Genomic DNA, 57,671 nt, shown 5'->3' with positions numbered 1-57,671 from the left:
AGAGTTGGCAGCAAATTATCGATCGCCATGAGATACTTAGAACGAGTTTTGCTTTAGTTGAAGGGGCTTTAGTTCAGGTATCTATTCCTAAGCTAGAGGTGAGTATTGTTGTTGAAGATCATTCAAATTTAAGCGGATCTGAAATAGCCGATCTGATTGAGGAAAATATTGCCCAAGAATCTCGACGGTCTTTTGATTTAGCTCAAGCTCCATTATGCAATTTGAAATGGCTACGGTTTGGCGATACAGATGGCGCTTTGATTTTAGTGTATCATCATATTATTGGTGATGGTTTATCGATTAATTTATTAACTCAGGAACTGCTAACTTTATATGATGCCTCTTTGGAGAAACAGCCATCTCCTTTAGCCCAGTTGGAGATTCAATATGGAGATTATGCGGTTTGGCAGCGACAGTGGTTGCAGGGCGAGGTATTAGAAAAAGGACTCAATTATTGGCAACGGCAGCTAACTGGTGTTTCGACTTTATATCCAGTACCCGTTGATAATTTGCAGCTATCATCGGACTTTGAAAGTAACCATAAATCTTTTCAAATCCCTGCTAGTACCTGGTCTGCGGTTCAACAGTTAAGTAGTCAGTACAGTATTACTCCTGTAGTTGTCTTTTTGTCCGTCTTCTATGTCTTGATCGTTCAGTATTCTCTGAAGTCGGATATTGTTGTAGGTTTGCCGGTTTCAGGTAGAGTGCATCCCAAACTTCAATCCGCTATTGGTTTCTTTACTGATATTATTTTACTGCGGACTCAGGTGGATGAGCAGTTAGAATTTAAAGAATTACTCTCCAGAGTCAAAGAGGTTATGGTAGAAGCTTATGCGAATCAACATATTCCTCTGAATTATGTAGCAGAATTTCTTGAACACCACACTTATCAACACTATAAGAATTTATTCCAGCTTTTCTTTGACTATATTGATTTTGGGGAAAATGCTCAAAATTATTCTAATTTCCAAGCCACGAAAATCGAGGGTAAATTACCGACAGATATCGATTTATTTTTCACTTTGTTCAAAGTCGATCGAGAGATTAAAGGAGGATTAACTTACAATGCCAATTTGTTTGAAGAAGAGACGATTATAGGTCTAATAGATTCCTACTTGTTAATTCTCGAACAATGCCTTGAGACTCCAGAGAGGAAAGTCACTGAATTAGAACTCTCCCCAGAGCTAAAGGTGCATGTCCGAGAGCTACACAGTCAGTCAAGAAAACAAGCTCTGCTAGAAACTGCCTTAGAATCGATTCCTGAAGTTCAGGACTACGCGATTGTAACGAGGGATAATCAAGATGTGGCTTATGTAGTGGTTGCAGGTGATTTTTCTGTAGAGAAAATAGAGTCATTCCTTCAGTATCATTTGTCTGTTGAGTTGCTTCCTGCTGCTTATGTACCTATATCTACCTTGCCTCGGACAGAATTAGGAGAAGTGGATGAAGCGGTTTTAGCGGCAATAGAAGTTATTGATGCAGATTTGATTGCCCGTTGGGAAGAAAAACTGAGATCGCACCCAGAAATAGAAGAAGCGGCAGTAGTGGTTCAGTATCATCCAGCCCCAGTGATACCAGTTAGCAGGGAAAAGGTAGAGCCGGAAGAGGATTGGAGCGCAAAGAACCGACCCATTACAACCACAAAAAACCAAGCGTCAGCTTTATCACCCAGCTCTTCCCCTTGTCTGGTAGATGAAATTGCTGCATCAGTAGAGTTTGAAACCTGGACAGATTTACTACCGGGAACCGATCGCCCAGCAATTCTGGCTGTTGATGGCCGAAAACCCCTGACTCATGCAGCTCTCAAAGCATTTATCCAATCTCCACCAGATAACGCTAACCTCAGCCATTTGGGGATTAGTATTACTGATCGTGTCTGTGCGGCAATGCCCAACGGGCCAGAAGCGGCAGTAGCATTCTTGTCCCTGGCACAGCACTGTGTCTTTGCTCCCATCAGCCCATCTTTAACAGAAAAACAAGTTCTCTTTGAATTAGAAGACCTGAGTGCAGTGGCGCTGGTACTCCAAAGGAGTGAAGCCAACAACAGTAGTAATGCCAAGTTGAAAGCCTGTGCAGAAAGCTTAGGGGTGCGTGTTATTGAGCTAATCCCTGATGCTTCAGTCTGTGGTGTGTTTACTCTCTCAGAAGTGACGGCTAATCAAGAGGCAGGAGGCAAAAGGAAGAAGTTAGAGAACAAGGGTGAAAATAAACCCACTCGCGACCATGTGGCTTTGGTGTTGCATACGAGTGGTACAACTAGAAAACCGAAGACAGTCCCCTTAACTCATGGGAATTTAACCGCAGGTTCTCTGACGATCAGTCGGACGATCGCTCTAACCCCAGAAGATACTTGTATCAATATCATGCCCCTGTTCCATATTCACGGTTTGTCGGTGAATATTCTGGCCTCGTTGCTCGCTGGTGCAAGTGTCCTCTGCACTCCGGGATTATATGGGACAGAAAATGGGGTAGCTGATTTCTTTCGTTGGCTACAACCGGGTGCAGGAGGAAATCACCAGAATGTGACTTGGTACTCGGCTGTGCCCACCATGCACCAAGCTATTCTTGAATATGCAGAACAGGCGATCGCTGAAACTGGAACTCCCCCGAACCATTCCCTACGGTTGATCCGCAACTGTTCAGCCGCACTACTCCCTGCGATCGCAGAACGCATGGCGAAAGCATTTAACTGTGAAATCTTGCCGACTTACGCCATGACAGAATCCATGCCCATTTGTAGCCCCCAAATCGGGCAAGGGTTAGCCAAACACGGCTCTGTAGGGCCAGCAGCCGGCCCCCAACTGATTATTGGCCAGGTCAAGGAAAACGATGAAGGTAAACCCACCCTGAATGTACTGCCACCTTACTCTGAAGGGGAAGTAATGGTAAAAGGAGCCTGCGTGACCGCAGGTTACGAGTTGCGGGACTGGATGGATTACAATCCCAACGAAGAAGCTTTTATCGAGGGTTGGCTCAGGACTGGGGATAAGGGATATCTAGATGAAGACGGTTATGTGTATCTGGTAGGACGGTTCAAGGAAATTATCAATCGGGCCGGAGAGAAAATCAGCCCGATGCTGGTCGAAGATGTGTTGCAGCGACATCCAGGGGTAGGGCAAGTCGTTGTGTTTGCAGCTCCCCATGAAGTTCTGGGGGAAGTCGTAGGAGCAGCGATCGTACCCGTCCCTAACCAACCTCGACCCTCATTAGCCGCCCTGCGTCAGTTTGCCCTGAAGCAAAAAGAACTGGAACTTCAGTGGTTGCCAGAATGCTTAGTGTGGATGAGTGCGATTCCCAAAGGCATGACGGGTAAGCCAGCGCGAATTGGACTAGCCAAACGGTTAGGGTTGCCCGTTATGGCTGCTGATGCAACGACAGCGCCGAGGACTTTCGTAGCAACAGAGGGAGCCGATGGCAAGTTTAGCTTGGAAACCATCGATTATTCTCCAGCTCAGACTGAAAACGGCAAGGGGGTTTGTCAGAAGCTCTCAAAGTTAACCGCTTATTTTACCTCAAAAACCAAGAATTTTCCGATCGCTCAGTTGCAACAGTTAGAAGTGCGCGATCGCTTTGGGACTCCCAGCCAAATTTTACCGACTGCTTTCGTCCAGTTAGAAGCATTTCCGTTAACACCAGATGGCAAAATAGACCGTAAACGGCTGCGAGAACTAGAACACTCTCAGACAGAGCAACCCCCACGAGCAGCCAATGAAACTCAGCAAAAAATTGCCTCGATTTGGCAAGAGGTACTTCAGCTAGAAGAAGTCGGAATCACCGATAATTTCTTTGAATTGGGAGGCAAATCCATACTCCTCATCCAGGTCTACAGCAAACTGCGAGAAGTGTTTGCCGATCTCAATGTAAAAGTGGTTGACCTGCTGACCTATCCCACCATAGATTCATTAAGTCGATTTATTATCGGCGATCGCGAAGCTCAAGTCAGTCAAAAAAATCCAATCAAACCCTTCAATCAACATCAAGATAATCGGGATATTGCCATAATTGGTATGTCTGGACGCTTCCCAGGAGCTAAAAACCTAGAAGAATTTTGGGAAAACCTCAAAAATGGTGTAGAGTCTATCTCCTCATTATCCGATCAACAGTTAGTAAAATCTGGAGTCACGACTGAAGCGCTTAATGACCCCAATTATGTCAAAGTTAACGCTCGGATTTCGGACATTGATATGTTCGATGCTGACTTCTTTAACTACTCTCGACGAGAAGCAACAGAAATAGACCCACAACAAAGGCTTTTCTTAGAATCGGCTTGGGAAGCCATAGAAAATGGGGGTTATAATCCCAAGACTTATCAAGGTTCAATTGGAGTTTACGCCGGTGGTGGCATACCTAGCTACTTAATTTCTTACATGGGAGAGAAAGATCTAGTCGTCATCAATAAGCGCTCCCTAGAACAACTGTTTGGCAACGACAAAGATTACCTCGCCACCAGAGCCGCTTACAAATTGAATCTCACCGGCCCAGCAATCAATGTTCAAACCGCTTGCTCAACTTCATTAGTTGCCGTTCACTTGGCTTGCCAAAGTTTACTCAGTGGGGAATGTGATATGGCACTAGCTGGTGGTGTCTCCATTCAAGTCCCCCAAGAGGTAGGATACACCTACCAAGAAGGCATGATTTTCTCCCCAGATGGTCATTGCCGACCCTTTGATGCTAACGCTCAGGGGACAGTTTTTGGTAATGGTGTCGGCGTGGTTTTGCTCAAGCCCCTCCAGAATGCTATAGCCGACGGAGATTGTATTCAGGCAGTCATTAAGGGTTCTGCCATTAATAATGATGGCTCTTTCAAATTGGGCTACACTGCACCGAGTGTAGAAGGTCAAATCGGTGTTATTGCCAGAGCTTTGGCGATCGCTGGAGTTAATCCAGAGACTATTACCTACATAGAAGCTCATGGTACTGGCACAGAATTAGGCGACCCCATTGAAATTGAAGCATTAACCAAAACGTTTTCTGAGCATACCCAGAAAAAGCAATTTTGCGCTGTAGGTTCGGTTAAGAGCAATATAGGTCACTTAAATACAGCAGCAGGAGTCGTATCCCTCATCAAAACCGTATTAGCTCTCAAGCATGGGTTAATACCACCAAGTTTACATTTTGAGCAACCATCACCCCAGATTGATTTTGCCAATAGTCCATTTTACGTCAACACCAATCTGTCTGAATGGAGGAGTAATGGTACACCTCGCCGAGCCGGAGTAAGTTCTTTTGGTATTGGAGGAACCAATGCTCATCTAGTGCTAGAAGAAGCTCCCAGAAAAGACAACAGGCAACAAGCAACAGGCAATCTTCAAGATCGCTTAGAGCGTTCAGTTCATCTATTAACTCTCTCAGCCAAAACCCAAAAAGCTCTTGAAGAGTTAGTCAGTCATTATTGTGATTACTTAGAAACTCATCCAGAATCCGATCTTGCAGATATTTGTTACACTGCCAATACAGGAAGAGTTCACTTGAACCACAGACTAGCCGTTATAGCGAATAGCCAAGCTGAATTAGCCAAAAAACTTCATCAATTCCTAGGACAAGATGAAGGAACAGGCATCTTTTCCGGAGAATTATCTAAAGAAATTACAGCAACAAAAGTAGCTTTCCTATTCACAGGTCAAGGTTCCCAATACGTGAACATGGCAAGAAATCTATATGAAGAAGCCCCCGTATTCCGAACAGCCCTGGAGCAATGTAATCAAATTCTAGGTCGTTTAGAAACTTTTCAGGAAAAGTCATTACTAGAAATTCTCTATCCAGCAATTCAAGATCAGCCCAGTTCATCCATACTAGACCAAACCGCTTATACCCAACCTGCCCTATTTGCCATAGAATACTCCCTCTTCAAATTATGGGAATCTTGGGGGATCAAACCCGATGTAGTGATGGGTCACAGTGTAGGAGAATATGTAGCAGCAACCGTAGCAGGAGTATTTAGCCTCGAAGATGGTCTTAAACTCATAGCTATGCGGGGACACTTGATGCAACAGCTACCCTCCGGTGGTAAGATGGTATCGATAATGGCCTCAGAATCTCAGGTAACAGAAGCCATAAAAGAATATAGTTCCCAAGTCACCATAGCAGCAGTTAACGGGCCAGAAAGTATAGTGATTTCTGGTGAAAGTGCCGCCATAGACCGTATTTGTAGTGGTTTTGAATCAGAAGGAGTCACAACCAAACAACTACAAGTATCCCATGCCTTCCATTCCCCATTAATGGAACCAATGCTAACGGAATTTACAGCAGTAGCCCAAAAAATTACTTACAATAAACCGAACATACAACTCATATCAAACGTGACGGGAAAAGAAGCAGACGATAGTATTGCTTCAGCACAATATTGGGTAAATCATGTCCGTCAACCCGTAAAGTTTGTCCAAAGCATGGAAACTTTGCACAAACAAGGTGCTAAAATCTTCCTAGAAATAGGGCCAAAACCAGTCCTGTTAGGTATGGGTCGTCAGTGTCTTATGGGAGAGAAAAAACTATGGCTGCCCAGTTTACGTTCGGGAAAACCAGACTGGTTACAAATGCTCCAAAGTCTGGGAGAATTGTATGTACGGGCAATCAACATTGATTGGTTAGGATTCGATCGGGATTATTACCGTCATAAGGTAGAGTTACCAACATATCCTTGGCAGCGAAAAAGTTATTGGATAACAGATATTCGCCAACGGAAAGCTGAAGATAAAAAGATGGTAACATCGGCAGAAAAAGTAAAACTTGATGAACTCAATCTCCAGCTAAAGGACAAACCAATGAACGAAGAGACAATCTTGCACCCACCCAAACTGAGATTATCAGATCCAGAATCAGTATATCTAGAAAGCGCTGCGCCAACTCTAGAACCTCCAGCCAAAATTGAAGTTCCGCAGTTGGTGGTTCAAGCAAAATCTGCTGATAGGGAATCTGAAAATGTAACCCAATTGAATAGTCTTGATACCGATCTGACTCAAATCAAAGAAGCTCTCAAAGAAAGTCTGGCAGTAGCTTTGTATGCAGATATCGGTGAAATCGAAGAAGACCAAAAGTTTGTTGATTTAGGTTTAGACTCCATTGTGGGAGTCGAATGGATCGCTGACATTAATAAAACCTACAATTTAAATCTAAAGGCCACGAAACTATACGATTACCCCACCTTGTCAGATTTGGCACAATATATCGCGGGCAGCCTATCAACTCAGGATAGAAAGATTGATGTTGAGCGATCGCCATCTGCTCCAACTCGAACAGCGATCGTCAAGCCATCTCTACCATCAACTCCCTCCCAGAACAATTTCTCACAAGTCAAGGAACTTTTGAAACAACAGTTAGCGGAAGCTCTGTATGCGGATATCAGTGAAATTGAAGAAGACCAAAAGTTTGTCGATTTAGGTTTAGATTCTATTGTGGGAGTCGAATGGATAACTGAAATCAATAAAACCTACAATTTAAACATCAAGGCCACAAAACTATACGACTACCCTACCCTATTAGATTTCGCAAAATATATTGCCCAGGAACTTGGCGATACCCAAGGAAGCATTGTACCAAAAGAGGATAAAAAATCCATTCAAAAAGGCTCACCTAGAGATTCTCAAGAGGACGTGACACAAAAGTTACGCTCAATATTGAAGAAAGTGGCAAACAAAGAATTAACCGTCCAGGAAGGAAATCGAATGATTCAACAAATCAAAAACCAAGCAAAAATATAGTACGATCTTTCAGAAAGATTTGATGAATCTATAATAAATCAGGAGTAAAATCATGCCAAAAGTGGGAATTGAAGCCCTAAACGTATATGGAGGTTCAGCTAAAATCGATGTGCGAATGTTGGGGGAAGCACGTCAGTTAGACATGACTCGCTTCGATAATCTAATGATGAAAGAGAAGGCAGTTGCGATGCCTTTTGAAGACCCAGTTTCTTATGCGATTAATGCAGCCAAACCGATTATTGATAGCCTCAGCGATCTGGAAAAGCAACAAATCAAGATGGTGATCGCTTGTACTGAGTCTGGCATCGATTTTGGCAAATCTATCAGCACTTATGTTCAAGATTATTTGGGGCTAAGTCGTAACTGCCGAATGTTTGAGATTAAGCAAGCTTGCTACGCAGCTACAGCAGGTTTACAAATGGCATTCAATTTGGTTTTGTCCCAAACTTCTCCAGGGGCTAAAGCTTTGGTTATAGGGACTGATATATCCCGGTTTATTGTCACAGAGGGAGGAGAAGCTATTAACCAAGATTGGTACTTTGCCGAATCAAGTAGTGGTGCTGGAGCAGTCGCTATGTTAGTCAGTGAAGTTCCTAAAATTTTCCAAGCTGATGTAGGATGTAATGGTTACTATGGCTATGAAGTAATGGATACTTGTAGACCTAACCCAGACTCAGAAGCAGGAGATGCAGACTTATCCTTGCTATCCTACTTGGATTGTTGTGAAAAGGCTTATCAGGAGTATCAAGAACGAGTAGAAGGAGTAGATTACCAAAAAACTTTTGATTATTTGAACTTTCATACTCCCTTTGGAGGGATGGTAAAAGGCGCTCACAGAAGTATGATGCGTAAGTTGAAAAGAGCCAAACCTGTGGAAATTGAAGAAGACTTTCAGAAACGGGTAATGCCAGGATTAATCTATTGCCAACAAGTAGGGAATATAATGGGAGCAACGGTATTTTTGTCTTTAGCTAGTATGATAGACAATGCAGATTTTAGCAGACCTCGACGGATAGGCATATTCTCTTATGGTTCTGGTTGTTGTTCAGAATTTTATAGTGGAGTTGTTGCCCCACAAGCAAAGGAAATTCAAGCTCAACAAAACATTTCATCACAGTTAGCAACTCGCTATTCTTTAAGCATGGAAGAATATGAGCAGTTACTGAATTATAGTTCGACAGTGGCCTTTGGCACGAGAAATGTGACTTTAGATTACCAACTCTTTCCTGGTGTATGGAAACAAATTGCAGGCAAAGGTCGCTTAGTGCTGAAACAAATCAAAGACTTTCACCGAGAATATGAATGGGTATAGCTATGGATTATCAAACCCTAAAAATCAGCGATCAAGGCGTTGTACAAAGGATTCAACTATATCGACCTGAAGCTAACAATAGCATTAATAGTCAGTTAACGATAGAATTGTTGTCAGCTTTGCAAGCTGCTGAAGCCGAGGAAGTTGTCAAAGTCATCATACTGGAAGGACTCCCTGATGTTTTTTGTACAGGCATGGATTTTGGAGAAGTGGCAACAGCACAAGAACTTGATCCAAAAGGACGTTATAACGCTTACTACGATATTTTGAAACAAATGTCTCAAAGTAGCAAAGTAATTTTGTCAGTTGTGCGTGGTAAAGTCCAGGCAGGAGGGGTGGGTTTAGTCGCAGCAAGTGATTTAGTTATTGCTGATGAAACGGCAACTTTTGTTTTATCAGAATTATTGTTTGGGTTATTACCCGCTTGTGTATTGCCTTTTTTGATTCGTCGAGTGGGGTTTCAAAAAGCCTACCGTTTAGCACTAACAACCCAAACCATCTCAGCATCAGAAGCTGAAAAGTGGGGATTAATTGATGAATATGGCAGTAGTACGAATCAGTTAATTAGTAAATATATTCGACGTTTAAAGTATTTACCTTCATCAGGGGTGAAAGAGCTAAAAAACTATATTAGTCAGTTATGGATTGTTCAAGCAGAAACTCAAGATTTAGCTGTAAATGAGATTTTTAGACTAATAACAGAACCTACGGTTCAAGAAAAAATTAAACGTTTTCAACAAGAGGGATTATTTCCATGGCAAACCTAAATCTTAATTTGGACGTGGCAAAGGGCAACTCTGATGTAGTCCAACTAGTGGAGTTGGGTAATGGTGTTGTGCAAATTACGATGAGAGATGAAGAGAAATCCAATATCTTTTCTCTGGAAATAATCGAGGGATTATACAGATGTTTCGAGGCAGTTGCTGAAAACAAAAGTTACAAAGTCGTGATATTGACCGGTTCTGGAAATTATTTTAGTTCCGGAGGAACACAAGAAATACTAATTAGTATTAGCAAGGGAGAAATTAAATGTAGTGATGCCGATTTTTTTAGAATAGCGCTAGATTGTCCAATACCGGTAATTGCAGCAATGCAAGGTCATGCTATTGGTGGAGGTTTAGTTCTTGGATTGTATGCCGATTTGGTTGTACTCAGTCAAGAAAGTATTTACACCGCTAATTTCATGAAGTATGGTTTTACTCCTGGTATGGGATGTACCTTCATTGCTCCAGAGAAATTAGGTGCATTAGGGCTAGAAATGATGTACACTGCCCGAAATTATCGAGGAAAAGAGTTAGCAGAACGGGGGGTTTCTTTTCCAGTTGTTCCGCGAAAGGATGTGCTAAAAGTTGCTAAAGATTTAGCCTATGAACTGTCGGAGAAACCGAGACTATCTTTAATCACATTAAAGAAACACTTACAAGCAAGAATTAATAAAGAGCTGCCGGAATTCGTAGAGAAAGAGGTGGCGATGCATGACATAACTTTTGGTCAATCAGAGGTGGTCAGTAAAATCGATCAAAGTTTTGACGAGATGAAAGGGGTCAGCAGTAAACTTCAAAATTCAAGTCAAGAGCCTATAAGTAACCAAGAGAAAATATTACTTGAATTGCAATCGGGTCAACTTTCCTTGGAAGATGCGGAACAGCTATTGTTAGGAAATCAAGAAGAAGAAAGCACAGATAATCTACAAAGCGAGTCGATTAACCTAGATAGCTCAGAAGAAATTTTATCTTTAATGAGTTCAGGAGAAATCTCTTTAGAAACAGCAGAAAAGTTATTATTAGAAGCAGTAGAACCAGAAATACTGAACCCTGGTCAAGAGGGTGTCAGTGATATAGCAAGTACAGATATAGCAATCATTGGCATGTCATGTCGATATCCAGGAGCAAATAACTGGCAAGAATTTTGGGAAAATTTGAAGAATGGAGTGGACAGTGTAAGCGAACCTCCTCCTGGAAGATGGGAAGAAAAAAATTGGTATCACCCAGATCCAGAACATCCAGGTACGTCTTATTCAAAATGTGCCGGTTTTTTAGATGAAATTGATAAATTTGACCCTTTATTCTTTAAGATTTCTCCGGAAGAAGCCCGGTTTGTGGAGCCTCAACAAAGAATCTTTTTAGAAGAGGCTTACCACGCGATAGAGGATGCTGGATATGCGAGTGACTCTCTCAGAGGTAAACAGTGTGGAGTATTTGTGGGAGCCTCAACAGGCGATTATATTAATTTATTGTCAAATTCCGGACTAAATACTCATCGGTTTGTACTGACAGGAAACATCTTGTCTATTGTCCCGGCAAGAATTGCCTATTTCCTTGATTTGAAGGGGCCGGTAGCCGCTATTGATACGTCTTGCTCATCGTCGTTGGTGGCTGTTCATCAAGCGTGTGAAAGTATACAAAGAGGGGAGAGCGAAATAGCGATCGCTGGAGGCATTAACATTTTGTCAACAGCAGACTTACAAATAACGTCAAGTAAGTTTCAAATGATATCTCCTGAAGGACGCTGTAAAACTTTTGATGCTGAAGCATCGGGTATAACTTGGAGTGAAGGTTGCGGTGTTGTCTTATTAAAAAGGTATAGTCAAGCCATTCAAGACAAGGATCATATTTATGGAGTGATTAAGGGAACAGGAGTCAATTATGATGGTAATACTAACGGCATTAGTGCCCCTAGTAGTCAATCTCAAGCTAGTTTAGAAGAAGCAGTTTATAAGAAGTTTGGCATTAACCCAGAAACGATTAGTTATGTAGAAGCTCACGGTACAGCAACACCTCTGGGAGACCCCATAGAAGTAGAAGCTTTAACAGAATCGTTTTCTAAATGGACGAAGAAGAAACGGTTTTGTGCGATCGGCTCAGTAAAGACTAATATTGGTCATGGAGCAATGGCTGCTGGGGTTTCTGGTTTGATCAAGACAGCTTTGTGCCTCAAAAACCAAAAATTAGTTCCATCATTACATTTTAATCAACCCAACCCCCATATTGACTTTGAAAATAGCCCTTTTTATGTCAATACAGAATTCAAAGATTGGGAAGTATTAGCAGGTAAACCCAGGCGAGCTGCTGTTAGTTCTTTGGGTTTTAGTGGTACGAATGCTCATTTGGTTATAGAAGAAGCACCCTCTGAAGTTAAAAGTCAGAATGTTGTTGAACGTCCAATTCATCTATTCACTCTCTCAGCGAAAACAGAAAAGGCTTTAGAAGAGTTAGTCAGTCGTTATCAAAATTATTTAGAAACTCATCCTCACTTAGAATTGGCAGATATATGTTATACTGCTTCTACTGGCAGAACGCATTTTAATCACCGACTAGGGGCGATCGCATCCGATCCCAAAGAATTAAGTGAAAAACTGCTTGCCTGGAAAACTCAGGAACAACCAGTAGGAGTATTTTCAGGACAACAAAATAGGAAAAGTCCGAAGATAGCGTTCCTCTTCACAGGTCAAGGTTCCCAGTATGCGAATATGGGAAGGAAACTTTATGAACAAGCACCGGTTTTCCGTCAAACTTTAGAGAAATGTAACCAAATCCTAAAACCCTATTTGGATGTACCTCTATTAGAAATCATTGACCCATTAGATACACAAAAGTCAACTTCTGATGTATTAAACCAAACTGCTTATACCCAACCCGCCCTATTTGCCATAGAATACGCTCTCTTCAAATTATGGGAATCTTGGGGAATCAAACCCGATGTAGTGATGGGTCATAGTGTAGGTGAATATGTAGCGGCAACCGTAGCAGGAGTATTTAGCTTAGAAGATGGCCTCAAACTAATAGCTATGCGGGGAAAATTGATGCAAAAGCTACCCTCTGGCGGTAAGATGGTATCTATAATGGCATCAGAATCTCAGGTAACAGAAGCCATAAGAGAATATAGTTCCCAAGTCACCATAGCAGCAGTTAACGGGCCAGAAAGTATAGTAATTTCTGGTGAGAGTGGAGCCATAGCAAAGATTTGTAGTCACTTTGAATCAGAAGGAGTCAAGAGTAAACAACTAGAAGTATCCCATGCTTTCCATTCACAATTGATGGAACCCATGTTGGCAGGGTTTGAAGCTGTAGCCAATCAAATTACCTACCATCAACCCAGGATACCAATTATATCCAACCTTACAGGAACCAAGGCAGATAATAGCATAGCCACAGCAGAATATTGGGTGAGTCATGTGCGCCAACCCGTGAAGTTTGCTCAAAGCATGGAAACTTTGCATGAGCAAGGATATAAATTATTCCTAGAAATTGGGCCCAAACCAATTTTGTTGGGAATGGGAAGGCAATGTTTACCAGAAGAGGTAGGTGTGTGGTTGCCATCGTTGCGTCCAGGAGTAGAAGAATGGCAACAGATGCTTTCAAGTTTAGGACAGTTATATGTACAAGGAGTCAAAATAGATGGGTTGGGGTTTGACCAAAAATATTATCGTCAGAAGGTCGTATTGCCAACCTATCCATTCCAACGAGAAAGATATTGGGTAGAGAGCAACAAGAATTCCCTGAAAAAACAGTATTTGTCAACCAGCCCAAATATCCATCCCCTATTAGGTCAAAAACTCAATTGTGCGGGTAAGCAAGAAATTTTTGAATCATTACTAGGGGAAAACTCTCCAGCTTACCTTAATCACTACCGAGTCTTTGATCGAGCAATGTTGCCGACAACAGCTTACTTAGAAATGGCTCAAGCTGCTGGAAATTACAAATTGAAGACTCCTAATCTGGTGGTAGAAGACCTCATCATTCAGCAGGGATTAAGATTGCCAGTTGGGGAATTGATATCAGCCCAAACCATAATCGCTCCATCAGACAACCAAAGCTACCAATTCCAAATCTTTTCTCAACAGGAACAACAGCACCAAGAGGAACCCAAGTGGATACTCCATGCCATAGGAAAAATCCGAACTGCCCAAACCGATGCAACTCGAATCCAAGTAGACCTAGAAAAATATAAAGCAGAGTGTAGTCAACCCATAGAAGTCAAACAACATTATCAACAATATCGGCAATTAGGGCTTGATTATGGTAGCAGTTTCCAAGGAATCTATGAGTTATGGTCTGGTGAAAACCAAGCATTGGCTCAGATTAAGTTACCTGAAGAATTGATAGCACAAACAATCGATTATCAGTTCCATCCTGCATTATTAGATGCAGCCTTGCAGGTGATTTATCATGCACTGCCAGAAGTAGAGAGCGATCAAACTTATCTAACAGTAGGGGTAGAGCAGTTCAGAGTATATCGTAGTCCAGGGCTTTCCCTATGGGCCTACGCATCGGTGTCCAGGTCTGTGGAAAGTCAAAGAAGTTTAACGGCTCAAGTGAAGCTAGTGAGTCCAGAAGGAGAAATCATTGCCACAGTTGAAGGATTAGAAGTAGGGGTGAGACCGATTGACTGGTCAGCTTGGCAGGAAACAATCCAAACAACTTCTGAAACATCTAAGTCAGAATTTGTATTAAAGTTGAAGGCAGCAACACCTGATGAACGTCGCTTGTTGTTAGTCGCTCATGTCCGCCGTCACTTGGCTCTACTCTTAGGAATTAACGATCCCGAATCTATTTCGTTAGAGACCGGATTTTTTGACCTCGGTATGGATTCTTTGACTTCTGTTGAGTTGAGGAATAAGTTGCAGACGGATTTAGATTGTTTACTGCCCTCTTCTCTCGCTTTTGACTATCCTAATATTCAGTCTCTAACTGATTACTTAGAAGAAACAGTTCTTCTGTTATCTGATGATACAGAGTCGAACTCTGAAACACCAGAGGCAATATTAGAGAAAGATTCGTTGGAACTAGAGGTTTCAGAACGTCTATTTTCTGAAGTTCATCAGCTTTCTGAAGATGAAATAGATCTAGCAGTTGATGAAGCGATCGATGAACTCGATCGACTTCTACAGTGAGCTAGTAAATAATATAAAATCACTTACTTTGTAATCGACAGTATAGGAGAAATCAAGATGGAACGTGACTTATCCCAACAACTTTCAAATGAGCAACGTCTGCTACTAAAACTCAAACAAGCAACTGCCAAAATACAAAAACTTCAAGCAGCAGCTACAGAGCCAATAGCTATTATTGGTATGGGTTGTCGTTTCCCTGGTGGTGCATCTACGCCAGAAGCTTTCTGGGATATTTTACAAAATGGAGTAGATGCGATCGCGGAAGTACCCAAAGACCGATGGAATCTTGATGATTATTACGACCCAAATCCAGACACTCCTGGCAAAATGTACAGTCGCTATGGAGGGTTTATTGACCAAGTGCAGGAGTTTGATGCCAATTTTTTTGGTATTTCCCCTAAAGAAACTACCCATCTAGACCCTCAACATAGATTACTCTTAGAAGTCACTTGGGAAGCCCTAGAGCATTCAGGAAAGAATCCGCAACAACTTAAAGGGAGTCAAACTGGTGTATTTATTGGTATTTGTGCTAATGATTATACTTCCCGTATCTTCAGTCAAGGCCCAGAACACATTGATGCTTATATGAGTACAGGAAATGCCCACAGCACAGCATCTGGGCGAATTTCCTATATTCTGGGGCTAGTTGGGCCTAATTTAGTAGTAGACACAGCCTGCTCCTCTTCATTAGTAAGTATTCATTTAGCCTGTTCGAGTTTAAGGAATCAAGAGTGTAATCTAGCTCTAGCAGGAGGAGTGAATCTATTGCTATCTCCAGAGCTTACCATTGCCCTGTCTCAGGGTCGTATGTTATCGGAGGATGGTCGGTGCAAGACATTTGATGCTTCAGCCAATGGTTATGTGCGTGCAGACGGATGTGGGATCGTTGTATTGAAGCGCCTCAGTGATGCAGTTGCTAATCGGGATAATATTTTGGCAGTAATTCGTGGAACTGCTATTAATCAAGATGGGCCAAGTAGTGGCTTGACAGTACCTAATGGGCCCTCTCAAGTCGCTGTTATCCGTCGAGCTTTGGCCAATGGCGGAGTAGACCCAGCAGATGTTAGTTATATTGAAGCTCATGGTACAGGAACTTCCTTGGGAGACCCTCAAGAAGTCGAAGCCCTAGGAACAGTATTTGGCAAGAATCATTCTCAAGAGCAACCTTTAATCATGGGTTCAGCTAAGACGAATATTGGTCATACTGAAGGAGCAGCAGGAGTGGCAGGTTTGATGAAATTAGTCCTGCAACTGCAACATCAACAAATAGCACCATCACTGCATTTTAATGAGCCTAACCCTTATATTAATTGGTCTCAACACCCTCTACAAGTCTCAACTCAACTTACCCCTTGGCAAACCCATGGAAAAAGTCGCATTGCGGGAGTGAGTTCCTTTGGTTTTAGTGGAACTAATGCTCATGCAATCTTAGAAGAAGCACCAGTAAAAGTCGAAAGTCAAGATGTTCTAGAACGTTCAGTTCATCTATTCACTCTCTCAACTAAAACTGAAGCTGCTCTTGCTGAGTTAGTCAATAGTTATCAAAATTATCTAAAAACTCATCCCGAATTAGGGATAGCTGATATCTGCCATACAGTTAATACAGGACGCGCTCAGTTCCACTACAGACTAGCAGTTGTCACCTCCAATCAACAAGAATTAGTTGAAAAACTCCGAGAGTACCAAGAAGGAGAAGAAGTCCCCGGAATCTACTCAGGAGAACTGCTAAACAATACCACAGGACTTAAAATCGCTTTCCTCTTTACAGGACAAGGTTCACAGTATGTGAACATGGGAAGGCAGTTGTATGAACAATCACCCATTTTTCGTGAAGCGATTCACCAATGTGAAGAAATTCTGAGTAGTGTTGAAATTTTTCAGGAAACTTCATTACGAGACATTCTCTATCCATCAAACACAGATGAGTCCAATTCATCTCTGCTAGACCAAACCGCTTATACGCAACCGGTACTATTTGCTATAGAATATGCCTTATTTAAACTCTGGCAATCCTGGGGAATTAAACCCGATGTAGTCATGGGTCATAGTGTAGGTGAATATGTGGCAGCAACTGTAGCAGGAGTATTCAGTTTAGGAGATGGTTTGAAACTCATTGCCGCTAGGGGAAGGTTAATGCAGAAATTACCGGCTGGTGGTGGGATGGTTTCAGTGATGGCTTCAGAGTCGAAAGTCCTGGAGACATTGAAGGCGATGTCCCTGGGAGAAAAAGTGGCTATAGCAGCCATTAATGGCCCCCAAAGTATTGTAATTTCTGGTGAGTCAGAAGCATTGGGCGCGATCGCCACTAACCTCGAATCAGCCGGAATCAAAACCACACAACTCCAGGTATCCCATGCCTTCCATTCATCATTGATGGAACCCATGTTAGCAGAATTTGAAGCTGTGGCGAATCAAATTACCTACCATCAACCAAGGATACCCGTCATATCCAACCTCACAGGAACCAAAGCAGACAACAGCATAGCTACCGCACAATATTGGGTAAGTCATGTACGCCAACCGGTAAAATTTGCCCAAGGAATGAAGGCGTTAAACCAGCAAGGTTGTGAAACTTTCCTCGAAATTGGGCCCAAACCCATTTTGTTGGGAATGGGAAGGCAATGTTTACCAGCAGAGGTAGGTGTGTGGTTGCCATCGTTGCGTCCAGGAATGGATGAATGGCAACAAATGCTTTCAAGTTTAGGACAGTTATATATACAGGGAGCCAAAGTAGATTGGTTAGGATTTGATGAAAACTATAACCGAGGGAAAGTCGTATTGCCGACCTATCCATTCCAAAGACAAAAATATTGGATAGAAACTAGCAATGGCTACCAACAAAAACCGTATTTATCAACAACAAAATATTTGCATCCGTTACTAGGAGAAAAACTAGAACTCGCTAGTCTAGAGCATCAACATCATTTTCAATCGTACCTAAAAGCTCAATCTCCAGATTATCTGAAGCACCACCAAGTATTTGAGCAGGTGCTATTTCCAGCTACAGGCTACTTAGCAATGGCACTAGCAGTGGGACAAAATCTCTTTAGCTCCCAAGAGCAAGTAGTAGTGTCTGATGTGGTGATAGCGCAAGGGTTAATCCTACCAGAAACTGAAATCAAGAAAGTACAAACAGTAGTCAATGGCTTAGAAAATAATAGTTACAAGTTTGAAATCTTTAGCAAATCAGAAGCCGAAAGTCAACAGGCACTACCATGGAAATTGCACAGTGAAGGAAAAATCTATTCAGAGCCAATAGTCAAAAGCCCAGCCACAATCGACCTAGAACAATACAAAAAAGACTGTTCTCAAGCAATAGAAATCACACAGCATTATCAAAAGTATAAGTCAATTGGTATAGACTACGGAAGTAGTTTCCGAGGACTTAAACAGTTGTGGAAAGGTCAAGGCAAAGTCCTAGCGAAGGTAGCCTTACCGGAGGAATTAATAGAACAAGCAACAGACTATCAGATACATCCAGCTTTATTAGATGTAGCCCTACAAATCACAGGTCATGGCATGGGCGAAACAGACACAGCAGACATAACCTATCTCCCAGTAGGGATAGAGAAATTGAAACTGTATCGTCAGACAATCAGCCAGGTATGGATGATAGTAGAAGTACCGGAAAATAGCTTGATAGCAGACATTTTCCTGGTAGATAACGAGGGAACTATCGTCGGTGAGCTACAGGGATTAAGGGGAGTAGCCACAACAGCCGATGCCCTACTGAAAAGCCTGGAACCAGATATCAGTCATTGGTATTATCAAATCAACTGGCAAGCCCAAGATCTACCATCAACAAACCCATCAACAGCAAGCAGTAAATGGTTAGTCTTGGCAGAAGAAACTCAACTATTAGAAGCCTTACAGAACAAAGGTTACGAGTGCATTGGAGTATCACCAGGACAGAGCTATCAGCAACTCAGTCCACAACACTATCAAATCAATCCCACCAGCGAGGAACAATTGCAACAACTGCTAGAAGAAAATCCAGGGATTACAGGAGTTGTCCATTTGTGGGGAGTGCAAAAATCAGCAAACAAAGACAACTTAGAGTTAGAGAAAATTCAAGAAAATCTTTGTGGGACAGTGCTGCATTTGGTACACGCAATCCTCAACAGTAAACTTGACAAAATACCGCAGCTCTGGTTAGTAACTCAAGGAACTCAGAGCGTTAACAAAGACTCGGAAGTAATTAACCCTGAATATGGAAGCTTATGGGGACTGGGAGGAATAATTACCCTAGAACACCCAGAGTTAAGGTGTAAACGCTTTGACTTTGACCCAGAAACAACTATCTATCAAAACCTAGATTCCCTAGTCGCTGAACTCTTATCAGAAGATGCAGAAGACAAAATAGCAATACGTCAGGGAAATCGTTATGTTGCCAGACTGGTACAAAAACCACAGCAACCCTCAATGAGTTCAGCAGGGCAACCGGTGCAATTAAAACTGTCAGAATACGGAGTGATAGACAACCTCAGTTGGCAGCCAATGCAGCGCCGTCTTCCTGAAGCTAACGAAGTAGAAATTGAGGTAGCGGCAGTGGGGCTAAACTTCCGAGATGTACTCAATGCATTAGGATTACTCCAAGACTACTATGCTGAATATCTAGGCGTTACCAGTGCCAAACAACTCACCTTTGGGTTGGAATGTACGGGTACAATTTCTGCTGTTGGAGCAGAAGTCTCACGGTGGCAAGTAGGGGACGAAGTAATAGTAAATATGCTCCATGACGGCTTCAGCAGCTTCATCACTATCCCCGCTGAGGCTGAGTATCTCACCGCCAAGCCTAAACACATGAGTTTCAGCGAAGCAGCAACCCTACCTCTGACATTTTCGACGGCTTATTACGGGTTGCAGCAGTTGGCAAAAATTCAACCGGGAGAGAGAGTATTAATTCATGCCGCAGCAGGAGGAGTAGGGCAAGCCGCAGTACAAATAGCTCAACTGGCGGGAGCAGAAGTATTCGCTACTGCTAGTCCTTCTAAATGGGAATTCCTCAAGTCCCTGGGTATCAAACATATTATGAATTCCCGCACCCTAGATTTTGCTGACCAAATCATGGAGCTTACGGCAGGAGAGGGAGTAGATGTAGTCCTCAACAGCCTCAACGGAGAGTATATTCCCAAGAATTTGGAAATATTAGCCCCTCAAGGGAGATTTGTGGAAATTGGCAAAATTGGGATTTGGGAGCCACAGCAAGTCCAAGAAAAACGACCAGATGTCAGCTATTTCCCTTTTGATTTAGGAATAGTAACGCAACAAGAACCAGAGGCAATGGCTCAGGTGTCAGAGGGATTAGCCCACAGATGGAACCAAGGAGAACTGGTTGCCTTACCTCACAAAGTATTTCCGAGTACACAAATCACAGAAGCCTTCCGGTATATGCAGCAAGCTAAAAATATAGGCAAGGTAGTGATAGAAATGCCACGAGTTTCTCTTAATCCCAAGCCTATCCAACCAGAAGGAAGTTATCTGATCACAGGCGGATTAGGGGCATTAGGATTGGAAGTAGCCCAATGGATGGTACAACAAGGAGCCAAGCATCTAGCCTTGAGCGGGCGTAGCGCTCCTAGTGAAAACGCACAACAGGCGATCGGGAATTTAGAAAAAGCGGGAGCCTCTGTGAGTGTCTTATTAGGAGATATTTCCCGTCAAGAGGATGTCGCCAAAACTTTAGAGACAATCTCAACATCATTACCCCCACTTAAAGGAGTGATTCATGCAGCAGGGGTGTTAGATGACGGATTAGTTCAAAACCTGACTTGGCCTCGGTTTACTAAAGTGATGGCACCCAAGGTGCAAGGAACTTGGCATTTGCATCAACTCACCCAAGATTTGCCCTTGGATTTCTTTGTTTGTTTTTCCTCCATCGCTACTGTTTTGGGAGCGCCTGGTCAAGGAAATTATGCCGCAGCCAATGCTTTTATGGATGCACTAGTTCACTATCGTCGGGGGCTGGGATTACCAGGATTGAGTATCAACTGGGGAGGTTGGGCATCAGTAGGAATGACAGCCCGTTTAGATATTGCTAATCAAAAGCGGCTGGAGAGTAGTGGGGTGACTCTCATAGAAACAGAAAGGGGAATGCAGGCATTGGAGTCATGTTTATCAGACTCTCTCTCCCAAGTAGCAGTCTTGCCCATTAATTGGTCTAAATTTGTCAAAGAACTACCACGGGATCAAAAGACAACATTTATCGAGGATTTGATTTCCACTGAGACATCATTAAGCCAAAAGTCGGCATTTAGAGAGCAATTGGAAGCAGCACCGATTGCCGAACGTCAGGAGTTATTAACCAATCAGGTTCGTTCTTTAATCGCCAAAACATTAGGCTGGACAGATCCGCAACAAATAGGAATGCGCCAACCTTTTCTTGACTTAGGATTAGATTCTCTGATGACAGTGGAACTGAAAAACAAGTTGGAGTCCAGTTTAGAGGTAACTTTGAGTCCTACATTGTTATTTGACTATCCTACTCTTGAGGCGTTGGTCAATTATTTACCTGATGTAATTCCTCTGGAGTTTTCGATAACAGATGACTCGGATAAACAAAGCGATCGCTCGTCTGGAGAAGAAATTGATTTTCAAGCCGAAGCAATTTTAGACCCGACCATTGTTGTCAATACTACAGTTAAGCAGAATCTTGTTGAACCTCAGAATATTTTCTTAACAGGAGCAACAGGTTTTATTGGCACTTATTTGCTTGATGAGTTACTGGAACAAACCTCTGCCAATATATACTGCCTAATTCGTGCTGATAATCCTGATTTAGCTAAACAGAAACTAAAAAATAAACTGGAGTCTTATTGGCTTTGGGATGAAGAAAAGTTTGGCTCTAGAGTGATCCCGGTAGTAGGAGATTTATCTAGTAAATCTTTTGGACTATCAACAGAAGAGTTTGACTTCCTTGCCAGTCAGATTGATGTTATCTATCACAGTGGAGCTTGGACTAATCATTTTTACCCCTACACAGTACTCAAACCTACTAATGTTTTAGGAACTCAAGAAGTCTTAAGATTAGCTACTCAAACTCATCTGAAAGCTTTGCATTTTATGTCTACATATGTAACGTTGTTGTCATCAAGTAATAATGAAGGTAGGGCTATTCTTGAATCCGAACCATTAGGTGAAGAAGCTCATAACCTGACTAATGGTTACTTCCAAAGTAAATGGGTAGCGGAAAAGTTAGTGGCGGCAGGCAGGGATCGAGGAATTCCGACTTGCATATATCGTTTAGCAACGATAACAGCAGATTCTAATACTGGTGCTAGTAGGATTGATGATCGAATTTGTCGCTATGTTATGGGTTGTATTGAATTGGGCATGGTTCCAATTTCAGAAGGTGAATTAGAGAACTGGGTTCCTATCAATGAAACAATTCAAGCAATTGTCTACTTGTCTCAGCAAGAAACATCCTTGGAAAAAACCTTTAATTTAGTCAATCATAAATCCACATCTTGGAATCATGTATTTGATTTGATTTGCTCTTTAGTTCCTTCTGTGAAAAAAGTTTCACCACAGGATTGGCAGATAGCCTTATCGGAACATCCCGAAAATTCGCTCTATTCTTACGTTTTTGGAGTGCAGTCTGGAACAGAAAAAATGACAGAACAAGAGGCAGGCATATATTCTGGACTTACTATTGACGATCGCAATACTCAGAATGGGTTGCTCGGCAGTGACATTACCTTTAGCCCTATAGACAAAGCATACCTAGAAAAAATGATTTCATACTTGAACCAAAGTGGTTTTTTAAGCCTACCGTCTTAGATCTAACTCAGAAAACAAGCTATATTTCTCCGAAGTAGCTTGCTTTCTGATACAAGACGAGTTAGAATTTAATTAGATATCCAGAATAAATATATTCTCAAAAAACAACAATCAAGAAAAAAATGACACAAGAAACAAAAACAATCAATAGTATAATTACTCAAGAATCTCTTGTAGGGATATGGAAACTTATGGATATGAAAACTGTAGATGATGAACAAAATGTCATTTATTCCTACGGCAAAAATCCCCCCGGCTATCTTATTTATACGAAGGAAGGGTATGTGTCAGTGGCAATGATGAATAAGCATCGCTTGAATCTTGGATTAACTGTACAACATATCATGGATATGGGGTATGGTATAAAGCGCAAGATCAATATATTTAAGTATATCAAAGCACTTTTTCGATATATTCAGGCAGTGCAACAGTTTGTTTCTTATACAGGTCAATATAAAGTCAGAGATAATAAAGTTATTCACAATCTTGAGATTTGCTCAGTTCCAGATGTGATTGGTGTAGACTTTGAAAGAGCTATTGAGATTTCAGGAGATCAACTTTTCATGACTGTATTAGAGCCGGACTATACCGTTTACACGACTTGGCAGCGTGTTTCTGGAGTTTAGGGATTTCTCAATAGTTAAAGAGCAAAAAGAACACAAGGAACAGAAATGACAAATAGCATAATCACCAAAGAATCTCTTGTCGGAATGTGGAAACTTATCGAAATGAAAACGATAGATAAGGAACAAAACATTATTTATCCCTATGGGAAAGATGCCGTATCCTATATCACATATACGAAAGAGGGATATGTGTCACTCGGACTGATGGGTAAGAATCGCTTGCCTCTTGGATTACCTATAGAAAATATCTTGGATATGGGGTATGGTCTCAAACCAAAGGTAAATATATTGAAGTATATCAAAGCAATTTTTCGATATCTTCAGGCAGCGCAACAGTTTGTTTGTTATGTAGGGAAATATGAAGTTAAAGATAATCAAGTTTTTCACAATCTTGAAATTAGTGTAGTTCCAGATGTACTTGGTATGGACTTGCCAAGGACTGTTGAGATTTCAGGAGATCAACTTTCTCTGAATATATTCTATCAAAGGTATACCGTTTACTCTACTTGGAAACGCGTTTCCTAGGACTCACTGGGTGGCAAGCCAATTGAGTCTTTCTCACCAGAATTAAAGACAGCTTGAGTCAGCTGCTACCATCAACCAGACAGGACAGAACACTGTCTGCTAAAGTCTCCATCGTCTCCTGGCTGATTGCAGGCTCAGAAAAAGGGAAATTCAAAAACATTTTTCCCTCAAAAATTGTAACAGCAGCGCACAACACACCCCCAAATATGGCATTCGCTATAGTTCCACTAAATTCTAAGAGTTCAAATTGACCGAAAACCCTCGAAATATTTACTTGACCAGCATTGGAAATACTCACTGTACTAGGAGCCATATCTAGGCGACTGAGCGCCGAATCGAACCCCTGTTTCATCATCAATGCTTGAGAGAAAATATCGCCGCGTTTTATGCCAACTTTCAACTCTTGTCTCAACTCCCGTGCTAATTCCCAGAAGGAAGTATTTGGATCGAGAGTGTGAAATGACATTATGGCGCTAGCCACTTGGCCTAAGTTTTCATGGCCGATCGCTGGTTTTAAACGTCCGCGCAGATCAACAGCAGACCAACAGGACACAGACTTTTTCTGCCCTGCTTTGATTTTTCTTGCTGTGGCAAACATCAGTGCCACACATAAAGCACAATGTACTGTTGTCTTTTCTTGGCGACAACGTAGAATTAGCTGCTTAGTAACCTGGGCATCTAACTGCCGATAAACATTGCCAGTACGGCGTAAATCAAGAGGTACAGTCTTCTCAAAACTCAAGCCTTTTGGTCGGTGCAAAGTACTTTTGAAAATAAGTCCCAGCAGAAACAACAGATTATTGATATTACCCCTGAAGCCTTTTACTGATGGGGGTAATAACTCATCTATAGGGGGAAGCGGCGGTAAGCTGGGCATTGGCTCGACTGGTTCACCAGAGGCAATTTTTGAGCAGTAGGTCAAGATTTCTGAATATAACTGGATAGTCGATAGGGCATCACAAATGGCGTGGTTTATTGCGATCATCAGATGGCTAGTACTATTTTCACTTTGCTCCTGCCCTTGCACAAGTACAGCTCGCATCAGAACTTCACTACTCTCAATTTGGGTGTTTAGTTCTTCCCGAAGGGTTTCTTGCCATTGTTCAGGGTGCTGCCTCTCCACAACCCGCAAAGGAATCTTTTTAGCACCCGTTTCAAAACGGAGATTATTCACTTCACCAACGATCCGAGAATTCAGCCGAGAGTGACGAGTTTGGATAAGAGCAAGCGCCTGTTCAACAATTTTTTGATTTAGGGGACCCACAATTCGCCCGATCATCACTATATTGGATGAGCTAGCCAAGCGATTTGATATTTCCATTGCTTGTTCAGCTCCACAGAGTTTTCTGTTGTCAATCATGAATATCTCCTAGCAGAAAAGATCGGCTTAAGCATTAAATCATTGTGAATTATAAAGTTTACCTCTAGGAGATTATCATACCTTTGGTGGGGTTGCAATCTATTGATTAGAGTGCCAGATCTGATCAATATCTGTATTTTTTTATGCAAAAAGTGAGAAATGCTCAAAACTAAAGCCTGAGATCCCTAGACCAGCACGTAGCGCTAGAAATTCTTCCCGGATAATGATCGGAATTAATCTCAATGACGAGATCTGTTAATTGGGGATTTTCAGTCAGGGGAGTAATAAATAGTTCTGGATGTAAACTGCGCCAAAAGTAGTTAACAAATTCTTCAACTTCTGATTCATTCATGCCTGGTTTTCCAGTCGCTATCATTTCTTGTTCGGCTTGTAGTCGCCACTGTTGAGATAGGCGGTAATCTGTGGGATATAAAACGATTAATCGATCCAGACAATCCCAAAGCGGCAAGTATTCATGCAGACGTTGATTCATGTCTTGGGCAAATAATCGATCTTCCTCAGAATCAATCGGAGAAGGTGCAAAATTAAACTGAGCTGGATCGATCGGTTGCACCCCGACAAACCAACCTTCAAAGAAGATGATATCCGCATGGGTAATGATTTCTGGAGCTGTCCGATCGCCCTCTCCCCGATAAGCCGATTTGTCAAACCGAGGAAATTCTACCGGGTACTCGGAGTTACGACAACGCTCTAAAACATCAATTCCTAAGTTAATATCATGAGTCCCTGGAGGGCCTCGACGAATGAAACGGGGGTCTTGGGTTTTCAGAATTTGACGGTCTTCATAGGTTTTATATAAATCATCTAAAGATAAACTTGCCGATGTATAGCCCAGTTTTGCTAAGATCAGCTTTAACAGAGTAGTTAAAGTCGTCTTTCCAGTTCCCTGGCCCCCTAGAATCCCTTGAATCAGAGGTCGCCTGAGCTGTTTTTGAGATTCCCCTAACCACAGTGCTAAAGGTAACCAAAACTGCCATAAGGTTTGCGATAAATTTTCTGGGGGAGTATTAGGAAGCACCCGCCGAATCTCCGGGTTTAGCTCCGTGAATAACTCAACTTTTAGAGAGAGTTGGCCTTTTACTCCTTCTGGAGTATCATCAAAACCCAAGAGTTCATTCATATCCTCTTGCCCTAAATAAATTCTCAAAGAATAATTTTATCATAGACTGGTTGTTTTTACTCAAACAATAGTTTCAAATGCTATATTCATCCATGAAATCAAAGGCTTAATGTCAGTTTCTTTCTTGAAAAAAGTAGTAATAATTACAATTTTCTGATTTTCTCAAAACCCCTTGACTCCAGAGCGGCAATCGGCTATTCTCCAATGGGAATCCAATATTGAGGTAAAACCATGTCAGGTCAGTACAATTGGCAACAAAAAGTCCTTTCCCACATTTGGTTTACTTACTGCCTTGCTATTCCCAAAGCCCACTTTGGCCCTCAAGAATATCTACAGAAATTTGCGACCAAAGCCATAAAAACATATTGTGCTGATGCTCAGATCCGCAAGCTGATTGGTACTTGGGAGTTAACTTGGGGATGCGCTATTTATCAAAACAATACTAAAGTCTCGTCCTCTAATGTGAACGACCATACGATGTATGTCGCTAAGAACACAGACAATACAGAGATCGACCAATATGTGATTTCAATAGCAGGAACTAGCCCATTTTCTCTACAAAATATCTTATTGGAAAATGTTAATGTTGGAAAGGCTACACCCTGGAATGCGGGTCAACCTTGGAAGAGTGGAGAAACTATAAGTCAAGACAATGGTCAACCTGCTGTTTCTGCTGGTATGTGTAAAGCATTGAAAGACTTGACCACCCAGATGTGGGATGGAGACCTCTTACTACTTGATTGTCTTAAAGAAGTAACAACCAAAGCTTCTAAGCCTGTTGAAATCACAGTGGCTGGTCATAGTTTAGGAGGAGCCATGGCTCCCTCTCTGGCTTTACTATTAGTCGATCGTCAAGCAGAATGGGATGAGAAGAAAACAGCTACAGTAAAAGTGGTAGCTTTAGCTGGGTTTTCTCCAGGCAATGAAGCGTTTGCCAATTATTATGATGCGACTCTGGGGGATAAAACTGACCGCCTTTGGAACCAGAGTGACATAGTTCCCAATCTCTGGGAAATCGAGAGCATGAGGAAGATTCCAGCCATCTATGAACCTGAGTTACCCTCCAACATTGCTATCTCAGTATTATTGAACCGTCTAGAACAATTTAGCCAGGCTCAGAACTACACTCAGATCAAACATTCAGTACCGGGTTTTGCGAGTACCTTTAACCCTTCCTTTCAAATTCAAAACTTATTAAAGAATGTTGTCTTGGACAAGAATGTTGTCTTGGATATCTGTGCAGAGTTGGTGGCTTACCCTGTACTGCTTCAAATTCAAGCTATGCCATTTTTGAGTGATGATTTAGAGAGTAATCTCACCACACTGGCTAAAACATTTGCTAATGATATTAAAGAAGTTCTTGCTGATTTGATCGAGAATGACACAGATACCGAAGATGCATTAAAAGAACGATTAAGTGAATCAATCACTGAATTTACTGGCATAGAGGTTAACCTGTTTTTTATGCCAGTTTCAGATCAATTGGAGCAGCTATTCTCCCGCGAGGAAATGTTTAACCTGGTCAATTATGTCTTACAATTATTATATCATCATACCGTGCGCTACAGTGAATACTATGGTTATACTGAAGTAGACCGTAGGAGAGAAGAACTTACGGCTCAAGTTGCTGCTCAACTTGAAGAAGAAGAGACTAAAATTCAAACTGAAAACACCGTAATCGTCAACTATGGTAGTGCAAAGAAAGACGATGTTGATGATCTATTGCGTGGAGAAGGAAAACTTCTGAAAGGAATGTCAGGCATTATGGAACGCCTCAAACAATCAGGACATGTTAGTAAGAATGCCCAACCTGTTATCTTCCTGGTTCAGAAGAAGAAAGATTAATCAATGTAGATATTATCCAGTGGAGAAAGGTTTTCACAAGACAAGTCCTTGATGACTTTGATGAGGTAATGATCGCCTCAATAACTGGATAGGACTACTGGGTTGATGCCTTATTTTGTGCAACTTCATAGAGAAATGGTATCACAAGATGTTCAAATTTCAAAAAATGTGTTATAATCGCTGTGTGACAGCAGGTTTTACAAACCTTAAAAACTCTATTGTATTGACAGGAGTCAAAAATCATGGCTAGTGAACCCAAAAAAGTAGTTGTCCTTCAAAGTGATGAAGACTTTGGTGGCGTTCCTGAAACCCTAGTAGGGAAGGAAAAGAAGAAAATGAAAAAGCAACAGGCAGCTTTGAAACCTGTGGAAAAAGTGGCTTTCAAAGCAGCAAAGCGGTTGGATGAAGCTTCAAAAATATACAGAGATGCCCATGAGAAATCCAACAGCAAGAAAAAGGATGGTTGGCTTATGGATTTACCCAAAAATTACAGCAAGGCGATGTCTAAGCTGATGAAGTTTTAGAGTTTTTTGGCACTGTGTCATTATGATTTCATAAAAGTATCTAGTGATACCAGTTTTCTGCCAAAAATAGCTTGAGTCATGAGCCTAATCTCGGTTAGGCAGTCGTCTCAGTAACCGAGATTAGGACAAAAATAGATAGTAACAGATCAGTCGATTTCACCATTTTATAGACAAAAAAAGAAAACACTATGGCACTTAAACAAGAAGCAAATACCATTATCCTTGAAATGGGATCTGCCGATGCTGATGATATTAAGGATCTCCGCTATGGCGAAGGAAAACTGTTCAGGAAGATTGCTAAAGTCATTGAGCAACTCAAAGATTCCGGCAATGTTGGGGAAAATGCCCAGCCGATTGTTGTGGTAGTCAAAAAGAAATGATGAGGAGGTTTGTTTTAGAACCTTAAGAGAGGTTTGAGCGCAAAGATTTGTGGGAATCCTCGCAAAAAGTATTCAATCCATCCGAAAACCATGGTATTCTGTTTGTCGGATGGATTTGTTTCCGTTTTTAAACAGTTACTCTCTTCTTAAGGATGGTTAACAAAAAAGATATCCCCACACCACTCATTACAGGTAAAAGTCGAGAAAAAGTAAAAGTTCTAGACCTGGAGCAACTAGAGTCCCGTAGTGTTTCTCTTTTTTACATCATTAAAAAATTTGTATTTTTTTTCCTACAAGTACAGTTGCGAAAGAGAGCTGGTAAATCAGATATACAGAAAACAGCAGAACAGTTACGGGAAATATTTGAAGATTTAGGTGGCTTTTGGGTAAAAACAGGTCAACTCTTAGCACTCCGTAGCGATCTGTTCCCGGAAGAAATCTGTGATGAATTGACTCGTCTCCAGTTTGAAGCGGTGGGTTTTCCCATGTCAATTGTCCGCTCTACCATTGAATCCGAGTTAGGAGTTCCCCTAGAGCAAATTTTTGACGATTTTGATCCAGAACCCATAGCTGCTGCTTCTATTGCCCAAATTCACACTGCTGTTTTACGCAGTAAAAAAACTCCTGTTGTCGTTAAGGTTCAGCGTCCTGGCTTAGATGAATCCTTTAGGCGGGATCTGGGTTTGATTAAAATTATCGCTGGTCTATATTCAAAAACCGATCTAGGGAGTTTTCTTCTTTTAGATGAAGCGGTTGCGGAATTGGAGAAAGTTCTGAATGAAGAGTTGGACTATCGTTATGAAGCCTCCAATGCTCGTCGGATGAAAAAAACTCTGAAAGAGCATAAAATAGAGGTTCCTAAAATTTACGATCAATATACTCGGTCTAAAGTTTTGGTCATGGAATATATTCCGGGTGTACTCATGGCTGACTATATTAAAGTTTATCAAACAGACCCAGCAAGATTTCGCCAATGGGAAGAAGAAAACAAAGTCGATCGCGAAATTATAGGGGAAAAACTCTATTTATCCTTATACCGACAAATCTTTGAAGATAACCTATATCATGGTGACTTGCATCCTGGGAATATCATTTTGCTGCGGGAGAATAAGTTGGCATTAATTGACATGGGGAGTGTGGGTTCTTTAGATAGTGATTTAAGACTCTATTACTTGAATTATGTTAAAGCCTTAGAAGAAAACGATTTTGCTAAAGCATCTGATTACAATATTCGCATGGGACTAGATATTCCGAAAGCGAATATGCCAAGAGTGAGGGCAGAAATGGCAAAAGCTACAGAAGAATGGGCAGCAAAGTCAAGACTGAAAGGAATAAGCTATAAAGAAAAGTCTTTAGGAGGAGGAACTTCTGAAATTGTAAAGGTAGCGATTAAATACCGTATTCCCAGTAACTGGTCATTCCTGAAAATTACGCGATCGCTTCTAACGCTAGATGGCTCGATGCAATACCTAATTGAAGATTTTGATACATTGAAAATTATTAAAAAGTATAATAAACAATCGGATCGTCGTGCCTTAAAAAGAAGCCTAGAGCCAGATAACGTTAGAGCATCAATTAATCAATTCTTTCAGACTATTGATGAATACAATCAAATCATTCTTCCTCAACTCCGACAACGAACCCATGCTTTTGAAATAACAGGGAACTCATTTGCTCTGGCTCTAGGTGTTATAATGCGAACTTTTTCTTCGATATTATTGGGAAGTTCAGTAATCGTCCTGTATACTTTTTTGTATCAAAAGCACTTCCAATGGATCAAAAATATTCACACTCAAGTCGTGAATGAGGTGGTTAGCCATATCCCAATTTTGCCCTACTTGTTGTGGATTTTTATTCTGATCGGAATTTTGTTAGCAGCTAGGATGTTTACTTCTGTGGCAACTATTTTGGAGCGTAAAGATTATGGAGAGAGATTATTATAGAATGATAGAACCGTTACCATACAACCCCAGTCCAAGTCATCCCATTTATTGAACCTAAAATATAGAGGAAATGAACCCTTATGAGCAACTTACAATATGTACTAACTTTCGATGGCGCAGATGATTATATGACTGTTGGTGACAGTCCCAGCTTACAAGTTTCATCCTATACCGTAGAAATATGGATTAAACCGAATGGACAACCCAACGAAGAGTGGAAAGGGATTATAGGTAAACCGGGTCGAAATTACCATATCTGGATTCATAATGCTGGATATGTACACCACCGTTTCCATGTGGGTCAAAGCACTAATGCTGGCCCACCCAATACCCCTAATGGTTCTCTAAAATGGGATCAGTGGAATCATTTGGCCATTACCAATGATGGCACAACAGCTAAAACTTATATTAATGGAGATTTGCAAGCTGAGGGCCCTACAGGAGGAGCCTTGGTTGTTCATAAGACTCCGTTGTATGTAGCTCGGACGTTAGATGAAGCTAACGGCCGTCATTTTAAGGGTCAAATGGCTGATATTCGAGTTTGGAATCAGGTGCGATCGCCAGAAGAAATCAAAAATTGTATGGGTCAACGCCTTAACGGGCATGAACCTGGACTGGTTGCCTATTGGCCCCTGGATGAAGGCAGTGGAACGACAGCAGGAGATAAAACCAGTAATGGTAACCAAGGGACAATTTATGGAGCCACTTGGACACAGGAAAATCTTGAGTTTATCACCCCAGCACCGACTGATCGACAAATTCCTCAATCTGTCGCCAGTTTTAATGGCAGCAACCAATATATCGAAGTTCCCTACAAACCAGAACTCAACCCCGCTCAATTTACCCTATCCTGTTGGGCAAAAGTGGAAGGAGGACAAGGACAATGGCGATCGCCCGTAACCTGTCGCACGGCAAAAGGCAGCACAGCATTAGGCGGATATCTCCTCTATGCTGGAAACAACAACAAATGGCAATTTTGGACAGGAAATGGGAAATGGGTTGGCCTGCATGGTGCAAACGTAGAGCTAAACACCTGGACTCATGTAGCCGCCACCTACGACGGCAGCACCATGAAACTCTACATCAACGGAGAACTCTCAGGAAAACCTGTCCAATCCAAAATTCTGATTAACAGCCAACATCCTCTGCGGATTGGCGCAGGAATAACCGAAGGCAATCCGGGCTTTTTCTTCAACGGCAAAATCGCCGAAGTGCGTCTCTGGGATAAGGCCCGCTCCCCAGAAGAGATCCAAGAATCGATGCACCAAAGACTCAAGGGAGATGAACCGGGATTAGTCGCTTACTGGCCATTAGATCAAGAAAGTGGCACAAGCGCAGAAGATAAAACCGGCAAAGGCAACCCCGGAACCCTTAATGGAGCAACCTGGACACAGGAAAATATCGATTTCATACAACCTTCTGCTCCTGAAACTGAACAGACTTCAGAGCAATCTGTCCTCATGTTCAATGGCAGAAATAACTATGTTCAAATTCCCATTTCTGAGTGGGAAGCCTCAGCTTTTTCTGTAGAACTGTGGGCTAAAGCCAGTAAAGCACAACCCGGTTATGCCAGTGTAATCAGTAACGCTAATAATACACAGAGGGGTTCATTCCAAATTGATGTGGGGGGAGGATATTACCGGTTGCTGCATAGTGTTCAAGTTCAAATTGGCAAGCTAGAGCAAGAATGGCAACATCTGGCGGTTACTTATGATGGAGCAACGGTAAAAACCTATCTGAATGGGGAAGAGCAAAATACAAAAGCGATTGATTCTATGTCAACCGTGTTTAAGCTGTATAAGCTGGGTAGAAACCGTAGTAATAATACTTATTTTGCGGGTCAACTCAGTGAAGTCCGAATTTGGGATAGAGCGCGAACAGCCGAGGAGATTCAAGGGGCAATGGGCGATCGCCTGGTAGGAGATGAGCCAGGATTAGTAGCCTACTTCCCCCTGAATGAAGGAGAAGGTAGAACAGTCAAAGACCAAACGACTCAGGATCATGAAGGCACAATTCATGGAGCCACTTGGACAACCTCAGAGTTACCCCTGACTTCCCAAAAGAGCAGCTCAAAAGAATCAACAGAAGCAGAAACCGAACAGGCATCTGATCTCTCATCGCTCATGTTTGATGGAGAAGATGACCATATTGCCACCACTCTAGACGCACAACCAAGCGCCCTACCCGCAACCACTTGGGAAGCCTGGGTTAAACCCACCCGCAACATCAACCACTGGGATATGATCCTCTCCACCGATGATGGGGGTTGGGATCGATTTGTGGGTGTAAATGGCGGTCAATTCCGCGTTTCCCACGGCAAAGAAGCTTGGAATCCTGTAAACGCTGACATCAACCAATGGCAACATATCGCCGTAGTCTACAGTGCCGATAAACAAATCAAGTTCTACAAAAATGGAACCGAATACGTTTATTCAGGACAATCATCCATCGGTAGCACCAAGCTGCCCCTTCATATCGGTCGCAGTGCCGGAATTGGAGATCAATATTTCCAAGGCTACATTACCGAAGTGCGGGTTTGGGACAGTGCCAGAACAGCAGCCGACATTCAAAACGACATGCACCGTCGTTTGACCGGAAATGAACCGGGATTAGTGGGCTATTGGCCGCTCAATGAGGGTAATGGAACAACAGGAACAGACCAAAGTAATCATGGACATGATGGCACAATTAATGGAGCCACTTGGACAGAAGAAAATCTCGACTTGATGCAACCTACTCCAATTCAAGAGGAAACACCTTCTGAACCATCAGCCCTCATGTTCGATGGAGTCGATGATTATGTCAGCTTACCCATCGAGAGTATCCCTGAAGGCAAAGAAATCACCATTAGTTTCTGGGCTAAAGGAGGCTCTTCCCTCCCCAAACAATGCTCCGTCTTCTTTGCCTATCCCACTCCAAACTTTGACCCCTCAAAGGGCAAAATTGTATATACAGTCAACATCCATTTACCTTGGTCAAATAGCAACATTTACTTTGATTGTGGTTCCGATGGCAATACATACAATCGGATTAACAAAGCAGCACAAGCAACTGATTTCAAGGATAAATGGACTAATTGGGCATTCACTCTCAATGCAAACACCGGAAAAATGGCCATCTATCTCAATGGAGACTCCTGGTGTGAAGGGAGTAACAAAACCCTCTCCATTCCCAAAGCCGGAGAAGTTAAATTAGGCAGTGGCTATGGATTTTACCATGGCAGCCTGAGTGATGTGCGAGTCTGGGATCGGGAATTGAGTGGGACAGAAATTAAAGACACCATGTCCACTCGCTTAACGGGTACGGAACCGGGATTAGTCAGCTACTGGCCCTTAGATGAAGGAACTGGAACAACCGTAACTGATAAGAGCGGTAACAATCATAACGGTACAATTCAGGGAGCCACTTGGGAAACTTCCGGTTTAGACCTCTCTCCAGCGCCAACGGTAGAACCTTCAGAAACTCCCTCAACACAGACAACCATTCTCACGTTCGATGGGGTCGATGACTATGTAGATATTCCCACCAATCCAACTCTAGACCTAACGGACAACTTCACCATTGAAGCTTGGATTAAACCGGAAGTCTTAGGTAAGCGGATTGTAGACAAAAATATTGGTGGTAAAAGTGAAGGCTTTACCTTTGATACCTACCCGCAAAACCTGCGATTCATTAACAAAGGAATTGCATTCACAAGTCAAACTCCCTTAACAACAGGCACTTGGCAGCATGTGGCGGTAACTTTTAAAAATGAAGCGAATGGAGCCAAGCTCTATATCAATGGGGAGGTCGATAATACGGCTACTCCTAGTCGGGTAGGAACAGTGACGAAATTGCCCGTGCGTTTAGGTTCACAAGCAGATGCATTGGGCAATCTGTTCAAAGGAGAAATGGCAGAAGTGCGGATGTGGAATCGAGTCCGCACTCCAGAGGAGATTAAAGCCAGTATGAACCAGCGCTTGGCTGGAGATGAAGAAGGGTTGATTGGGTATTGGCCTCTGAATGAAGGAACGGGAACGACCGCAGAGGATAATACGAGCAATGGTAGTGCAGGAACGATTCATGGTGGAACTTGGGGGACTTCAGATTTAAGCTTAACTCCAGCTCCAGAGCCTGAAAATACTGCTGAAGAGATGGAGGAACCTTCAGAACCAGAAACTACCGCAGAAGAACCGAGTTCTGAGCAATCTGTCCTCATGTTCGATGGAGAAAACGACTACATTGCAACCACTCTAGACACTCAACCCAGTGCCTTACCTGCCACCACCTGGGAAGCCTGGGTTAAACCAACCCGCAACATAAACCATTGGGATATGATCTTCTCTACCGATGATGGGGGTTGGGATCGATTTGTGGGCACAAATGGCGGTCAATTCCGTGTTTCCCATGGACAAGGAGCTTGGAATCCTGTAGACGCAGACATTAACCAATGGCAACATATCGCTGTGGTTTACAGTGCAGATAAACAAATCAAGTTCTACAAAAATGGAACTGAATATATCTATTCAGGTATCTATTCAGGACAATCCACTATGGGTAGTACGAAACTCCCCTTTCATATTGGTTGCAGTGCTAGTAACGCCAGTCAATGTTTCCAAGGCTTCATTACGGAAGTACGGGTATGGGACTCTGCCAGAACAGCAGCAGAGATTCAAAACGACATGCACTGTCGTTTAATGGGGAATGAGCCAGGATTAGTGGGATATTGGCCACTTAATGAAGGACAAGGGACAACAGGAACAGACCGAAGTAATCAGGGACATGACGGTACAATTAATGGTGCCACTTGGGAAAGTTCCGGTTTACAACTCTCTCCAGCGCCAACAATGGCTCTATCCCCTGCTTCTCTGATGTTTGATGGCATAGATGACTCTGTTGCCATCCCCAATGCTGAGTGGGAAACTTCGGCATTTTCTGTGGAACTGTGGGCCAAAGCGAGCCAAAAGCAATCTAACTATGCTGGCCTGCTCAGTAGCTCGAACGATCCAACTGAGACTGCTTCATGCCAGATTGATGCCATGGGCGGATTTTATCGCTTTTATCACGATGATATTCAGGTTCGCATTGCTAAGGTGAATCAAGAATGGCAGCATCTGGTGGTGACGTATGATGGCACGGCTGTGCAAACTTATCTGAATGGGGAACCACAAAATTCAAAAGCCATTGATGCGATGAACACTGTGTTTAAGGATTATGTTTTGGGTCGAAATCGCAATGGTGATAAGTATTTTGCGGGTGAACTGAGTGATGTTCGGATTTGGGATAGGGCATTAACGGCTGATGAAATTCAAGAAGCGATAGACTACCGTTTGACCGGGGATGAACCGGGGTTAGTTGCCTATTGGCCTTTGGATGAGGGCAAGGGAGATGCGATCGCCGATCGCACCGGTAATACACAACCTGGCGTAATCAATGGCGCAACTTGGCAAACGACAGATTTAGAACTCTCAGTTGCTGATGAAGATACTGATGCCTCACCAGATATCCCCCAAGAACCCGAATCTGCCTCCAAGAAAGGGGTTCCTCTGGATAAGTCTGTAACCAGTATTACAGTTCTCAAGAGTGATGAAGATTTTGGTGGACGACCCGATACCCTCTATGGCAAGTCCTCTAAATCTAAGAAAGGGAAGAAGAAAGGGAAGAAGAAACGGAAAAAGCACTCGAAATTCCTCTCTCCCTACGAGAAGTATGTAAGGGAACTGGCGAAGCGTCAGGATGAAGCAACTCATACTTATGTTGAACGTCACAAGCGTTCTAATCGCAAGAAAAAGGATGGTTGGCTCAAGGATTTTGTCAAAAATTATAGCAAGAGCGTATCCAAGTTGTTCTAAAATCCTTGTAATTCTCATTCTCCCCTGTAGCCTAGGTGACCCAAGACTACAGGGGTTAGTGCTAACCATAAACTTCATCAATTATGACTGAGAACCTTTCTGCCAACCCCAACCCCAATCTTATTAAGCACGATCTAGAAAAGGAGAGCGCTCTTCAAGGCAATGATGAGATTCAAATAAACAATGGTCATCAATTACCTGGAGTCCGTTCCTTTCACATCGTTCAACCCTTAAAGGAAGCCCTCTCTTCAGAAGAGAAGAGTCCGAAGTTAGTTGAAACTGTTCAGGATTTGGAGGAAGCGGTCTTAGAATTTGATGGTAAAGATGATTATGTTGATTGTGGCATTGCAGAGTGTTTTAATTTAAGCCAAGCTCTCACAATTGAAGTCTGGATCAAGCTCAGGGAAGTCAAACCCGGTACTCGATACTATATCGTAGGTCGAGGTTCGCGACAGTATAATTATAGCTATGGATTGCTCTACCTGAAACTGAAGAGTCATCAAGAACAAATTAGATTTCTGTTTGCTAAAGAGCCTGTAGTTTGGGAGCCTACGATTAATTTAAGCGATCGCCACTATCATCATCTAGCCTTAGTTATTGACAATCAACAAGCTATCCTCTACCTCGATGGAAAGTCTCAAGGGAGTCAACCCCTATCGGAACAACTTTATCCCAACACAGAGGTTCCCTTGCAAATGGGGCGCTTATTTGGCCAAACTCGATTGCACGGAGAAATGAGTGAAGTGCGTCTCTGGAGTGCAGTACGAACCTCTAAAGAGATCCGCAAGCATCGGTTTCACCGTCTAGCTGGAGATGAACCAGGGTTAGTGGGATACTGGCCCCTCAATGATGGATCGGGAGACTTAGGAGGCGATCGCACCTCCAATAGCAGCAACCCTGGTCAAATTTATGGAGCAACCTGGAAACTCTCCCCCTCCTCCCAACTCCCCTTTGTTCCCACCTCTTCATCTCAAGCCAAACCCAAGAAATCTAAATCCAAAAGTCAACGACAAACCAAGATTAAAGTCCCCAAAGGCATAGACAGAATTATTCTTTTACGCAGCAAAGACAAATTTGGAGGTAAACCCGATTTTCTCTATGAAAAATCAAGCAAAACCAAGGATAAAAACAAGAAACGTAAAAAGAACCGCAAGAAGAAAAACGGTTGGCTTCAGGATTGGTATAGAAATTGGGGAAAAGCTCTCTCCAAGATATAGCTGTTTCGTCCAACCGATAAAAAACAATGGCAGTATCTGTAGGGGCTTGCATATTTTTCACCCCTACTAACTTTGCCAGTTTCAAACCGTAGGTTGGGTTTCACTGCCGTTCAACCCATAACACTAGCGCTCTAAAATACTTAAAATATCTGAAGCCACGCGAGACCAACTATAGTTCATCTCACTTAAGTGTCGGCCATTTCGTCCCATATCTTCCGCTAAATCGAGATTAGATAAAAGATAATTCATGGGTTGGGCAAATGCGGTTGGATTTTCATAATCTCTAATGAGTAAGCCATTTTTTTCAGGAATAATCACTTCTGCATTTCCTCCCCGGACTGTGGTCAGAATACATAACCCAGTAGCCATAGCTTCATAATGAACACGAGCTAAAGGTTCTTGCCACTGAGAAGCACAAACAAAAATATCACCTAACAGAAAATAATCTTGAATTCGATCGGGTGAAATAAAGCCCGTTAAACGTACCGCATCCCCTAATTTTTGTGCTTGTTTCTTCAGAGTAAGAACATATTCATTTTCTTCATTTTTTCCGTACCACTTACTACCCACCAATAATAGAATAGCCGAAGGATGCTGTTTCAGAACATCAGGAAAAGCACTGAGTAAAATATGGGGCCCTTTTTTGTCCGTCAAACGCCCAACATAAAGAACCACTTTTCGGTCTTCTAAACCCTGTTGGGCTAATAAGCTTGCTCGACGTTCTTGTACGCCTGATGCCCATCGAGGCTGAAAGCGTTCTAGATCGACTCCCGCATAAACAGGTTTGAGTTTATGCTCATAGCCTGGAAATAAATCCGCGATTCCATCAGCAATAAACTGGCTCACGGTAACCACACCATCCACCCGATCTAGACAGCGATGAGCCAGTTCAGGAGTAATTTTCTTAGCATGAAACATCTCATTATGCATACTCAGAAGAAAACGACTGTGGGGCGCGGCATCAGCCACCATGGGTAAATATTTAGGTCGGTTATAGAAAATAACCCAATCAAAAGATTCTTGGGCTACAAAATTAGCGACTTCTTGATAATAAGCATCAGAATTTCCTGGTGTTGCTCGTTGATACCGAATACCATTACGAATTTCTTGGTCTTGCAAATTCGGATCGGTTACTGAGAAAACTGTAACGTCGTGTTCTTTACTTAAGTAAGGTAAAATGCCATCAATATAGGTTTGAATCGCACCCCCACGAACACAAGGTACAGGCAACTTTTCTGTACAAACCAATACAATTTTCATGATCTTGCCAAATCCTACTGTTTATGATAGGTTTTTCTTTGAATTTAGCCTTCCATCAAATACCCATCTATGGAAAAAGTCAAAGTATAGAAACAAGCAAGGTAGAAAGGGTTTAACCTTGTGTGTCTTAAGATTATCTTTGATAATTAAGATGGTACACTTAAAATTACAATCAATCAAGAAAGAATATCAACTCTGGTTCATCGACCACAACTGATATGCGGTCGCTAGATTACTAATGGTATTATGGGATGTCATTTTAGCTCCGTATCCATTCTGGTTACCCTTAACAAAAAATACAACTGTTATATCAAGGACACTAAGTGATATGATTATCCTACGAGGTTAAACTTTAAGATAAAATTATGGATAAAAACAAAATTCTGAACTTGATTAAAAAGTATACTCGCGAAGTGGCTCCAGAATTGGAAGAAGTGCCCCTAAAGCCAACGGATAGCCTGAAAAATTTAGGGATTGATTCGGTGAATCGGGCGGAAATTATCATGATGGTGATGGAGGATTTATCGTTAAATGTTCCCCGTATAGAGTTGGCTGGCGCTAATAATATTGGCGAACTGGCTGATATATTTGTGTCGAAATTGGAGGTATAGCACTAGCAATAGAGATAGGGGGAGTATCTTGCTGGCTGTTGAATTATAGCGAGTGAGATATTCGCAGGAGGTCAAAATCTAAAGCTGGTGGTCTAGGAACTCAGTAATGGTGCAGTTACCAACTCAGATTAATGTTACTGGAATGGGGATTATAACAGCGATCGCCCAAAACCTTCCCGATTTCAAAGAGTCCCTATGGGCACAGAAAACGGCGTTTGGGTATCTGAAACGTCCTGGTAGGGAAGGAGCGGAGCCGTTTTTGGGCGCGGAATTGCCTGATATAGATATCCAGTCTGCACTTCCTGAGTATCGGGGACTGTTGCGAACCGCAAGTTGGAGTTCCCAGGTGGCAACGTTGGCCACATCCCAAGCTTGGGAGGATGCTCAATTAGATACGGCGATCGCTTCCGGAGCGATCGACCCCCAACGCATTGCTCTGGTGGTGGGTGGCTCTAATTTTCAACAGCGATCGCAACAGCAACTCTGGCAAAAGTATCAATCTAAACCCCAATTCATGCGCCCTACTTATGGCTTAACCGTTTGGGATACGGATATGGTGGGCATTTTGTCCCAGTGTTTTCAGATCCGAGGTGAAGGCTATACCGTAGGAGCAGCTTCAGCCAGTGGAGCATTAGCCATTATCCATGCAGCGCGTCAGATTCTCACGGGGGAAGCGGATGTCAGTATTGCCGTGGGAGCGCTGTTTGATTGTTCTGCTTGGGAATGTCAGGGGTTGAGAAATTTGGGAGCGATGGGCAGCGATCGCTTTAAGGATCGGCCCGATTTAGCTTGTCGCCCTTTTGACCGAGATCATGATGGTTTTATTTATGGAGAAGGTTGCGGAGTTTTAGTCCTAGAGCGAGCCAATCTCAGGGAGGTTGATATCCATGGAACCCTCCTAGGATGGGGATTAGCCTTAGATGGCAATCGTTCTCCTGAGCCTTCGCAAGCAGGAGAAGAACAGGCGATGCAGACAGCGTTAAAAATGTCGAATTTGCAACCCGAACAGATCGATTATGTAAATACCCATGGAACTAGCTCTCCCCTTGGCGATCGAACAGAGGCAGCAGCATTGAAAGGTGTGGGGTTATCCCACTGTTTAGTTAATTCCACCAAATCGTTAACCGGACATTGTTTAACCGGTGCAGGGGTGGTGGAGGCGATCGCCACTTTGCTGCAACTGAAAGCACAGCGCTGCCATGGAACCGACAATCTCATTCATCCCATTGACCCGGATTTAAGGTGGGTTACCGAGGCTTCTATACCGGCAAAAATTGAGTATGCAATCAGTAATAGTTTTGCCTTTGGGGGTATGAATGCGGCGATCGCATTTGGAAAACCTCTCACTCCTCCACAGGGAACAACCGCAACTGATACCGGTATAACCCCACCGGTGTAGAGAGGGCGCGGAAATAGTCCGGATCTTGGGGAGACAGATAAATAGCAGTAATTTGCTCGGCTTCAATTTCCCCAGTCTCGGTCAAACGATGGTAAGCCGTCGTGGTTTCCACCTCATTGAGATAAATCTGCCCTTGACTGCGAAACACCTGTTGAGCGACTTCTGTACTGATAAACTCATCCTCACTGGGGGTTTCCGTCTCTCGTCCGGTGACAATGGAGATCAGTTGGCGATCGGAATTCAAGCGAATAATCTGCCGATTGGGATTGTCTGGATCGACTTTAACCGATCGCAACACCCCCTCCCCTAAATAAGCACTGGCAATATGGGAGCCATTAAACTCCCGATCCGCCACAATGGGGTTAAAAATCTGATCCAAAGCGTTTCCCCAAGACCAACCCTCACCCTGGAACGGCAATACCCACTCACTCGCGGGTTGAAAGCGCACTTCAAAGTCTATGGGTTGATGTAAATATTGTCGATTGCCTTCAAAACCAGGAGTGACCAAATCCGGCGCTAAGGGAGCTACCATTTCTTCTAAGGTACTGGTGACTCGCCAAGTGCCTTCCATCCAGTCGGGATAGACTAAATCCCCTGTAGCCGCCACCACGGGAGGTTTACTGTCCCACTGGGGAAACTGCTGGAGGCGATCGCCCAATGGGCCAGCCCAAACCGGAGTGGCGATCGCCACCCACAGACACAGGGCGATCACGATCCCCCTAAAGAGCCGTTTCATAGCGATCGCAATTCCAATCGAGTTAACACCATCTTCATCTGCGCCCCAGTCTTATTCTGAGCTTCATCGACCTAGATACCAAACGCCTAATAAGTGAACTTCAAATTAGTATAATATATCCTAAGGAGGTGCCAAACCCTATCAAGTCCGGCAATTTTTAACCTTAGTCGAAATCTACAACTTAAGTTTAGAGGAGGATGTATGAAAGATTATCATATCAATATTTTCTACAGCGAAGATGATGAAGGATACATTGCTGATATCCCCGATTTGCAATTTTGTTCTGCCTTTGGTGCAACCCCAACTGAAGCCCTCCAGGAATTAGAAATCGCTAAACAGGCATGGCTAGACACAGCGCGATCGCAAAGCAAACCCGTTCCTCAACCCACCTATCGACCTATTATTTATCAACTCAAAACTGCCTCATAAAACTCACGATATGACAATTTATAGAAGGCCCATTCATCTTCTCATCCCCAATGACTCAAACCCTGACTCGCTCTCTAACCTTAGCAGAATTTCTAGAGCATCCAGAAAGCAAACCCGCTCTAGAATATATTAATGGAACTATTGTGGAAAAGCCCATGCCCCAAGGTGAACATAGTCGTTTACAATACAAACTCTGTTTGGCAATCAATACAGTTGCCGAAACGGCTAAAATTGCTTGTGCCTTCCCCGAACTGCGCTGTACATTTGGGGGTCGTTCCCTGGTTCCCGATATTGCCGTTTTTCGCTGGGACAGAATCCCCCGAACGGATACCGGGAAAATTGCCAATCATTTTGAACTCTACCCGGATTGGGCCATTGAAATTTTATCGCCAAATCAAAGTAACTCTCAAGTTTTAGATAAACTCTTGCATTGTTCCCAAGCGGGCACAAGTTTGGGATGGTTAATTAATCCCGCAGAAGAAAGTATTTGGGTGATTGGAGAGCATCAACGCATTGACTTATTTACAACTGATGCACAACTGCCGATTTTAGAGGATATTGAGCTACAATTGAGTGTCTCGGAAATTCTGGGTTGGTTAATGCTCTAATCTTTTTTTGACTATGAATGATTTATTTAAAGGATTTGAAGATTTATTAGAACTGGCTAAACGGCTAGAAGAAAAAGCAGAAAAAGGAGAACTCAAAACCGATATTCAATTTCGATCCTTGAGCAATATTCCCCAAAGAGGAAATATGCCCAAGCGTAATCCAAGTCAACCCTCACCAGATGTAATCATTACGCCCCCACCATTGGGAACTGAAGGCAATCAGGAAACATCCCCAAGTTCTGGCAACTTATCCTTAAACCAAATTGGCGGTTTAGAGGAAGTGAAACAGGAATTGCGGGAACTGGTAGAATTGCCCTTAAAACGTCCTGAATTACTGGCGCAATTGGGTCTAGAACCGACGCGGGGAGTGTTATTAGTGGGGCCCCCTGGTACGGGAAAAACTCTGATTGCTCGCTGTCTGGCTGCCGAATTAGGGGTGAATTATATCGCCATTACAGGGCCGGAAATTATGGGTAAATATTATGGGGAATCGGAAGCTCGATTAAGGGAGTTATTTGACAAGGCGGCTCGGAATGCACCTTGTTTAATTTTTATTGATGAAATTGATAGTTTAGCGCCCGATCGCTCCCAAGTGGAAGGAGAAGTAGAAAAGCGGGTGGTTGGTCAACTCTTGGGGTTGATGGATGGCTTTGCGGTGAGTGATTCGGTGGTCGTTTTAGCCGCCACTAACCTGCCCAACCGGCTCGATCCCGCCTTGCGACGGCCGGGAAGATTCGATCGCGAAATTGTCTTTCGAGTCCCCCGAAGTGAGGAGCGGGTGCAGATTCTCCAGATTCTCAGCCAAGGGATGCCCTTAGAGTCTAGCGTCGATTTAGAGGCGATCGCCGCCCGCTCTGTCGGCTTTGTCGGTGCAGACTTAAAAGCCCTCTGTCAAAAAGCAGCCCATCAAGCTCTACGTCGCCAAGTGCCCACCCCAGACACCCAACCCACCGCCCCCTTAACCATTAATAGCGATGATTTTGACCAAGCCTTAAGCGCCATTAAACCCGCCGTATTGCGCTCTGTAGAAGTGGAGTCTCCCCAAGTCGCTTGGCAGGATATTGGCGGCTTAGACGAGATTAAACAGCTCTTGCAAGAGTCTGTTGAAGGGCAACTGCTCTATCCGGAACTGTATCAAAAAACGCAAGCCAAAGCGCCCAAAGGCATCTTACTGATGGGAGAACCCGGAACCGGTAAAACCCTGCTGGCTAAGGCGATCGCCTCCCAAGCCCAAGCCAACTTTATCGCCATTTCCGGGCCAGAGCTGCTCAGTCGTTGGGTAGGAGCCTCAGAACAAGCCGTGCGCGAACTGTTTGCCAAAGCCAGACAAGCCTCTCCCTGCGTCATTTTCATCGATGAAATTGATACCCTAGCGCCCGCCAGAGGTCAGTATAGCGGCGATTCTGGAGTCGGCGATCGCGTCGTGGGGCAACTGCTGACCGAAATTGACGGCTTATCGGCCACCAAAAACCTGATTCTGATTGCTGCGACCAACCGTCCAGAGGCGATCGATCCCGCCCTCCTCCGTTCCGGCCGTCTCGACCTGCAACTCAAAATCGACCTCCCCGACACCCCCAGTCGCCTCGCCATCCTCCAAGTCCACAACCAAGACCGTCCCCTTTCCGATGTTGACCTCTCCCACTACGCCCAACTCACCCAAGAATGGAGCGGCGCAGATCTGGCCCTTCTAAGTAACCAAGCAGCCTTGCAAGCCATCCGCCGTTTCCGCACCCTCAACCAACCCGTAAGCGAACTCTATATTACCCGCGACGACTTCCAGCAAGCCTACACCGAACTGAAAACTCTCAGGGGATTATAAGATAGGGAACGGTAAGAATGCTAACCGCTATTTGATGTTACAATCGCAATCAGAATTACAGACCAATCCTGGGTTTTAAACATTCATTTGGGAGGCAAAAATAGATGACTGCAACAGTGTCACCAACATTACTCAGCCCTTTTAGCTTACGAGGATTGCCCCTAAAAAATCGCGTAATCCTGGCCCCCATGACTCGCGGCCGTGCAGGTTCAGAACGGATTCCCAACACTTTGATGGCTGAATATTATGCTCAACGGGCCTCTGCGGGTTTAATTATAACCGAGGCAACAGTTATTTCGCAACAAGCCAATGGATGGGTAAATTCACCTGGGATTTACTCAGAGGAACAAATGGAAGGCTGGAAACAAGTTGTTGATGCCATTCATGCTCAAGGAGGACTCATTTTTCTACAACTTTGGCATTGCGGACGAGCCTCCCATAGTAGTTTTCAGGAAAACGGTCAATTACCCGTTGCCCCTTCAGCCATTAAACTCAATGGAGAGTACGTTCATACTCCAATTGGCAAACAACCTTACGAAACCCCTCGCGCTTTAGAAACAGAGGAAATCCCCAAAATTGTAGAAGACTATCGTCGAGCAGCAGAACGTGCTAAAGATGCTGGATTTGATGGGGTAGAAATTCACGCTGCCAATGGCTATTTAATCGACCAATTTCTGCAATCTAAAACTAACCATCGGACTGATCGTTATGGTGGGAGTTTGGAAAACCGATATCGCTTTCTCCAAGAAATTGTTGAATCCGTTCTCACCGTTTGGTCGGCAGATCGAGTAGGGGTCAGACTAGCCCCCAATGGCAATTTTAATGATATGGGGTCGCCAGACTTTCGAGAAACCTTTCTTTACATCGCTCACCAGTTGAATCATTACCAATTAGCTTACCTCCATGTAATGGATGGTTTAGCCTTTGGTTTTCACGAATTAGGAGAACCGATGACGTTGGCAGAATTTCGAGCAGTATTTACAGCACCACTGATCGGAAATTGTGGGTATACTCAAGACACTGCTGAAGTTGCCATTAAAGAGGGACATGCCGATTTAATTGCTTTTGGGCGACCCTTTATTAGCAATCCTGATTTAGTAGAGCGTTTTGCTAATAGTTGGCCCCTGAATCCCGAAGCCAATATAAACATTTGGTTTTCGTTTGACAAAGAAGGTTACACGGACTTTCCAAACTATAGTTGATGTTGAGCGGCGGTTCTGTCCTGTTTTTCATCCGCGAAACTAAAGAGATCGAGAGGGAAATTAAGATCTTGATTTGAGAAGGCCGCTCGGAATTCGCCTTTCCTCACTTTTATTGATGAAATTGATATAAAAACCCTGCGAGGATTTGCACTTCCTCAATAATGGGTCATATCATGAACTCTTTTGAGGCTCAAACCCTCTCTATCTCATCTAACTTGCGCTTTACTTCTTGAATATCCTGCCACATTAACCACTTGGGTTTTCCCGGTTCGCGGGAAGGATTTCGTAGTAAATAAGCCGGGTGAAAAATGGGCATACAAAACCGTTCTTGCCAGTCAAACCACTGACCGCGAATTTTGCTAATTCCTCGTTTCTCTCCGAGGATACCCTGAACAGCAGTTGCACCGGTTAATAAAATGATTTTGGGATTGACTAGGCGGATTTGTTCTAACAAATAAGGTTTACAAGCATCCATTTCTGGTGCGGTGGGTTTACGATTTCCTGGAGGACGACATTTATTCATATTGCAAATATAAATATCGCGTTGACTATCTAAGTTTACTGAAGCCAAAATTTTGTCTAATAACTGACCCGATTTGCCCACAAAAGGTAAGCCTTGCTCGTCTTCATTTTGTCCAGGAGCTTCTCCGACAATCATTAAAGGTGCTTGAGGATTTCCCCTGTGAATAACAGCATGGGTGCGGTTTTGTCCTAATTCGCAACGCTGACACTGTTGGCAATGCTGTGTGAGTGCATCTAGGGTTGGATAGGTTCCTGGGGGAATGGGAATTTTACTATCTTTGGGAATGGATTCTAGGGAAGAAAACCCAGAATTGCTGGCAATACTTGAGTTATCAAATAGGTTAAGTTGTTCTGGATTAGACATTTCAATTAACAATTAACAATACTAAAATGAGGCAATAAAGGAGTGCGAGCATCTTGCTCGCTGTTGTGTGCCCTAGCGAGCAAGATGCTCGCATTCCTAAAGCACCAAATTAGCACGGTCACGGCACTACTGGACTATTTTAGGATCGGGGCAAGATTTAGCTATTCATCATTACCAAGGATACTGGCTAGGAGGGCTTTTTGGGCGTGCATCCGATTTTCGGCTTGATCCCATAGACGAGATTGGGAACATTCCATTACTTCATCGGTAATTTCTTCACCGCGATGGGCGGGTAAACAATGAAGTACAATCGCTTCAGGATCGGCTAATTTTAATAGCTCCGAATTGACCTGATAGGGCTTGAATAAGGGGATACGTTCTCTGGCTTCTTTTTCTTGTCCCATACTTGCCCAAACATCGGTATATAAAGCATGGCATCCTTGGGCGGCTTCTTGGGCATTGTGGGTAATGATGACTTCGGTTTTGTCACCGGCAAATTCTTTGGCTTGAGCGACAATTTCTGGGTTGGGTTCATAGTCGGCATTGGGTACGGCAATGCGGATATTCATGCCCATCATGGCGCAACCGAGTAAGAGGGAATGGGCGACATTATTGCCATCGCCAAAATAGGATAGGGTTTTGCCTTCGCAAGTTCCAAAACATTCTTGAATGGTGAGTAAGTCGGCGAAGATTTGGCAAGGATGTTCTAAGTCGGTGAGGGCATTGATAATGGGAATTCCGGCATCTTTTGCATAGTCTTCTAATTCTTGTTGTGCAAAGGTGCGAATGGCGAGAATGTCTAAATAACGCCCTAAAACTCTGGCTGTATCAGCGACGGGTTCGCCGCGACTGACTTGGGTAACGCTGGGATTCATGTCAATGACTTGACCGCCGAGTTGATACATGGCGACGGTGAAGCTGACGCGGGTACGGGTTGAGGCTTTGGTGAATAGGAGTCCGAGAATTTTACGACAAGTCCAACTGATTTCTCCGGATTTGAGTTGAGCGGCAAAGGTTAAGAGTTCGTGCAGTTCGGCAACGGTTAAGTCAGCAACGCTTAATAGGTTTCTTCCTTTTAAGGCTTCCATGAAAATCTCCACAAAATGATAGTGTACAGGGAATGGGGAATGGGGAATGGGGAATAGGGAATAGGGAGTAGGGAATGGGGAATAGGGAGTAGGGAATGGGGAATAGGCAAGAGGCAAAAGGTAATAGGTAATAGGTAATAGGTAATAGGTTATCCTCCCCATCTCCCCATCTCCCCATCTCCCCATCTCCCCATCTCCCCATCTCCCTATCTCCCCATTACCCTTTCTGAGGGAACCAATCTTTTAGGGTGATGCCGCCAAAAACGGCGGCTAGGATGATTAATGCTCCGATGCCGATGGGACTGGGAACCCAAAAAATGACTTCTAGGTGATTGATTTCTCCGGCTTGGAGTGTCCAAATGAGTTGATGCTTTTCGGGGTCTGAGATGGGGGTGAGACTGTTTTCGGCTTCGGTGATGGGTTTAGCGCTCCAAGGGGTGGTGAGGGCAAATTCTAGGTCGAAGAGGGAACCGGGACTGACGAGAACGTTACCTTCTGAGGATAGGACGGCGAGCGATCGCAAGTCTACTTCCATTTCTAGATGGTTGCGAATGGCGACCCAAAAGTTATTTTGGGCAAGACTCAATTCTGAGGTCAGTTGGGGTAGAGTCTCATCTTCTGGTTGGGTTTGGGGATTAGTGGGGTTAAAAAACTCGTTAAATTTCGAGGCTAGGTCTGCGCCATTGTAAAAGGGGATGGTGACGAGCAGTTCCCGGTCGGAAATGCGTTGGGTTTTGCCTCGCAATTTCCGGGTGCGCTCTTGCAAGCTTTCTAACCATTGTTCGGCGACGACTTGACTGAAATCGTGCAGGCGATCGGAGATTTGCACCCGTTGCACCATTTCTCCGTAGGTTTGGCTTTGAAAGTTTACCCCCACATCGTACTTAACGCACCCGGTGAGGGCGATCGCCACTATTAAATATAACGGCCAGAAAATCCGCACAATCGATCGATGTTTTCCCATGATTTGCTCTATCTTGTGTTGGCACTTTTCCCATTATCCCCCTATCCTAAGCCAATCCATCCCCCAATCATGAAGGCGATCGCCGCAACTAAAGCCACCCACAGAAAGCGATTATCCTCTGTTTCCACTGAAGAGAGATCCACCGGTTCTAGCTCCTCTTTGGGCTTGGGAGGCTTTACCTGAGTGACTCCCGTTCCTCGACGATAAAGGCGATCGCTCTCATCCATAGCCGATAGATCGGGAATCGTGGTATTCCATTCCGAACGGCGCATGAGCTGGGGAGCCTTCAAAATCTCCAATAAGCGCCGCGCTTGTTTGCGGGTATGCCAGTCGGGATGATGTTCTAGGGTCTCACATAAGGATAAGGCTTCGGTACGCTCTCCGACAGCTTCATAGGCGGTGACTAACCAAATCTGCACTTCACCTCCGAGGGGTGAAGATTTGGCGACTTGGCTTTTGGCGGCTTCTAAAGCGGCGATCGCCTCCCGATAGTCCCCCCGCTCAAAAGCTTGTTTGCCTCTTTCTAACGTTTCCATTCTCCCTCCCTAAGCCAAAATCATCGACCCAATTCCCGTATCTGTTAGCACCTCCAACAGCAAGGAATGAGGAACTCGGCCATCTACAATATGGGTCGCTTTTACCCCTTGAGCCAAACTACGGACACAACATTGAACTTTAGGAATCATCCCACCCGCCACAATTCCCACCTCAATTAGGCGGCGAGCTTCCTGAATATCCAGGCGCTCGATCAGGGTGGAGGGGTCTTTATAGTCTCTCAAAATACCGGCTGTATCGGTTAACAAAATCAGTTTTTCTGCCGATAAAGAGGCGGCCAACTCCCCGGCTACAGTATCGGCATTAATGTTATAGGCTTGTCCTTGGCTATCTGCCGCCACACTAGAAATGACGGGAATATAACCATTTTCTAGCAGGGGTTTTAGCACTTTTGTGTTGATGCTGCTCACTTCTCCCACAAATCCAATCCCTTCTTGACCTTGGGGACGAGCGGTAATCAAGTTACCATCTTTACCGCATAAACCGATCGCCTGACCCCCAGCTTGGCTAATTAAAGAGACAATTTCCTTATTCACCCGCCCCACTAACACCATTTCCACCACATCCATGGTCGGTGCATCAGTGACCCGCAGGCCGTTCTTAAATTGGGGTTCGATACCTAATTTGCCCAACCAGGTATTAATTTCTGGCCCTCCCCCATGGACTAGCACGGGACGCACCCCGACACAGGAGAGAAAGACGACATCGCGCATCACTTTATCTTTAAGGGCGCTATCTTTCATGGCAGCTCCCCCGTATTTAATCACGACCGTGCGGCCGGCAAATTTCTGGATATAGGGGAGGGCTTCACTTAGGACGCGAACGCGGGTGGGTTCATCGAGGTGGGCAGTTGCTTCTGTGGACATAAATCGATTCCTTGATGTAACAAAGGTCTGATTGTGGATGAAAGCCGAGTGGCTCAACTGTTACAGCACTTTACGCTTTTTCGAGGGACATCTCTATCCCCCCAACCCCCCTTAAAAAAGGGGGCAGTCAAAGTCCCCCTTTTTTAAGGGGGATTTAGGGGGATCAAAACCTACTGTCCATCAATACAGCCAAAGCGCTGTAATTGTGAATCGGCTAACAATATAGTAATGATACAGCAACAACAAGCAGCTAATTGAAGATATCTCCTCAATAAATTGGCTTTGCTAATACAGTCTGCTGCCCAACCAGTCTATTCCATCGCTTCGGTGACTTCATCCAACGGTAAGTCGAGGACTTCGGCAATTTGTTGGGCAGTTAAACCGAGTTGGCTTAATTTAGAGACAGTATTTGATTTAGTTAGATGCAATACATTCTCGACTGTTGTGTTGGTCGGTCTTTGGTTTTGTAGAGTTGATTCGGTATTGACGACATCCCAGTTTTCTAATTCTGTAGCTTCGGGATTGGGGCAAAGATTGAGGTTTCCAATCTGAACTGGATTACCGATAATCTGGTGTTGAGAATTAGAGAATCCTAAACGTGCTATCGTGGCGCAAAAATTAGACTTGTTTAATTCTTCTCCTAAAATATCCGATAAAATTTGCCAGAGTTCGTATGCCTTATCTTTGGCATGACCGGTGCTGCATTGATACTTTTTAGCAATTTCCTCGTACTTCTTGCTATTGAGGACTCCCTTCAATATTTCTAGCTTAAACGATATAGCAAATCTGAAGATAGAGACAGTTGTCTCTTACACTATGAAAGAGAGAAATCGTTATGGGATAAGGGTTTTATCCTCAGTGAAGACATCCGTCTTACACTCTCTCTTTCATTTTGAAAGAGAGACTCGCCTTTTCCCTCGATCAAGGCGATCGCTCATTGAGCCAATAACGCCGCCACCGATTCTGTCCCTCATAGCGAATTCGCTGCGCCTTGACCAGTTCAGCAATCGTGCGATAGAGCTTCATATATTCAACTTCCGGCGCAATTCGGCGATGGATCTCCCTACTACTAGAGCCTGGATAATGACGTAAATCCTCTAAAATCAGAGCTTTGAGGCGGTGAGGCTCGATTCTTTGCAACGTTGTCCTGAGATAGACTTGAGCAGATCGCAGTAAGTTAGGATCGACAGAGTAACGAGTCCCTTTCGTTTGTCCAGTTTGTTTGATTAAGTTGAACTCTAACAACCGACCGAGCCAGGAAGTTAGAGGCTGTCCTTCTGAGAGAGAAAGTTGCTGGGAGAGTTCGCGGGTGCTGAGACTTTCCTGTTGGGCCAGCAGTCCTAGGGTGATTTTTTCCCGTTGGGTGAGTTGGTATTGCCGATCGCCAATCGCCAGTAAATTAATTACCTCTTGTTTCAAGATTTGTCGATAAATGGTGACGGATACGCGATCGCTGCCTTCTTGGAGTACGGGTAGCTTGCGCCCTTGGGAGAGCAGGATTTCATAGATTTTGTCGAAGCCGCTACCTTCCCGTTCCATCAGTTTGAGGTCGTGGAACATACGGGCGAGGTTTTCGTTACGGCGAACGGTGGTGTGGAGGACGTTTTGGGGAGTGACACCGAGGGGCAGGGGGCCGGGATTAACGATTTGTAGGCGATCGGGAAAGAGGTTAAGAAAGATATCACCCCGTTGGGTGTAAGGACGGTGAACCAATGCATTTACTAACAGTTCCCGCACAACGGCTTCATCGTAGAGGGGGAGGGTTTGGCGAAATAAACCGTCGGGGAGTTCGTAGCGTTCGCGGAAGTCGGGAATTGCTGTCCAGACGGCTTCGACGAGTTCAATGGGGGAGAGGGAAAAGTCATCCCACAGGAGCTTATTCACCTTTTGCTCCTGTTGGTCGTATTTGAGGAATTGTACTACGGGAGCTGTGCCTAAGCGGGCGCGATCGCCCCGTTGACCGATACAAAGAATACCGAGGTTAGTGAGCCAGTCGTCTTGGGCGAGGAAGTAGTGATCCAGGAGTTCGGTATCAGTTTTTTCTTTGACCGAGGGTTTGACGCGATCGGAGCTACGGATACCGTGACAGAAGGCTTGGAGTTTGGCGGGGTCGATGCGATCGCGGGGTACTTGCTGGGTGGTGAGGGTTTCCCAAGGGGCGGTGGGGCGTTCGTTGATCAACCGCAGGATATCATCACCCAGGACGGGTTTACAGGTATCGGCAACCCGCAGGTAATAGCGGCCATCGCTGGTGGAGGCGACGTTAGGGGAGCGGGAAATGGTGATGTGCAGATATTGGCCACCATTGGGGGCAGTTTCGATCCGGGGGGCGAGGGTGACGTTGAGGGTGAGTTCGTTGATGCGCTTGCTAATTTTTTCGATCCAGTGGGAGGAGATGGTTTGCCCGTCGGGGGGTTGGGTTTCACCGTCTTCAATGCCGATCCGGATCGCACCACCTCTGGCATTGGCAAAGCATACGCAGTCTTTGGCTAGTTCTTGCCAGTCGGGGTTTTTGCTCAAGAATTTGAGGGATTTTTGGTCATATTCTTGGGTCTCAAGGGTCATAGTCGCTCAACTGTTAATTCTGAACAGAATCGGTCTTCAAAATCCGAGGCAGTTGGGTAAGCACCCTGTCAGCCACTTGTTCGGGGGACTCAGCACCGGTGAGATTCACCTGTAGATCGGCTTGTGCATAGAGATGTTGACGGCGATCGCACAATGTTTGTAGAGTTTCTAGGGGATTTTCCGTTTTTAAGAGGGGTCGCGTGTCATCGGTTTTGAGGCGATCGTAGAGGACTTCTGGCGGCACATCAAGCCAAACCACAATCCCATGGCGCATATAGCCCCAATTTTCCGGTTTCAGCACGATACCCCCACCAGTCGAAATCACAGAGCGCAACTGAGCCGATAATTGGGACAGGATCTGGGTTTCCAGTTGCCGAAATGTTTCTTCTCCCTGAGTGGCAAACAATTGGGGAATATCCATCCCTGCCACTCGTTCAATCAAGGTATCGGTATCAAAAAAGCGATAATTGAGCCGTTGGGCTAACTCCTGACCCACTGTAGTTTTACCAACCCCCATCATGCCAACGAGGAAAAGGCTACAGTGTTTAAGGGGGTTGTTCATGGGTCAAGGGTAGAAGCAGAATGTACAGTAGAATTACTCTGGATCTAGGATACCGGTAAATTTCACCGAATGGGTAAGAAAATCGTCATCACATTGCCTTGCTTAGGTCTTTGGCGAATCAGCAATTTTCCGCCGATCGCCTCAAACAAATTCTTAGTTACACTCAAATTAAGGCTCAAGTTCCCAGTTTCTGGTTGAAACATCAAAACCTGACCCAAAGCCTTAAAGGGAGATAAATTAGAGCAAGCTTGAGCCGTTTCTGAAATTAATTGCAGTTTCAGTTGACTGCCTGCGGGGGTGACTTCCACTTGTACATGGGAACCAGTCGGTACGGTTGAAGTAAAATTTTGAATCACATTGGTTAACACCTGATCCAAAAGATTGGGGTCGCTGACGACCGTAGGCGTATGTTGGGGTAAAATCACATCCAAGGTCACATTCCGACGACTGGCTTGTTTTTGCCACCGAGGAATACTCTCTTGAAAGACTTGGGACAAAGACGTTGAGGTGAGATGGGTGGATTTAGATTGGGTTGGCATGGTTTCCAGTTCCACGGCTCGGAAGATGAGATTAAAGCGATCGATTTGTTCCGTACATTCCCGGTCAATGGTTTGCAGACGCTTGAGGACTTCGGGGGGCAAATTAGAGCGTTTGAGTAAGAGCCGAGTATAGGTGCGAATGGTGGCTAGGGGGGTTTTCACTTCATGGGCGATCGCCTGAAGGAGTTCGAGATCCGGTTGAGGACTAGGGGTTACAGGAGATGAAATCGTATTCTTTTTTTCCTTTTCAGGGGATGGATCGACAGGGGATACCGCCGGTTCAGGGAGATAATGAACCATCAACTGACTAAATGCCATCACCGTTTGATATCCCGGAGCAACGGGGGGAAACTGATGATACAGGAGATCCAGATGTTCGACTTGATCGGGAGTGCCGGTTAAGCAAACTCGCGATCGCAATGCAGCCCAGGCCATTTCCACCTGTTCGGGATCAAAGGAAAACTGAAACCCTAGTTCTCCAGTCTTCTGGGGGGCAATAGCCATCACTAAACTAAATGAAGGGGTTAAGACGAGGGCAAATTGTTCATGGTGGAGGGGATCTTGGGGCAGCAAGAGGGTAGTGGGAGTGAGGGGACAACAGCGCTCATCTGATGAGAAGGGATCGCCATCTTGGGAGAGGCAAACGGAAGAGAGGGGTAAGGAGGCAGCAGGAGGGAGCTGGAATAAGGAAGCGTGTGCTTCTGGAAGCGGTGAAAATAGCCAAGAGGCGATCTGGGGCTGGGGATGTGCCAATATGGGAGAACCGGAGAGGATCAGGCCTTCAGGAGCTAGGTCTTGAGCGAGTAAATCGTTTAAGGCGGCGATCGCCCCACACCAAGATCGTTCTGCTTTATGCTGGTTATTGGCGATCGCGATCGATTCCGATTTGGCTAATATCTCACTTAAGGTTGGCATCATCCACTTAAACATAACCCTTTCCCCAATCTCTGTAAATGCTGACAGATCTTATCTGTGAGGGTATCGATATTTTGAGTTCCTTGACTAGGAGTAGAACCGAATAAACCAGTTGCAATTTCCGGATCTCCCATTCCTTGGGAATAGACTGGAGTTAAAAAAAGCCAGTAGGGGTTTAATTGTCCATCCTTGTTACAATGGGAAGTCGAAACCCTTTAATCTAAACGGTTATGCCCAGAACTCAGCGCAACGATAACTTTATTGATAAGAGCTTTACGGTAATGGCAGACATTATTCTGAAGATTCTGCCCACCAGCAATAAGTCGAAAACGGCCTTTGCTTATTATCGGGATGGGATGTCAGCCCAAGCCGATGGTGAGTATGCGGAAGCTTTGGATAATTATTATGAAGCTTTGGAGTTAGAGGAAGATCCTAACGATCGCAGCTATATTTTGTACAATGTAGGCTTGATTCATGCCAGTAATGGGGAGCATGATAAGGCGATCGACTATTATGAGCAAGCCTTGGAGCTGAATGATAAAATGCCCCAAGCCTTGAATAATATTGCCGTCATCTATCACTATAAGGGCGAACAGACTAAAGCAGCCGGTGATAATGAAACGGCTGAAGAGTTGTTTGATATCGCTGCTGATTATTGGAATCGGGCGATCAAAATGGCTCCCAATAACTATATTGAAGCCCAAAACTGGTTGAAAAATACCGGGCGATCGCAAGGCGAAGTCTTTTTCTAAGTACACTTTTTTGCTGTAGTCTTCCATAATCCCTATGCTCGACCAAGAACAAGTTCATAAAGTTGCCCATCTGGCCCGTTTAGCCCTCACCCCCGAAGAAGAAGCCCAATTAAGTGGCGAACTGAGCCAGATTCTCGAATATGTAGAACAGCTCAATGAGCTAGATACCGAAGGGGTTCCCCCCACCACGCGGGCGATCGAATTAAGTAACATCACCCGCGAAGATTTACTGACTCCGGACGAGTTTCGGGAAGCCCTTTTAGACAATGCCCCCGATCGCGATGGAGACTTTTTCAAAGTTCCCCAAATCCTGAGCGAGTAAATCATTAGCCCTCATCCCCCAACCCCTTCTCCTGTACTCGTCTTGTAGGGGTTTCTGCGAAACCCTGTCGAATCGGGCTTGTGGGCTAGGGGGAAGCAGAGTAAATCAGGTGAGACTTCCCTCAAATCAAGAGGGTTTTGTCCATGATAGACCCTTTTGGTGAGGCGCTCAGGAGTAGACCGTTTGAGGCAACCAGGAGGTAAAATAGAAAAGACCAGCTCATATCCGCTTACTCTAGGTAGATTCAATTAAAGTAGAAATGACGTAATTTATAACCCAAGGACAATTTAGCCCCTTCCACCAAGCCACCTTACCCTGGGGTCAAAGTCCTTGCTACTGCCATGGACAGATATTTCTTTGTTAAGCTCGGCTCTACTCTCTGAATTAAAACCCCTACAAGATAAGCTTAAAAGGGGAGGAAGTTGAGAAAGGCTATATTTTATCTGAGCTAACTGGAGTGCGAAACTTAGTGAGCAACAAAGCGGCAACTGCTACGGCTAAAATGAGCAACAAAAACGTGACCACAACCAACGCTGCACCATAGCCAAAATCGAGATAGCGGCGCACCGTAGCATAGATATAAATAGAGACGGTTTCTGTCGCTCCGGCTGGCCCTCCCCCAGTCATGACTTGGACTAAATCAAAGATACCAAAAGCTTGGGCAAATCGAAACAGGAGGGCGATAATCAGTTGGGGGGTAATTAGGGGGACTGTGATCTGCCAAAAACTCTGCCAAGGGGTGGCTCCATCTATCGCATGGGCTTCATATAAATCGGCTGAAATGGATTGCAAACCAGCTAATAAAATGATGGCGATAAAAGGGGTGGTTTTCCAAACATCGGCGATAATCATGGCAATCATAGCGCGGGTGGGATCGCCGAGCCAAGTAATGGAGGTTTCAATTAAGCCTAAACGGGTGAGTAAATCGTTAACGACTCCATATTGATCGTTAAAAATCCATGCCCAAGCTAACCCCATGACTGCCGTAGGAAGAGACCAGGGAATCAGGGTGAGGGTACGCACAAATCCCCGACCAAAAAAGGCTTGATTGAGGATTAAGGCGATCGCCATCCCTAACGCGACTTCGAGTACAATGGATACAGTCGTAAAAATCGTCGTATTGCCCAGGCTCTGCCAAAACCGCCCATCGCCCCAAAGCCTTTGATAGTTAGCGAAACCGGAAAAAACGGCTTCAAGCTGAGTGCCTAAATTTTCCGTATACAGACTTAACCAAAAGGCGCGGACAATGGGATAAATGAACACTAACCCCAGGATGATCAGGGCAGGCGCAATTAAGATTAAACCGGTCTTTTGGTCTCGTATAGGCGTTTGAGTCATGATTTCTCTGGTTTCTGTCATCGATTTTATCGTAGGGTGGGCAGTAGGAAAAGATCCCCCCTTGCCCCCCTTAAAAAGGGGGGAATAGGAAAGTCCCCCTTTTTAAGGGGGATTTTCCGCAAGCGGACATGAAAATTTGTTAAGAAGCGGGCAAGATGCCCGCACTCCTCGAATTCTTTGAT

35 protein-coding genes (1 of these 35 running past the window's edge) are annotated in these 57,671 nt (G+C 44.0%); 21 read left to right on the top strand and 14 right to left on the bottom strand.

Going from position 1 to position 57,671, the window contains the following annotated elements; translation table 11 throughout:
- From PMG71_RS22985 to PMG71_RS22955, 7 genes are all read left to right on the top strand, one after another.
- Nucleotides 1-7,697: the 3' portion of a type I polyketide synthase gene (locus PMG71_RS22985; RefSeq protein ID WP_283756070.1), read on the top strand. The gene continues 346 nt to the left of window position 1, outside the view; the window shows 7,697 of its 8,043 coding nt (coding positions 347-8,043); its start codon lies off the left edge, out of view; it ends in the stop codon at nucleotides 7,695-7,697.
- A gap of 52 nt (nucleotides 7,698-7,749) precedes the next feature.
- Nucleotides 7,750-9,009: a hydroxymethylglutaryl-CoA synthase family protein gene (locus tag PMG71_RS22980; protein ID WP_283756069.1), complete on the top strand. Its 1,260-nt coding sequence runs from the start codon at nucleotides 7,750-7,752 to the stop codon at nucleotides 9,007-9,009.
- A 2-nt stretch (nucleotides 9,010-9,011) separates the two neighbouring features.
- Nucleotides 9,012-9,776 (top strand): enoyl-CoA hydratase/isomerase, encoded by a 765-nt coding sequence (locus PMG71_RS22975; RefSeq protein WP_283756068.1) that lies wholly within the window; start codon nucleotides 9,012-9,014, stop codon nucleotides 9,774-9,776.
- Nucleotides 9,764-14,902 carry a polyketide synthase gene (locus PMG71_RS22970; protein ID WP_283756067.1) on the top strand — a complete coding sequence of 1,713 codons (5,139 nt, stop codon included), beginning with the start codon at nucleotides 9,764-9,766 and terminating at the stop codon, nucleotides 14,900-14,902. Before PMG71_RS22975 ends, PMG71_RS22970 begins: the two co-directional genes overlap by 13 nt.
- A 57-nt stretch (nucleotides 14,903-14,959) precedes the next feature.
- Nucleotides 14,960-22,681 (top strand): type I polyketide synthase, encoded by a 7,722-nt coding sequence (locus tag PMG71_RS22965; RefSeq protein ID WP_283756066.1) that lies wholly within the window; start codon nucleotides 14,960-14,962, stop codon nucleotides 22,679-22,681.
- A gap of 122 nt (nucleotides 22,682-22,803) precedes the next feature.
- The gene (locus tag PMG71_RS22960; RefSeq protein WP_283756065.1) at nucleotides 22,804-23,307 is read left to right on the top strand and encodes a lipocalin-like domain-containing protein; all 504 of its coding nucleotides are present in this window, start codon (nucleotides 22,804-22,806) and stop codon (nucleotides 23,305-23,307) included.
- 84 nt (nucleotides 23,308-23,391) lie between these two features.
- Complete coding sequence (locus PMG71_RS22955; protein ID WP_283756064.1) at nucleotides 23,392-23,832, top strand: lipocalin-like domain-containing protein; 441 nt, start codon at nucleotides 23,392-23,394, stop codon at nucleotides 23,830-23,832.
- 58 nt (nucleotides 23,833-23,890) lie between these two features.
- Here PMG71_RS22955 and PMG71_RS22950 read toward each other — a convergent pair whose 3' ends face one another.
- Entirely contained in the window at nucleotides 23,891-25,192 is a 1,302-nt protein-coding gene (locus PMG71_RS22950) for a phthiocerol/phthiodiolone dimycocerosyl transferase family protein (protein ID WP_283756063.1), read from the bottom strand.
- 169 nt (nucleotides 25,193-25,361) lie between these two features.
- Nucleotides 25,362-26,333 carry a hypothetical protein gene (locus PMG71_RS22945; protein WP_283756062.1) on the bottom strand — a complete coding sequence of 324 codons (972 nt, stop codon included), beginning with the start codon at nucleotides 26,331-26,333 and terminating at the stop codon, nucleotides 25,362-25,364.
- Nucleotides 26,334-26,564: 231 nt separating this feature from the next.
- Between PMG71_RS22945 and PMG71_RS22940 the strand changes: the two genes are divergently transcribed.
- The 6 genes from PMG71_RS22940 (at nucleotide 26,565) to PMG71_RS22915 (ending at nucleotide 38,073) form a co-directional block, all read left to right on the top strand.
- Nucleotides 26,565-28,178, top strand: coding sequence for a lipase family protein (locus tag PMG71_RS22940; RefSeq protein WP_283756061.1), 1,614 nt, complete (start codon nucleotides 26,565-26,567; stop codon nucleotides 28,176-28,178).
- Nucleotides 28,179-28,420: 242 nt separating this feature from the next.
- Nucleotides 28,421-28,702 (top strand): DUF6312 domain-containing protein, encoded by a 282-nt coding sequence (locus tag PMG71_RS22935; protein ID WP_283756060.1) that lies wholly within the window; start codon nucleotides 28,421-28,423, stop codon nucleotides 28,700-28,702.
- A 188-nt stretch (nucleotides 28,703-28,890) separates the two neighbouring features.
- Nucleotides 28,891-29,082: a DUF6200 domain-containing protein gene (locus tag PMG71_RS22930; RefSeq protein ID WP_283756059.1), complete on the top strand. Its 192-nt coding sequence runs from the start codon at nucleotides 28,891-28,893 to the stop codon at nucleotides 29,080-29,082.
- Nucleotides 29,083-29,234: 152 nt separating this feature from the next.
- Nucleotides 29,235-31,025, top strand: a complete 1,791-nt coding sequence (locus PMG71_RS22925; protein ID WP_283756058.1) for an ABC1 kinase family protein — start codon at nucleotides 29,235-29,237, stop codon at nucleotides 31,023-31,025.
- A gap of 80 nt (nucleotides 31,026-31,105) precedes the next feature.
- Nucleotides 31,106-36,856 carry a LamG-like jellyroll fold domain-containing protein gene (locus tag PMG71_RS22920; protein WP_283756057.1) on the top strand — a complete coding sequence of 1,917 codons (5,751 nt, stop codon included), beginning with the start codon at nucleotides 31,106-31,108 and terminating at the stop codon, nucleotides 36,854-36,856.
- 83 nt (nucleotides 36,857-36,939) lie between these two features.
- On the top strand, nucleotides 36,940-38,073 hold the full coding sequence (locus PMG71_RS22915; RefSeq protein ID WP_283756056.1) for a LamG-like jellyroll fold domain-containing protein: 1,134 nt from the start codon (nucleotides 36,940-36,942) through the stop codon (nucleotides 38,071-38,073).
- Between the two features lie 123 nt (nucleotides 38,074-38,196).
- Here PMG71_RS22915 and PMG71_RS22910 read toward each other — a convergent pair whose 3' ends face one another.
- Nucleotides 38,197-39,333 carry a glycosyltransferase family 4 protein gene (locus PMG71_RS22910; protein ID WP_283756055.1) on the bottom strand — a complete coding sequence of 379 codons (1,137 nt, stop codon included), beginning with the start codon at nucleotides 39,331-39,333 and terminating at the stop codon, nucleotides 38,197-38,199.
- Between the two features lie 365 nt (nucleotides 39,334-39,698).
- Between PMG71_RS22910 and PMG71_RS22905 the strand changes: the two genes are divergently transcribed.
- On the top strand, nucleotides 39,699-39,944 hold the full coding sequence (locus PMG71_RS22905) for an acyl carrier protein (RefSeq protein WP_283756054.1): 246 nt from the start codon (nucleotides 39,699-39,701) through the stop codon (nucleotides 39,942-39,944).
- 106 nt (nucleotides 39,945-40,050) lie between these two features.
- Nucleotides 40,051-41,343, top strand: a complete 1,293-nt coding sequence (locus PMG71_RS22900) for a beta-ketoacyl synthase N-terminal-like domain-containing protein (RefSeq protein WP_283756053.1) — start codon at nucleotides 40,051-40,053, stop codon at nucleotides 41,341-41,343.
- On the opposite strand, the gene PMG71_RS22895 is transcribed toward PMG71_RS22900, so the two are convergent.
- The gene (locus tag PMG71_RS22895) at nucleotides 41,288-42,079 is read right to left on the bottom strand and encodes a DUF6816 family protein (protein WP_283756052.1); all 792 of its coding nucleotides are present in this window, start codon (nucleotides 42,077-42,079) and stop codon (nucleotides 41,288-41,290) included. The two genes, PMG71_RS22900 and PMG71_RS22895, sit on opposite strands and share 56 nt — an antisense overlap.
- Before the next feature lie 201 nt (nucleotides 42,080-42,280).
- Here PMG71_RS22895 and PMG71_RS22890 point away from each other — a divergent pair, with 201 nt between their 5' ends.
- From PMG71_RS22890 to PMG71_RS22875, 4 genes are all read left to right on the top strand, one after another.
- Nucleotides 42,281-42,508, top strand: coding sequence for a type II toxin-antitoxin system HicB family antitoxin (locus tag PMG71_RS22890; protein WP_283756051.1), 228 nt, complete (start codon nucleotides 42,281-42,283; stop codon nucleotides 42,506-42,508).
- 50 nt (nucleotides 42,509-42,558) lie between these two features.
- Complete coding sequence (locus PMG71_RS22885) at nucleotides 42,559-43,116, top strand: Uma2 family endonuclease (protein WP_283756050.1); 558 nt, start codon at nucleotides 42,559-42,561, stop codon at nucleotides 43,114-43,116.
- A 13-nt stretch (nucleotides 43,117-43,129) separates the two neighbouring features.
- Nucleotides 43,130-44,935, top strand: coding sequence for an AAA family ATPase (locus PMG71_RS22880; RefSeq protein ID WP_283756049.1), 1,806 nt, complete (start codon nucleotides 43,130-43,132; stop codon nucleotides 44,933-44,935).
- Between the two features lie 104 nt (nucleotides 44,936-45,039).
- On the top strand, nucleotides 45,040-46,137 hold the full coding sequence (locus tag PMG71_RS22875; protein ID WP_283756048.1) for an alkene reductase: 1,098 nt from the start codon (nucleotides 45,040-45,042) through the stop codon (nucleotides 46,135-46,137).
- A 190-nt stretch (nucleotides 46,138-46,327) separates the two neighbouring features.
- Here the strand turns inward: PMG71_RS22875 and PMG71_RS22870 are convergent, their stop codons facing one another.
- The 9 genes from PMG71_RS22870 to PMG71_RS22830 form a co-directional block, all read right to left on the bottom strand.
- Nucleotides 46,328-47,023 (bottom strand): uracil-DNA glycosylase, encoded by a 696-nt coding sequence (locus tag PMG71_RS22870; protein ID WP_283756047.1) that lies wholly within the window; start codon nucleotides 47,021-47,023, stop codon nucleotides 46,328-46,330.
- A gap of 161 nt (nucleotides 47,024-47,184) precedes the next feature.
- On the bottom strand, nucleotides 47,185-48,111 hold the full coding sequence (gene argF, locus PMG71_RS22865) for an ornithine carbamoyltransferase (RefSeq protein WP_283756046.1): 927 nt from the start codon (nucleotides 48,109-48,111) through the stop codon (nucleotides 47,185-47,187).
- A gap of 217 nt (nucleotides 48,112-48,328) precedes the next feature.
- Nucleotides 48,329-49,075, bottom strand: a complete 747-nt coding sequence (locus tag PMG71_RS22860; RefSeq protein WP_283756045.1) for a DUF3153 domain-containing protein — start codon at nucleotides 49,073-49,075, stop codon at nucleotides 48,329-48,331.
- A gap of 41 nt (nucleotides 49,076-49,116) precedes the next feature.
- Nucleotides 49,117-49,611: an outer membrane protein assembly factor BamD gene (locus tag PMG71_RS22855; RefSeq protein WP_283756044.1), complete on the bottom strand. Its 495-nt coding sequence runs from the start codon at nucleotides 49,609-49,611 to the stop codon at nucleotides 49,117-49,119.
- A 9-nt stretch (nucleotides 49,612-49,620) separates the two neighbouring features.
- Nucleotides 49,621-50,496, bottom strand: coding sequence for an acetylglutamate kinase (gene argB / locus PMG71_RS22850; protein ID WP_283756043.1), 876 nt, complete (start codon nucleotides 50,494-50,496; stop codon nucleotides 49,621-49,623).
- Between the two features lie 311 nt (nucleotides 50,497-50,807).
- Nucleotides 50,808-51,254: a helix-turn-helix domain-containing protein gene (locus tag PMG71_RS22845; protein ID WP_283756042.1), complete on the bottom strand. Its 447-nt coding sequence runs from the start codon at nucleotides 51,252-51,254 to the stop codon at nucleotides 50,808-50,810.
- 163 nt (nucleotides 51,255-51,417) lie between these two features.
- On the bottom strand, nucleotides 51,418-53,061 hold the full coding sequence (locus PMG71_RS22840; protein WP_283756041.1) for an ATP-binding protein: 1,644 nt from the start codon (nucleotides 53,059-53,061) through the stop codon (nucleotides 51,418-51,420).
- Nucleotides 53,062-53,074: 13 nt separating this feature from the next.
- Nucleotides 53,075-53,623: a shikimate kinase gene (locus tag PMG71_RS22835; protein WP_283756040.1), complete on the bottom strand. Its 549-nt coding sequence runs from the start codon at nucleotides 53,621-53,623 to the stop codon at nucleotides 53,075-53,077.
- Between the two features lie 62 nt (nucleotides 53,624-53,685).
- The gene (locus PMG71_RS22830; RefSeq protein WP_283756039.1) at nucleotides 53,686-55,092 is read right to left on the bottom strand and encodes a sensor histidine kinase; all 1,407 of its coding nucleotides are present in this window, start codon (nucleotides 55,090-55,092) and stop codon (nucleotides 53,686-53,688) included.
- 215 nt (nucleotides 55,093-55,307) lie between these two features.
- On the opposite strand from PMG71_RS22830, the gene PMG71_RS22825 reads away from it, so the two are divergent.
- Both PMG71_RS22825 and gatC read left to right on the top strand, forming a co-directional pair.
- Nucleotides 55,308-55,829, top strand: a complete 522-nt coding sequence (locus tag PMG71_RS22825) for a photosystem I assembly protein Ycf3 (protein WP_283756038.1) — start codon at nucleotides 55,308-55,310, stop codon at nucleotides 55,827-55,829.
- A gap of 34 nt (nucleotides 55,830-55,863) precedes the next feature.
- The gene (gene gatC, locus PMG71_RS22820) at nucleotides 55,864-56,151 is read left to right on the top strand and encodes an Asp-tRNA(Asn)/Glu-tRNA(Gln) amidotransferase subunit GatC (protein WP_283756037.1); all 288 of its coding nucleotides are present in this window, start codon (nucleotides 55,864-55,866) and stop codon (nucleotides 56,149-56,151) included.
- Between the two features lie 432 nt (nucleotides 56,152-56,583).
- On the opposite strand, the gene PMG71_RS22815 is transcribed toward gatC, so the two are convergent.
- Nucleotides 56,584-57,489: a carbohydrate ABC transporter permease gene (locus PMG71_RS22815; RefSeq protein WP_347179379.1), complete on the bottom strand. Its 906-nt coding sequence runs from the start codon at nucleotides 57,487-57,489 to the stop codon at nucleotides 56,584-56,586.
- Between the last annotated feature and the right edge of the window lie 182 nt (nucleotides 57,490-57,671).

Origin of the sequence: Roseofilum acuticapitatum BLCC-M154 (assembly GCF_030068475.1) — a bacterium.
GTDB lineage: Bacteria > Cyanobacteriota > Cyanobacteriia > Cyanobacteriales > Desertifilaceae > Roseofilum > Roseofilum acuticapitatum.
The sequence above is the reverse complement of the archived record's forward strand: the minus strand, read 5'-3'. Positions and strand labels throughout refer to the sequence as shown.

Bases quoted from the DNA above. Each gene is read 5' to 3' on its own strand.
- PMG71_RS22980 (WP_283756069.1), top strand. From the start codon at position 7,750: ATGCCAAAAGTGGGAATTGAAGCCCTAAACGTATATGGAGGTTCAGCT.
- PMG71_RS22975 (WP_283756068.1), top strand. From the start codon at position 9,012: ATGGATTATCAAACCCTAAAAATCAGCGATCAAGGCGTTGTACAAAGG.
- PMG71_RS22970 (WP_283756067.1), top strand. From the start codon at position 9,764: ATGGCAAACCTAAATCTTAATTTGGACGTGGCAAAGGGCAACTCTGAT.
- PMG71_RS22965 (WP_283756066.1), top strand. From the start codon at position 14,960: ATGGAACGTGACTTATCCCAACAACTTTCAAATGAGCAACGTCTGCTA.
- PMG71_RS22960 (WP_283756065.1), top strand. From the start codon at position 22,804: ATGACACAAGAAACAAAAACAATCAATAGTATAATTACTCAAGAATCT.
- PMG71_RS22955 (WP_283756064.1), top strand. From the start codon at position 23,392: ATGTGGAAACTTATCGAAATGAAAACGATAGATAAGGAACAAAACATT.
- PMG71_RS22950 (WP_283756063.1), bottom strand. From the start codon at position 25,192: ATGATTGACAACAGAAAACTCTGTGGAGCTGAACAAGCAATGGAAATA.
- PMG71_RS22945 (WP_283756062.1), bottom strand. From the start codon at position 26,333: ATGAATGAACTCTTGGGTTTTGATGATACTCCAGAAGGAGTAAAAGGC.
- PMG71_RS22940 (WP_283756061.1), top strand. From the start codon at position 26,565: ATGTCAGGTCAGTACAATTGGCAACAAAAAGTCCTTTCCCACATTTGG.
- PMG71_RS22935 (WP_283756060.1), top strand. From the start codon at position 28,421: ATGGCTAGTGAACCCAAAAAAGTAGTTGTCCTTCAAAGTGATGAAGAC.
- PMG71_RS22930 (WP_283756059.1), top strand. From the start codon at position 28,891: ATGGCACTTAAACAAGAAGCAAATACCATTATCCTTGAAATGGGATCT.
- PMG71_RS22925 (WP_283756058.1), top strand. From the start codon at position 29,235: ATGGTTAACAAAAAAGATATCCCCACACCACTCATTACAGGTAAAAGT.
- PMG71_RS22920 (WP_283756057.1), top strand. From the start codon at position 31,106: ATGAGCAACTTACAATATGTACTAACTTTCGATGGCGCAGATGATTAT.
- PMG71_RS22915 (WP_283756056.1), top strand. From the start codon at position 36,940: ATGACTGAGAACCTTTCTGCCAACCCCAACCCCAATCTTATTAAGCAC.
- PMG71_RS22910 (WP_283756055.1), bottom strand. From the start codon at position 39,333: ATGAAAATTGTATTGGTTTGTACAGAAAAGTTGCCTGTACCTTGTGTT.
- PMG71_RS22905 (WP_283756054.1), top strand. From the start codon at position 39,699: ATGGATAAAAACAAAATTCTGAACTTGATTAAAAAGTATACTCGCGAA.
- PMG71_RS22900 (WP_283756053.1), top strand. From the start codon at position 40,051: ATGGTGCAGTTACCAACTCAGATTAATGTTACTGGAATGGGGATTATA.
- PMG71_RS22895 (WP_283756052.1), bottom strand. From the start codon at position 42,079: ATGAAACGGCTCTTTAGGGGGATCGTGATCGCCCTGTGTCTGTGGGTG.
- PMG71_RS22890 (WP_283756051.1), top strand. From the start codon at position 42,281: ATGAAAGATTATCATATCAATATTTTCTACAGCGAAGATGATGAAGGA.
- PMG71_RS22885 (WP_283756050.1), top strand. From the start codon at position 42,559: ATGACTCAAACCCTGACTCGCTCTCTAACCTTAGCAGAATTTCTAGAG.
- PMG71_RS22880 (WP_283756049.1), top strand. From the start codon at position 43,130: ATGAATGATTTATTTAAAGGATTTGAAGATTTATTAGAACTGGCTAAA.
- PMG71_RS22875 (WP_283756048.1), top strand. From the start codon at position 45,040: ATGACTGCAACAGTGTCACCAACATTACTCAGCCCTTTTAGCTTACGA.
- PMG71_RS22870 (WP_283756047.1), bottom strand. From the start codon at position 47,023: ATGTCTAATCCAGAACAACTTAACCTATTTGATAACTCAAGTATTGCC.
- argF (WP_283756046.1), bottom strand. From the start codon at position 48,111: ATGGAAGCCTTAAAAGGAAGAAACCTATTAAGCGTTGCTGACTTAACC.
- PMG71_RS22860 (WP_283756045.1), bottom strand. From the start codon at position 49,075: ATGGGAAAACATCGATCGATTGTGCGGATTTTCTGGCCGTTATATTTA.
- PMG71_RS22855 (WP_283756044.1), bottom strand. From the start codon at position 49,611: ATGGAAACGTTAGAAAGAGGCAAACAAGCTTTTGAGCGGGGGGACTAT.
- argB (WP_283756043.1), bottom strand. From the start codon at position 50,496: ATGTCCACAGAAGCAACTGCCCACCTCGATGAACCCACCCGCGTTCGC.
- PMG71_RS22840 (WP_283756041.1), bottom strand. From the start codon at position 53,061: ATGACCCTTGAGACCCAAGAATATGACCAAAAATCCCTCAAATTCTTG.
- PMG71_RS22835 (WP_283756040.1), bottom strand. From the start codon at position 53,623: ATGAACAACCCCCTTAAACACTGTAGCCTTTTCCTCGTTGGCATGATG.
- PMG71_RS22830 (WP_283756039.1), bottom strand. From the start codon at position 55,092: ATGTTTAAGTGGATGATGCCAACCTTAAGTGAGATATTAGCCAAATCG.
- PMG71_RS22825 (WP_283756038.1), top strand. From the start codon at position 55,308: ATGCCCAGAACTCAGCGCAACGATAACTTTATTGATAAGAGCTTTACG.
- gatC (WP_283756037.1), top strand. From the start codon at position 55,864: ATGCTCGACCAAGAACAAGTTCATAAAGTTGCCCATCTGGCCCGTTTA.
- PMG71_RS22815 (WP_347179379.1), bottom strand. From the start codon at position 57,489: ATGACTCAAACGCCTATACGAGACCAAAAGACCGGTTTAATCTTAATT.